Below are 57,032 nucleotides of genomic sequence, written 5' to 3' on the forward strand. Positions count from 1 at the left end.
AAACAAATAAATGGTGATCGTCAAGGTAACTCCTCGCTTCCCGTAGGATAACTACTGCTTCTATGGCTAGAAGATACCATACTTGCGAGGAGATGCCAATGCAGGAGGGCGCATGGGAGCGAGATTCCAATTGCTTTTCTGATGTGCCGAGAGTATGGTAAGGAGAGAAGAGATTACAGGCGGGTACAAGACCCGTTACAAGTGGAGGAAGGGCATGAACGATCAACTGACGCATTTTAATGAACAAAATCGCGCGCGCATGGTGGACGTCTCGGAAAAAGATGTAACCAAGCGGGAAGCGGTCGCCTGCAGCAAAGTCGTCATGGAGCGCGAGACGCTGGAGCGGATTCGCGAAGGACGCGTAGCCAAAGGCGACGTGCTGGCGGTGGCGCAGGTAGCCGGTGTGATGGCGGCGAAAAAGACGTGGGAGATCATCCCGATGTGCCATCCGCTGCCGCTGACTGGCATCGACATCCGTTTTCACTTTGCTGATGAACAGACGCTGGAGATTGAGGCTGCTGTCAAAACGACAGGCAAGACAGGCGTCGAGATGGAGGCGCTGACCGCAGCCAGTGTAGCCGCGCTGACCGTATATGATATGTGCAAGGCGATGGACAAGGCAATGACGATTGAATCGACGGGTCTCGTCAGCAAGACAGGCGGAAAAAGCGGAGACTTCAGACGGGGAGATCGCTAATCGTGGAGAAAAAATGGAGAGCGTATCCAGGCAGCATACGGCTATTGGCTATTGCTGCTGTTATTTCGTCTACCGGAATGGCTTGTATCTGGCCGCTGGTCACCATTTACATCAGCGATCACCTGGGAAAATCGCTGACAGTCGCCGGATTGATGCTGATGCTCAACCAGGGAGCGTTTCTCGGCGGCAGTGTCCTCGGCGGGCTGCTGTTTGACCGTTGGGGCAAAATCCGCACACTGGTCATCGCGTCGATCGGCGTAATTCTGATTTCCATTGGTTTGGCCGTGACCGAAAACTTCACGGCGTATGCAGTGCTGTTGCTCTTGCACGGTCTTTTTTACGGGATGTCATCCCCGGTTATCAACGCGTTCGCGGTTGTGCTGTGGCCGCAGGGCGGACGCAAAGGGATCAACATGATTTACGTTGCGCAAAATGCAGGCGTTGCCGCAGGTGCTGCGCTGGGCGGAGTGCTGGCCAGCGTCTCGTTTTCCTGGACGTTTCTCGGCAATTCCATGTTGCAAGTCATCGCGCTATTGCTTTTCACGATCGGACTGCCGCGCTATATCCGGCAGGGAGCGGTCAATACGGGGCAAATGGCCGTGCAAGGGCAGGGAGAAAGTGCAGAACAGACCGACATCGACAGGCCGTTTTTGTCGCGAAAGGCAATCTGGGGAGCGCTGCTTCTTTTGTGTGCAGGTCTGCTGATGAGCTGGATCGTCTATTCGCAATGGACCACTGTACTATCGAGCTACATGCAGTCACTGGGCATTTCCCTGAATCAGTACAGCCTGCTGTGGACGCTGAACGGGGCGCTGATTTTGCTCGGACAGCCGTTGATCTCGTGGGTGATCCGCCGGTTCGCCCGCACGCTGATCGCGCAAATGCTGCTTGGCTCCTACATCTTCGCCCTGTCGATGCTGATCCTCACGCAGACGACAGTGTACGCCGGATTTTTCCTCGCGATGTTCGTGATGACGCTGGGAGAAATGCTGGTCTGGCCGGCTGTTCCGACGGTGGCTGCCCAGTTTACGCCGCCGGGCAAAGAAGGCTTTATCCAAGGGCTGGTGACGGGTACCAGCTCGGCGGGTCGCATGCTCGGACCGCTGTGTGGCGCCATGGTGTTTCAAGCGTACAGCGCATCAGGGCTGCTGTATACGATGACGATGCTCGCTTTGATGTCGGTAGGCTTTTTTGCCCTGCATCACCGGATCGTAAAGCGCAGCAGCAAGCCGCAGCCCCCTGTTACGGTCGTCGGAAAAATGTAAGGCGGGCAGGAGCGAAGACGTTCTTGACATGCTGGCGCAAGCTCCAGTAGTATGAAGGAGATTCAATACATTACATTCCGTGTGTTTTACTTAGTATTTCGACTTTTGGAATGGTTACAGCCCCTTTCCACAACAGGGGCTTTTTTTCGTAGCAGACAAGAAGAGGTACTCTCTAGTTATAAGGAAAGGATCTGAAGAACATGCGCATCCAGCCATCCCAGATGATCGATCGACTGCCGACCCAATTTTTTGCCACATTGGTGGCGAAGGTAAACAAGGTGGTAGCCGCCGGACATGACGTGATCAACCTGGGCCAGGGAAATCCTGATTTGCCCACACCTGCCCACATCGTAGAAGAATTGCAGGCGAGCGCTGCCGATCCCCTGCATCACAAATACCCGCCATTTTCCGGTCGGCTGGAGTTGAAACGGGCGGTTGCCCACTGGTACAAGCAGGAGTTTGACGTCGATCTTCACCCCGAGGAAGAAGTGGCGATCCTGTTCGGCAGCAAGACGGGACTGGTGGAAATTTGCCAAGTGCTGATGAACCCCGGCGATGTCGCGCTTGTTCCGGACCCTGGCTACCCCGATTACTGGTCGGGTGTGGCGGTCGTCGACGGGCGCATGGTGATGATGCCGCTGACGGCGGAGAACAAATTCCTGCCCGATTACAGCAAGCTCTCCCAGGCGGATTTGGAGCGCGCCAAGCTGATGTTCCTCAATTACCCGAACAACCCGACGGCGGTAAATGCGCCGTATGAGTTCTACGAGGAGACGATCCGCTTTGCCCGCAAAAACGAAATCGTCGTTTGCCACGATTTCGCCTACGGAGCGATCAGTTACGACGGCAAGAAGCCGGTCAGCTTTTTGCAGGTGCCGGGCGCCAAAGAGGTAGGGGTAGAGTTCTACACGCTGTCCAAGACTTACAACATGGCGGGCTGGCGCGTCGGGGCAATGGTCGGCAACCGCGAGCTGGTGCGTCTGATCAATCTCATCCAGGACCACTATTATTGCAGCCTGTTCGGTGCCGTACAGATGGCGGCGGCACGGGCGATGACGGATTCCCAGGATTGTGTGCGCGAGCTCGTCGCGGTCTACGAAGGACGCCGCAACGCATTGTTTTCCAGCTTGCACCGCATCGGCTGGGAGGCACAGCCGTCGCAGGGCTCGTTTTTTGCCTGGCTGCCTGTGCCAGAGGGCTACACGTCGGAGAGCCTGTCTGATCTGCTGTTGGAAAAGGCGCATGTGGCAGTCGCGCCTGGCATCGGCTTTGGACCGCATGGAGAGGGATACGTGCGCGCCGCCTTGCTCTCGGATGAGCAGCGCCTGGCAGAAGCGGTGCAGCGAATCGAGCGTCTGAGTTTGTTTGCCAAGGCACGCTAGGGAGAATATAAAAAAACGCATCGGCGAGAACAGCCGGTGCGTTTTTTTGTGTCCCGTATTCGGCACGATGGAAGAGCCAAGCAATCACCTTTTTGCAACAGGATGAATAGCATGGGAGCATGGGCGAGAGGCTATAAAAAAACAGATGCTGTCATTCTCAATAAAAATCATTCTCATTGTTGACAGATAATGATTTTCATTATACGATGGGTTTGTTGTTAATGATAATTACTCTCAGAGGGAATACATACCAGGGCAGGAGGGCATTATGGGCTATCAGATCAACGGTTACACCGATATGTATACGGTGATCGCCAACGAGCGAAAAATCGGCGGTGCCATCGAAGCAGGCACGATTCGTCTGCGTACGGGAGAAGTATTTGCCAATGCGGTTCTCACTCGTATGGAAATGTCTGGTACGAACTTTTGCTCGATCGGCTTTGTGACCGAAGAAGGCAAGCGGTACATCGTCCACGTTGACGATGTGAGCATGATTGCCGATGCACGCCATGTCCCTGTCTGTGAGCTGACCAATGAATACATGCGCGCGGAAAAGACCGCCGAACGCCTCAAACGCCTCAAGCGACTGTGTGAACTGAACGAAGGAAGCTGTACCCCGACGTTCCAGGAAGAGGCGACACAACTGGCGTACGACATCGGGCTGGAGCTGGCGCGTGCCCACGTCACACTCTCGTTTTTGCCAACCAACGACAATGCACGGGTCGTGCGTATCGCCTGACGAGACCATCTGATATTTCAACCCACCATAATTGGTGGGTTTCTTTGCGTAAACGTCCTTTATTTGAGCGGATAGGTCAGTAGGACAAAGCCATCCTCGTCCAGTCCATGCTCGATAAAGCCTGCTTTTCGAAAGCATTTGATGCTTGCGATATTATCTTGTTCGATACCAATTTCGATTGTTTCCACCGAAGAAAGTTCGGGGCGTTTGAGCAGGGCGTCAATCATTCGCTTGCCGTATCCTTGATTGCGCAAGGAAGGATTCGTGAGCAGGCTGACCGAGGCTGTACCGTCTGTATATCGTTCCAGATCGATATTGCCGACGGGTTGGCTGTCTACATACACCATCCATGAAAAATAATCCGGGTTTCGTTGGACGTAGTCAAACCATTCTTGTAACGGCAGCATACCGTTTAACCGTTGTGCAACTTCGTGATCTGTAAACCACTGTTCCAAAATAGCAAGCCTGTTCTGATCCAATTCGAAAAATTCCATAGCATATTCACTCCATGAATGAAGATGTTGTATACGTCAATTGTAGCAAATACGCTGCTCGATTGCTTTTTGTGTAAAAAAACATCCCCCCAGCCAAGCCCCGAAATAGCTAAAACCTATCCCTCGATAGCTAGCGGTGATTGGACTTTCTATCATGGCAGTGATAAAACAAGATTAAACAAAATCAGGGGGGACCGATCATGGAGTATTCATTTTCAAAATCATCAGAAGCGTTATCTTCTTCGGTTGTCCGGGAAATCTTGAAGCTCACCCAGGGCAATAGCATCTTGTCGCTGGCAGGAGGATTGCCTGCTGCTGACTCTTTTCCCGTCGCAGAAATGCGTGAAGCGTTCAACCGCGCTTTCGAACAAGGCTCGACTTCGCTGCAGTACGGATTGACAGATGGCTATTTGCCGCTGCGCCAGTGGATCGTAAAGCGCATGGCGCAAAAACAGATTCAGGTAAGTGTAGACAATATGTTGGTCACCACCGGCTCCCAGCAGGCCGTCGACTTGCTTACGCGTGTCTATCTGGACAAAGACGACGTCGTGCTGGTAGAAAATCCGACGTATTTGGCTGCGATTCAGCTTTTCCAATTCCGCGGAGTTCGCGTCATTCCGGTGGATGGGGATGATGAGGGCATGGACTTGGATGATTTGGCAAACAAAATTGCGAAATACCGTCCGAAAATGGTCTACGTCATTCCTACCTTCGCAAACCCGACCGCAAAAGTGTGGAGCATGGAACGCCGCCTGGGGTTGCTCCGCCAGTGCCGTGAACACAATATTCTGATTTTGGAGGACGATCCGTACGGCGAGATCCAGTTTGACGGCGAGCCGCCGTATCGCTCTCTCTTTTCGCTGGATGAGCATCCGCACAATTCCTGTGTTGTGTACACCAGCACCTTCTCCAAGATCGTCGCCCCCGGTCTTCGCACAGGGTGGGCACTCGGAGACGAACGTGTCATCCAGATGATGGTCAAGGCGAAGCAGGCAGTCGACCTGCAGTCCAGTACGATTGACCAGGTGGCACTGTACCAGCTGCTGTCGCAATTCGATCTGGACAGCCACATCGAGAAAATCCGGGAGTCGTACAAAGAGCGAATGGAGTGGATGCACGAACTGATGACCCGCCAGCAGTGGGAAGGGATCACCTGGCAAAAGCCGCGGGGCGGGATGTTCCTCTGGGTCACGCTGCCAGAGCACATCATTTCTGCCGAACTGCTGAAAGTCGCGGTGGCAAAAGGCGTCGCTTTCGTTCCCGGCGAAGCGTTCTACGCATCGGATACGAAAACGAACACGCTGCGACTCAACTACACGCTGCTCAACCGCGAAGATACCGAGCTGGCGATTTCGCGCCTGGGCAGTGCGATCGAGGAGTACAGCAAGGTCGTTGTTCCCTGACAGATCAAAAAAAGCATATAGAAGAACAGCCAGGCAGGGGGATGATCGCCCAGCTTGGCTGTTTTTTTGATCGCGCCTTCAACGATACTAAGCCCAATGAAAAAGGAGCTGTCTTCTGCACGAAATGACAGCTCCTTTTGCTATTTCGCTTATTCTTCTGTCTCTTCCAGCGTGCAGATCGCGCTTGGGCGCTTGATGCGCAGAACGACGCACTCGTAGACGCGGAACAGGCTGTTCATTTGTTCGTCGCCCAGGAAAGAGGTGTCGAAGTCTTCTGCCACTGCCAGATCGAGATTGTGGCGGCCTGTGGCGACCAGTACACCGGAGCGGCCTTTGATCGCCGGAGACTGGTAGACGCCGTCTGTGACCAGATTGCGCACATGCTCGATTTCCAGTACGTTGGTGCCTTTGTGCACGCGGTGCAAGAGGGCGTACAGCTCTGGTGATACGACCAGCGCATACGGACCGCTGTGGCCCATTTTCAGCAGCTTGTTGCGCGCTTCGACAATATCGGCGAAGGCGTTGCCTGATTCCATCCAGTCGCTTTTCAGATGTGTCAGGCGGCCTTTGACGTTCATCAGGCCGGGCAGGTCGAACTCGGCAGCGCCGTTAAAAATCAGGTCGTCCTCCATCAGGGCGCAGCCGGATGCGGCATTGGCAGCCGCTCCCATGTCAAGCGGCATGCCCAGCGTACGGGCTTGCGCCACGTCACGCCAGTAGAGCATGAAATCCTTGTAGAGGATCGGAATGGTCATGCTCACTCGCTTGCTTGGCTGGGTCATCTCCAGCGATTCGCCGCGCAGGCTGAGTCCGCCGAAGCGGGATTCTTCGTACACGTCGTTGGTGATCGTCTGTATGCCTTCCCCCAACGGTCCGTAGATATCGATGAAACGGCGTCCGACCAGCTGGCGGCGAGCCATTTCGATTACGGTTTCGTCCAGTTGCTTCCATTCCTGATGCGTCAGTGGAGAGTCCGGGTATTTGCTCAGCTTGTCCATTTTATTACCTCCAGAGTAAACGGGATAGTATCCTTACATGCTTTGGCCTTTCAAACTGCCGACGGTCAGCCCTTTTTTGGATGGAGCCGGCTGGGCAGCAGGGGCAGCGTCTGTGTGCCGATTGATGACGGCTGCCACGCCCTTTGGAGCAGTAGCCGATACTTTGAAATGATCCACCTGGTGAACGTCATGCCCTTCGTCGTGGTCGACCAGGGACGGATGAGATACGTCGGAGAGGCGTTCGCTCAGCTTCGCCACGGTCTCCTTTACCGTCAAGTAATCCTCATGTGTCGTCGCGCGCATGCGATCCAGATCAAGCCTTGTCTCTTCGTCCTGGAATTCATACAGGGCGAGCTCCAGATGCTCACGGAAATTGTGCAAGCCGAACCGCTCCAGGTTGACGTCGGACAGCAAGCGGGACAGTTCGCGGTCGCTCAGCCCGTCCGCTTTTTTGCCGGACGAGAGCGATTGCAAATAGGGGAGCAGCTCCTTGAGCCGATCCAGTCGTTGTTCCTCTTCCTCCAGAATGTGGTGATAGTACAAGCGTGTATGTTCATCCTCGGCCGCGTCAATGACAGGCTGGATCAATCCCATGAAGCGATTGATGTACCCGGATGTCCGTTCAAAAATGGCGTGTAGTTGGGAAATCTCTTGCACCCTCGCCACCTCCTCGCAATAATCTGTTCCTTGATTATACCTTTGCAAAAATAGGCAGGGCAAGGGCAATGTACGGACAATTCCAGTTCCAGGAGAAATCCGAAAAATTTGTAGGAGGAGAGTATTGTCAAATGCAATTGGGAATGATAATATTTATCAATAAGAGTGATATTCATTATCAATTAGAAGTCAACAGTGGTCCGATCATAGATGAAGCAAACGAATTTGAAGGAGGAACATGCAATGTCATCCATACTCGTTATCGGCGGAGATCGCTTGGGGAATATCGTTGATTTGTTACAGCAGCAGGGCTTTCGTGAGATCCACCACGTGACGGGCAGAAAAAGCTCGCAGACCGGGGTGAAAATTCCCGCAGGTGTCCATATGATTCTCGTACTGACCGATTTCGTCAACCACAACCTGGCAAAAACCGTCAAGAGCCAGGCCAAGGATCGCGAACTGCCTATCGTCTTCTGCAAGCGTTCTTGCTCGGCAATCGCCAAAGCATTCGACTTGACTGCCTAGCTCCTCATACATACGGCTGCGGCCGGGAACAATAGGGGCAGAAAAGGAAAGATCATACGGAGGTATGTGACATGAACGAGCATCACCTTGATGAGCTTCCCCTTGCACAATTGACGCCCCAGCAGCTTGAGCAGTTGCAGCAGGCCGAAAAAGAAATCAACCAGGAAGGCAAATCGATCTATTTGATTGCCTTTGAAAAAGAGACCCCGTCGCAGTGACGGGGGTTTTTTCATGTAAAGACGAATTGCTCCAGTTGCAGCTTTAGCGCATCGATTCCGATGGCAAAGCCCAGACATTGGCTGGACTGGATGATAAAAGCGTTTAACCCCACAACTTCCCCGTTGAGATTGATCAAGGGACCGCCGCTGTTCCCGGGATTGATCGCAGCATCTGTCTGGAAAATTTCTTCGTACATGCGCTTGGCAACCTGCAATCGCCTGTTTTTCGCGCTGATGATTCCTGCCGTTACCGAGTTTTCCAAACCGAGTGGGGAACCACATGCTCACAAAGAAGCAAACGGAGGCAAGCCTCAAGCCCGCGTGATCGCCGGACACCTAGCGAAACTGAAGCAGGTGCAGGACAACTTCAGCCTGGCTGTTCGCGGCGGGAGCCGGGCGGACTGTTTCCGCCTCAATACGCCAAACGAGACAGCTGATGAGCTGCTTGCGTTCTTCTTGTGTAGCGCAAGCCCAGATCCGCTCCCAGTCGAGCAGGAAAGACTCATACTCATCTATTGGCACGGATGCAGCGAAGGCAGCTTGCCGTTTTTGCAGCAATGCCCGCACAGCCGCCTTCGCTTCCGTCTGGTAGCCGTGCAGCTGTCGAAGCAGCGCCTGCTCCAGCCGATCTTCGCGAATCGCAGCAGCCGTACACAAGCCTTGTCGCTTGCCGCTGCACATATAGTACACATGGCTGTGGATCTTCCCGCTGGTTCCCTGGCTCACTGCCTTTTTGCCGCGAAGCGGGGAGTGGCAGCGCGAGCAGAAAAGCACGCCGGAAAAAGCAAAGGAGGAAGCGAGTGTGCGCGGGTGATGGGTGGTCCGTTCGGCAATTCGTCTCTGGGCACGGAGAAAAGTCTCGTCATCCACGATCGCAGCGTGGACAGCTTCTTCCAGGAGCGTTTGTTCCGACTGCTTTTGCCGCTGTGCGGAAGGGCTGTGATTCCAGCGCAGGGCGCCACAGTAGACCGGGTTTTTCAGCAGCCGCAGGACGGCGCTGGCAGTCCAGCGGGCGCCGTTTTTGCCGCGAAATCCTTGGCGATTCGCTTCCTCGGCAATCTGCCTGGGCGAATTGCCGAATACATACTTGGCAAACATCGAGCGTACCAGCTCGGCTTCCTCGGGCTGCACCTGCAAGCGTCCATTCTGCAGTACATAGCCAAATGGCGCCGGGCCGCCGGGGCGTTTGCGCTCCCGCACCATCTGCCCCATCCCCAGCTTGACCCGCTCCGCCAGGTTTTCCCGCTCCCATTGGGCGAGCGCAGCGACAAGTGTGATAAACAGCCGCCCCATCGCGGTTGTCGTATCGTACACTTCCGTACAGCTTTTGAAATGGACGCCATGCCGTTCAAACTCTTGCAGCAGTTGGTACAAATCCAGCACCGAACGGGTGAGTCGATCCAGCCGGTAGACGAGGACGACATCGATACTGCCGCGGGAGATCGCAGCCAGCATCCGGGCCAGGGCGGGCCGGTTCGTATCTTTGGCGCTGACTCCTTCGTCTGCGAAAATCTCCGCGACCTCCCAGCCTTGGGAGTAGGTATAGGCCAGCAATTTTTCTCGCTGTGCCGCGATGGAAAACCCTTCTCGCGCCTGGTCTTCTGTACTGACGCGAAGGTAGATCGCTGTTCGCATCCGCTTTCCCCCCACCAACACAGGATGCTAGAGTCTACAGCATACTGCCCTGGCTTATGCCAGGAAAAGCGCATCCGGACAGAAAAAAACGCCATGCTCCGTCGCAGGAGATGGCGGTTTTGTCTTCGGGCAGCCTTACATCCATTTTTGACCCCATGCGTGGATGGATTCAATCACAGGCCGCAGTTCTTTTCCTTTTTCCGTCAATTCGTACTCGATACGGACGGGAATTTCCGGGTACACCTTGCGCACCAGAATGTCCTGTTCTTCCAGCTCTTTTAGCCGCTCTGACAGCATTTTATCACTCATCTGCGGTACCGATTCGCGAATGTCCTTGAACCGCACAGTACCGCGTAACAAAACGAGTATGATCAAGCCGGTCCATCTTTTGCCCAGCACGTTCACTGCGCATTCATACTTGGGACATACCAGTTCGCTGTTGTTTTCCTGACTCACGAGGGATTCACCTCTGTACAGCTTAGATTGTATACATTTTATCACACTACGTGCGATTGCGTAAGCAACAGAAGCATAGAAACTGTAGAGTCCTCATCTAGTTATTGCTTTTTTCCTTGTATGTATACGCTCCCCTGCCGGCCAAATTGTTCCTATTTCCCGGTTTCCTCGGTTCGGCTGCGCTCATACATTGGATACGGGGGGAGACATGTGGAAAAACAAGTGGTAATCGGAGTGTTGACTTGGCGATCAGGCAAGCGCTTCGCCGAGCCGGAATACTTGCGCAGACTCGCTTTGGCCGGCCGCGAAGAGGGGGTTCTGGTTTTTTTGTTTTCCCACCAGGACGTATTTACCCGTGAGCGACAGATCAGGGGCTTTGTTCCGCATGGAAAAAACGACTGGAAAGTGCAGTGGTTTCCCTGGCCGAAGGTCGTGATTGACCGCTATCGCCGTCGGGTACCGGCGTACATGAAGCTGCGCAATAGCGACATGTTCTTTTTTGCCAACAGTCCATTCGGGAAAAAGTGGAAAGTGACACAGGTGCTGTCGCGCGACAAGCGCGTGAAGGAGTGGGTTCCTCAGACCGCATTGTTTGCTCCGGGAAGAGTGCGCGCAATGCTGAAACGGCACCAGCTTGTCTACCTGAAGCCAGGAAACGGTACAGGCGGCCGGAGTATTCTGAGGATCGAAAAAGCGGACGGTTGCTACAAACTGAGCGGGCGGGACCGCAACCTGGCAGTACGTCACGCCCGTCTGAAAAGTACAGAGCAGGTGGAGCGCTACGTCAGCTCGTGGGTCCAGAAAGAACGATTGAAGAACGGCAATTTTATCGTCCAACAAGGGATTCATCTGATCTCCCCAGCCGGTCGTGTGGCAGATATGCGCCTGTTGATTCAAAGAGACGGGCATGGCGAATGGAGTGTGACAGGAGCGAGCGCGCGGATCGGTGAGGAGGGGAGCGCTACGTCCAATTTGCACAACGGCGGAAGAGCTATGCCGGTTTCCGCTTTTCTCATGCAATGTTTCAGTGAGAAGAGAGTACGGGAGATTCTGGAGGAATGTGCGCAGATGGCCCATCAGGTCGTGTCGGTTCTGGAGGAGCGCTACGGGCGGATGATGGAGTTCGGGCTCGATATCGGGGTCGATCAGTCAGGAAAGCCCTGGTTGCTTGAAGTCAACCCCAAGCCAGGAAGAGACGTCTTTTTGCAAATGGGGGACATTGCGACTTACGAGCAGGCCGTCCGCAGACCGATCCAGTTTGCCCGCTATCTGGCAGTAGGCAGGGGCGAGAGGTAAGGCCGGGTTGTCTGATGTTGGCTCTATGGCGACAGGTGGGGACCCGATGCTGATGACCCATTCCCCGACCTTGGTGTGCGCAGAACTGCCCAGAGGCAGCGGGTACAGCTTGCAGTCGGCGTCAATTTTGATCACGGCATAGTCCCGCATGCGGTCAGCGAGGATGCGTTTTGCTTCAAACACACGACCGTTGAACAGCTTGACGAAAATATGTTTCGATTTTCCGATTACGTGTTCACTGGTCAGAATGTATCCCTTCGGATGAAACAGGAAGCCGGAGCCGAAGCTGCGCTCCGTCGGCATCATAGGCTCCTCAGTAATCAGATTGCGGAGCATGGAATCTACATTCTTCGTTTGCGGGCTGTCTTCGGTAACGATGGAGACGACTCCTCTTTGCACCTTTTCCACAACCGGCACGAAAAAATTGAAGGGATGCAACGTGCTGCTGCTGCTCACAGGGTACCTTACGCGCGTATATTGGGACCATTTTTTACTTTTCAACAATCTCTCCCCCTACAGCAGTTAGGTATGTATCATCCTATGGCGGGGCAAAAGGGAAGGGAAGCCCATTTTCGTTTACGGGTCGTATATATCATTATTTTTGATTGATACAATAAAGAAATAGCATTGGTATATTTATAAGAAAGGTCTTATAATGAAGTTTAGTTAAAGAATATTTCGAACATAAAGATTGAACGATGGATCCCGCCGTTTCCACACCGAGACGGGAAGTGGAGCAAACCAACAAAAAAACAGAGAGAAAAAAGGGAATGGGAGGATGCGCAGAGATGGATGTCAAGACGATCATACTTGGTTTTCTCAGCTATGGAGAGATGAGTGGGTACGATATCAAACAGGCTTTTACGAACAGCGTCGGTTCTTTTTACGATGCCAGCTTTGGAGCGATTTATCCGGCACTTCGCAAACTGGAGGAAGACGGTTTCGTGACAAAGCAGGAAGTCATTCAGTCAGGAAAACCGAACAAAATTTTGTACCGGATTACCGAGGATGGGGCGGATGCGTTCCGCCAGGAAATCCAAAGCCCGATCCTGCCGCCGGTTGTCCGCTCTGACATGCTGATCAAAATTTTCTTCGGCGGCCGTCATACGGTTGAGGAGCAGCGGCAACTGTTGGACAATTGTCTCGCGTTCCAGCGGCAAATGCTTGCGCAAAGCAAGAAGAACTATCAGAAATTGCAGGATACTCTGGACGAATATCAGCGCTTCTGCTGGGAGTATACGATTCATCACCTCGAGGCGACGATCGCCTTTCTGGAACAAAAAGCGCCAGCTCTGGTCAGAGAGCCTGTTTATAGCTAATGACATGATCCCGAATGAAAAAGCGAAGGATGCAGCCGATGCTGCTGCCCTTCGCTTTTTTTGCTGACGGCTCGACTTCCGTTACTTCAGGTTTTCCGGATTGAGGCACTCCAGTTCCGGGATGACAAAACGCCCGTCTTTGCGGATGAGGCGATTGTCGAAGTAAATTTCGCCGCCTCCCCACTCGGGGCGCTGAATCATCACCAGGTCCCAGTGGATCGAGGATTTGTTGCCGTTGAAGGCATCGTCATAGGCTTGCCCCGGGGTGAAGTGGAAGCTGCCGTCGATTTTTTCGTCGAACAAGATGTCCTTCATCGGATTTTGGATGAATGGATTTACGCCGATGGCGAACTCCCCTATGTAACGTGCGCCTTCATCCGTATCGAAAATCTCGTTCACTTTTTTCGTATCATTTGCGGTCGCTTCGATGATTTTTCCGTCCTTGAAGGTGAGCTTGACGTTGTCATACGTGAAGCCCTGGTACGGAGACGGCGTGTTGTATGCGATCGTGCCGTTGACCGAATCGCGCACAGGAGCGGTGAATACCTCGCCGTCCGGAATGTTGAACTCGCCGGCGCACTTGATGGCGGGAATTCCTTTGATGGAGAAGGTCAGGTCTGTTCCCGGGCCAGTGATGCGCACCTGGTCTGTCTGTTCCATCAATGCCACCAGGTTGTCCATCGCTTTGTCCATTTTGCTGTAGTCGAGCGTACACACCTTGAAGTAAAAATCCTCGAAGGCTGACGTGCTCATGTTGGCCAACTGCGCCATCGAAGGGTTCGGGTAACGCAGGATCACCCAGCGCGTTTTTGGCACGCGCACATCGAGTACCGGACGCATGAGCAGTTTGGAGTACAGTTGCATTTTGTCGCCTGGGACGTCAGCCAGCTCGCTGATGTTGTCGCCGCCGCGAATACCGATGTAGCAATCCATTTTCTCCATAAAAGACACGTCTGCCTCGCGCATGACCTCGAGCTGCTTCTCGTTTGTGCCCAGCAGCAGCTCCCGCTGGATGCGCTGGTCGACCAGTTGGACGTACGGGTTTCCACCTGCTTCATATACCTTGGTGATCAACGCCCGGACCAGGTCCGTGACCTCTCCAATCGCGTAAATCAGTACATTGTCTCCCGTCTGGACACGCGTAGAGTAATTGACCAAGACGTCTGCCAGTTTTTCCAATCGTGGATCTTTCATCTGAAGGATGTCCTCCTTTGTCAAAAGCGGTTGGTTCGTTTGTATTGTATACATATCTAACGGAAAAAAGCTACCCGGGGGAGCGGGTAGCCGTGCGTATGATACGCGCCTAACAGGATCCGGTGTTCATATATATGCAGGTTCCCGCAGGATTGTGTGCGGAAGATGCATTACTTGTCGCAACCGCAGCCCACAATTACCAACAGGATGAACAGGATCAACACCAGGGTAAAACTGTCGAGACCGCCGTTAAAGATGCTACTCATATGCCAAACATCCTCCTTTGCAGATAAGGTCTGTTGTGCTTACACCCATAACATATGGGTTTTCGCGGAAAGCCGATACGGGCAAACGCCCATTTTTGGGAAGATTCTTTTTCGTCCGCCCTCGTCCCAATGTTTATTATTCTGAAAAGCAGGAAAAGCTAGAGGATAACAAATGACTTAGCAAGAACGAAAGGATGGCATGACGATGCAACGATCATTGTCTGATCTGCAACATGAACTGATTCCGATCACGATAAACGTAGGGGAAGACTTCAAGTCGATTGTCTGGAAAGCGCAGTACGACATGGATTTCAATACGGAGTGTCTCTTCTGCTTTTCAGAGAGCATTACGGGGTATCGGGTAGAGGATGAAGCGGGGCGAACCGGCAAGGTAGCTGTATGTCCGCACTGTGAAAAAGTAAACGCGATTTACGCTTGAACACAGCCATGGTTTTGAGGGACGGCGTCGTAATGCACGGCGCTGTCTTTCTGTTTGCCTTCCACCATGTACCATCGAATTTTCAGCAGGATTGAAAGGCAATGTGGCGAATTTTGATTAGGAGCATACATACGGGGATAGGGGTGAACAAATGCAGAAGCAATGCAGCCGCTGCGGCAATGACATGGAGATCGCCTTGCGCAATGTCGTGTATCGCAAACGGGTAAAAATATTGAATGTACCGGTTCACGTCTGCGTAGACGATCACTGTGCCAACTGTCAGGTGGTGGAAGTGGTCAAAGACGACTTGAAGGCGTTGATGGATAATCTCGGCGGAAATCCACAGCGGCAGGCGATCGAGTTTGAGGAATTGTCAGAGTTGTCCAATTTATTGGTATTAATGTCCAATGAAGGCGATTCATCGGTGCGTGCCGTACTGGAGCAACGCGTCAACGAATTGCTTGATTTGTTTTTGCTGGCGCAGTCGCTGGGAGACGAAAAATGGATGCTGGAGCTGCGCAAACGACTCACGCAAATCATGGTGTAATCATCGAAAACGCCATCCTGGCTACAGGGTGGCTTTTTTGCACCTGCGCTTCTGGCATGGACTTCTTCGCCCGGGTTGACGTATACTAATCGCAGTGAGCCGGATGAAAAGGAGACGATGAGGAATGGCGCAAGTACAGCTTCATTCGACAGAAGAACTGGAACAATTCATAGCTGGAGAAGGGAAGAGGCTGTTGTTCAAGCACAGTACGATCTGCCCGATCAGTACGGCTGCTTACGAAGAATTTCAGGCATCCCTGCAGCAGCAGGACGTGCCTTCTGCGGTTATTTTGGTGCGGGAAGACCGCCCTGTTTCCAATGCGGTAGAAGAGCGCTTCGGGATCAAACACGAATCGCCGCAAATTTTCCTGCTGGAGGACGGCCAGGTAAAATGGCATACGTCCCATTGGAAAATCACGCAAGATTCGATCGCCCAAGCCCTCAAAGGGTAAACGGGATCTCACAAGACAAAAGAGCTGCTGATGTGGATGCACCACGATCAGCAGCTCTTCTTCTGTTATTCCCAGTACAGCTCCAACTGGTCGCCGCTTTTCAGCTCGCTTTGGAAAGTAGCTACTTCTTTGTTGATCAGCATGACAAAAGTAGTGACGGATTCGCGCTCCGGCTTTTCCAGGGAGACGTCCACATAGCGAAACACATCGCTGAATACGGGTGTCGAGGCAGGAGCTGTCTTGACGCGGATATCGGCTCCGTCGATGACCAGATCGTCAGGCTGGACAGGCTGTCCGTCCTGTGTAATGGCGACCTCGGTGACAGGCAATACGACAAGCTGTCCGTTGAAGTGGACGGAAATCGTCTCCTGCACCCATTCCTCCACCGGGATGACGTCGCGAATGGTCGGGGTAGGCAGCTGCTCCACGCGATAGACGAGCTCATCTCCCTGACGCAGCGTATCGGTCATGGCCGCTGTCCTGCCGTTCACCTCCAGCACTGTCTGGCTGGTTGGGAAGCTGTACGACTGTCCGTTTAGCTGAAATTGGAGCGGAACAGTTGTTGCTACATCGCCAATCTTTTCGCCGATGGCGTGCAGCACCTCTTCGATTGTGCGTGGCAGGCGCAGCTCCACTTCGCTGCGGTCAGCCAACCAGGTGTCGAGCGGGCAGGTTTCGCCGTTGACGCGGGCGATCGGTTCCAGGGAGAGCGGCTTGCCATTGTAGGTAATATCCAAGGTTTCGATGTGCTCCAGCAAGTCTTTGACCTGCACGCTGGCATTTTCCCCGTCCGTTCCGGCTGTGACGTCGAGCGTGTCGCCATCGGCAATCGCGGCATCGAGACTGGCAGCCTCGCCGTTTTTTTCGATGACGGGCGGCGTGCCATGGCCGCCGGGGATGATTTTCATCCGCCCGTTGACCGTGATGCTCATCGCCAGCCCGGGGCGTCCGTAGAGGCGGCGAATGTCGATGCCGGCAGCAATCAGCGCATCACCCAGCGTCATTTTCCGCAGGTCGAAGATGCGCACAGCCATGCCGTTTACATGGGCAGTGATATAGCGCAGCGGGTGGCGACGGGCAGCGACGGCGATCCCCACCGGGGTGACAAACTCAGGGCCGCTCAACAAGTCGTTCTCCCCGATGTATTGCCGGATCGCGTCGGCGCCGCGTACGGCTACGCGTGCAGCCGGGATTTTCAGGACATGGGCTACCTTCTCCGGCAGACCCGGAGTCAGGCTCCCGCCGCCGATCAACATGACGGCTTGCGGCGCTTTGCCGTTTAGCTCGACGATTTTAAAGGCGATTTTTTCCGCCAATTGCTGAACCTCTTTTTCGATTCCGGCGATGATCTCGGCGGATGGCAGCGTTTGCTCCATTCCCAAAATATCCGTAAAGGTTACGCTCTCCTGCGACGTCAAACGGCGCTTCACTTCTTCGGCTACCGGGAAGTCGAGCAAAAAGGCGTTCATCAACGCATCGGTGATCTCGTCGCCGGCGACGGGCACCATGCCGTAGGCTGTGATCGCTCCTTCTTCGGTCAGGGCGACGTCGGAGGTGCCTGCACCAATATCGACCAGGGCGATGTTGAGACGGCGCATCGTGACCGGAATCAGCACGTTGATGGCGGCAATCGGCTCCAGGGTGAGTGCCTGCATGTCCAGATCACAGCGTTTTAGGGCGGCGATCAGCGAATCGACGACGACGCGAGGCAGGAAGGTTGCGATTACATCTACACTGGCATTGTCGCCGCGCTGGTCTACCAGGCTGCCGATCAGTTCGCCGTCCAGGTAGTAGTTGACGACGCTGTAACCGACGCAGTAGTAGCGGGTCGCGTCCTCTTCGTTCAGCTCCTTGGCGAGTTGCGCCTGCGACTCCTGGACGGCTGCGAATTCCAGCGTGAGGACGTCCTCGCGGGTGATGAAGGCATTGCGGGAGAGCGGCATGTCCATGCGCACCCGGCGCGTCCGCAGGGAGCGCCCGGCAGCGGCGACGGCGACCTTGTGCAGCGGACCGTTTCTTTGTTCCAGCTCTTCCTTTATTTGCTGGATGACTTTGGCTACAGCCACGACGTCGTGGATCTGTCCGTCCAGCATGGAACGCTCGTCGTGCTCCTGGATCGCCTGGTCGATTACCCGGTATGTGTCTCCGACAGCTTCCACGATCAGCCCGACAACGCTGCGGGTTCCAATATCTAAAGCAAAGATCAGCTCATTTTCGGCTGCTCGTACATCTTCTAGCAAAGCTACGTCACTCCTCGCAGATGGGACAAATTTCCGGCAACTATCTTTCTATAACATTCGACTTTGCAGATGAGAATCCTGTCGAAAAAAGAATGTTTCACTCTTTTCCATTTACTTTCGCGCTTTTTGGCGTTAAACTGCTGACAGAGGAGTATCAATCGATTATAATTACCCTAATTTATCTGCAAGCGATTGATACATGAATGATGGAAAAGGGAGAGTGGAGAGATTGGCACACGATCAGATCGAAACGATTCGCAAGCAAATTGACCAGTTGAACCTGCAAATTCTCGATTTGCTGAATCAGCGCGCGTCCCTCGTACAGGAGCTGGGCAAGGAAAAGGAAAAGCTGGGAAGCAATCGCTTTGACCCGGAACGTGAGCGGCAAATGCTGAACCAACTGGTAGAACACAACAAGGGACCGTTCAACGACACGACGGTACGTCACCTGTTCAAGCAAATTTTCCAGGTCTCGCTCGATTTGCAAAACGACGAGAAGAAAAAAGTTCTGCTTGTCAGCCGCAAGAAGAAGGCGGAGGATACGGTCGTAACTGTCAAAGGCGTGGAGTTTGGCAACGGCAGCCCGCTGCTGATCGCCGGCCCTTGCTCGGTAGAAAGCTACGAGCAGGTAAAGGCAGTTGCGGAAAATCACGTCAAGCGCGGCCTGCGCGTCCTGCGCGGTGGAGCGTACAAACCGCGTACTTCCCCGTACGATTTCCAAGGGCTGGGTGAAGAAGGCCTGCAAATTCTCAAGCGTATCGGCGACGAGTTCAATCTCGTAACGATCAGTGAAATCGTCACTCCGGGCGACCTGGAGCTGGCCACCCAGTACATCGACGTAATCCAAATCGGCGCACGCAACATGCAAAACTTCGAGCTGTTGAAGGCGGTAGGACGCCTTAACCATCCGGTTCTGCTGAAGCGCGGCCTCTCCGCCACGATCGAGGAGTTCATCTACGCGGCAGAGTACATCCTGGCTGAGGGCAACACGCAGGTCATGCTTTGCGAGCGGGGGATTCGCACTTACGAAAAAGCGACCCGCAACACGCTGGACATCTCTGCGGTACCGCTGCTCAAGCAGGAGACACACCTGCCTGTGTTCGTAGACGTGACCCACTCGACAGGCCGCCGAGACCTGCTTCTGCCAACTGCCAAAGCAGGAATTGCAGTCGGCTCTGACGGCGTGATGGTCGAGGTGCATCCGGACCCTGACGTCGCTTTGTCCGATGCCAAACAACAGTTGAACATTCCGGATTTCAACACATTCCTGGACGAGTTGATCGCTTCCGGTCTGTATAAAGGCGAAGCCGTAACGACGAGAAGATAAACGCGTTTTGTCACCACGTAGAAGAGATCTTTCCTGCAGGAGCTTGAGGAAAGGTCTCTTCTTATTTGACGAAGCGAAGAGGAGTCAAGTAAGCTAGGGGTATCTGTTGTTTTTGGCGAGGAGGGCAAGATGGATGAACGAGCATGACACATGCTGTACCCCGGGGCGGTCGACCGAGCGTTCCGACAAGATCAAGTCCAACCTGGTGTCTCGATTGAACCGGGTGGAGGGGCAAGTCAGGGGAATTCGCGGAATGGTAGAGAAGGACGTGTACTGCGATGACATTCTCAACCAGATCGCTGCTGTCCAATCTGCCCTGAATGCAGTGGGCAAAATTTTGCTGGAGGGGCACATGAAAAGCTGTGTCATGGAGCGCATCCAGCAAGGTGACCACGAAGTGATTGACGAACTGTTGAAAACGATGAACAAGCTGATGAAATAAGGCTGGTTTTCGCTGATCAAAACAATTGCAACACGACACGGCTTGTCGTATCATAGGTGCATATATTTTTGAAAACAATTATGAAAACCATTTAATAGGGAAAGCGAGGGTGTGTGATGCCAGTTACGATCTACGATGTAGCACGCGAAGCGGGAGTTTCGATGGCCACGGTCTCCCGGGTCGTAAACGGGAACCCCAATGTGAAGCCGTTGACACGGAAAAAGGTGTTGGGAGCCATCGAGCGATTGGGATATCGGCCAAATGCGGTTGCCCGTGGACTCGCCAGCAAAAAGACGACGACGGTCGGTGTCATTATCCCGGATATTTCCAGCTTGTTTTTCTCTGAATTGGCGCGCGGCATTGAGGACATCGCGACCATGTACAAGTACAACATTATCTTGTGCAACTCCGACCAGCGGCTGGAGAAGGAGCTGCAACTGATCAACACGCTGTTGGAGAAACAGGTGGACGGGCTTTTGTTCATGGGTGCGGAAATCAAGGAAGACCATTTGCAGGCGCTGACCAGCACTTCGGTTCCGACCGTTCTGGCGGCAACCCGAGATGCGGACAACAAGCTGCCATCGGTCAGCATTGACCACTTCCAGGCAGCGTATGACGCCACGAAGGACCTGATCGAGCGCGGTCACAAGCGAATCGCGATGATTACCGGTCCGCTCACCGATCCGCTCGGCGGGTTGATGCGCTTCGAGGGCTACAAACAGGCGCTGGCTGACGCGGGGATTGCGATGCAGGAGGGGCTGGTCGCATCCGGCAATCTCTTTTACGAATCGGGACTTTCCACGACCAAAGGCTTTTTGCAGTTGAAAGAACCTCCTACCGCCATTTTTGCAGCCAGTGACGAGATGGCGATCGGAGCGATTCACGCGGTGCAGGACTCCGGTCTCAACGTGCCTAGTGATATTGAAGTGATCGGTCACGACAACATTCGTCTGACGGAAATGGTGCGCCCGCGGCTTACCTCTGTCGTTCAGCCCATGTATGACATCGGCGCGGTGGCCATGCGCCTGCTGACGAAATACATGAACAATGAACACGTCGAGGAGCATGTCGTGCTGCTGCCGCATCGCATCGAATACCGGGAGAGCACCAAGGCGTAAGGCAAAAGGACAACGAGAACGGAACAGAAGGCTAGCTTGAGGAGGTTGCTACGATGCGAGTAGGGATTATTGGCGCGATGGACGAGGAAATCGCCCTATATAAGGAAGCAATGAAGGATACCGCGACAACAGTAAAGGCGGGAATCACCTATTACAGCGGGGAACTGGACGGCAAGGCGGTCGTGCTGTGCAAATCGGGAGTGGGCAAAGTCAACGCCGCGGTCACGACACAAATTTTGATCGATCAGTTTCAGGTCGAGCAGGTCATTTTTACAGGGGTCGCAGGGGCGGTCCATCCTGAACTGAACATTGGAGATATTGTCGTCTCCACGGATTGTCTTCAGCATGATATGGATGTAACGGCTCTCGGCTTTGCGCCAGGGCAGATTCCGTACACCGAGCAGTGGGTCTGGAAAGCAGATGATGCGCTGATCCAGCAGGCGGTAGATGCGGGCAAGAAGTTGCAGGGAGACATTCAAGTGGTGACGGGACGTATCTTGTCGGGAGATCAGTTCGTTGCCAGCCGGGAAAAGGTAGCAGCGTTGTATGAACAGTTTGACGCCCATTGTACGGAAATGGAAGGGGCTGCTGTCGCACAGGTTTGTGCGATGAACGACATCCCGTTCGTGATCGTCCGCTCCATGTCTGACAAGGCTGACGGTTCAGCACACGTCAATTTTGTCGAGTTCACGAAGCTGGCATCGCAGCGTTCCTATGAAATCATCCGCAATATGCTCGCTCCGGAGGCGGCGGAAGTGATCGTGTATTCGACGCAAAACTGCATCGATTGCAATATGGTGAAGCAATGGCTGACTGCCAAAGGAGTCTCGTTTGAAGTACGTGATGTGATGACGAGCAGAGCCTATCAGGAAGAGGTAGAGCGCTTCGGATTTATGGGCGTACCGGTAACGGTCAAAGGTGAAAAAGCGGTCAAGGGCTTTCATCCTGGTGAGTTGGAGCAGCTTTTGCAAAACTAACAAGAACGCGCAGAGGGTTGGATACCCGATGCGCGTTTTTTGCGGATTGGTCCATCACTGCTAGCAATTTTTCTTGCCGGAGCATCTGTCTGCCTTTAGTATAATGGTAGGCAGATGCGGAGGAGGGGATCAGATGTCTGATCTGGAGACGATCTTGCACGCGGTGACGAACGGATTTCAACAGGTAAACATGCGCCTCGATCGCCTGGAAGAGCGAGTCGGCAATCTAGAAGCCGATATGAGAGAGGTAAAGCAACGCGTCGGCAATCTGGAAGCTAGCATGGAGGAGATGAACCAACGCGTCGGCAATTTGGAAGCTAGCATGGAGGAGATGAACCAACGCGTCGGCAATCTGGAAGCTAGCATGGAGAAGATGAACCAACGCGTCGGCAATTTGGAAGCTGGCATGGAGGAGATGAATCAACGCGTCGGCAATCTGGAAACTGGCATGGAGGAGATGAACCAACGCGTCGGAAATCTGGAAGCTGGCATGGAGGAGATGAACCAACGCGTCGGCAATCTGGAAGCTGGCATGGAGAAGATGAACCAACGCGTCGGCAATTTGGAAGCTGGCATGGAGGAGATGAATCAACGCGTCGGCAATCTGGAAACGAAGACGGATTCGATGGAGAAAGAAATGCGCTCCGAGTTTGCCGATGTTCGCAGCCGATTGGATGCGCTACAGCACACAGTTGATCGCATCGAACACCACCAGCAGGATGAAGTGGTCGGCATGCTGAGGCTGGTAAAGGGAAAGACGGAGATCCACGAGCATAAAATCGATTCATTAAACAAACGCCTGCTGGAAGTGGAGGCACATATCCAAAAGGTCGTTAACCAGTAAAAGAAGCTGGTTTTTTTTGTGCAAAAAAACTCCCCTGCCAACATGCTTGACAGGAGAGGAAAAAGCGTCATCGTTTTCAGTCATTTGCTGCGACAGGTGCATACATGATCGCCCGCTCCAGCGTCACCTTGTTTTTCTGGGTAATTTCCGTACGGCGCGGGATGGGAGGAAAAGGCTCGTCTAACAACTGGGCGGGGAGCGGAAGCTGGCTGAACGGCTGCCATTTTTCCTTCCACGAGTCGGGAATCGGTTGGTCGGCGAGTGGCTGGTCGCTCATCTCGCTCCAGAGCAGAGTCCAGGCCCGGGGAACGACACGCCATATATCGTAGCCACCTCCGCCGACGGCAATCCATCTGCCGTCGCAATAGGCATGGGCCAATTGATGGGCTAGTCTGGGCACCTGCTGGTAGATGCGCATCGAACAGGAGAGGTGGGTCAACGGATCGTGGGCATGCGCATCGCATCCATTTTGCGTAAGGATCACATCCGGTTTGAAGCCTCGCACCAGCCTGGGAATCAACTCCTGATAAATTTCGAGGAAGGAATCATCTTCCGTAAACGCTTCCAAGGGAATGTTGACGGAATATCCGTACCCGCTGCCGTCGCCCCGTTCGGTGATGTTTCCGGTCCCGGGAAACAAGTACTTTCCCGTCTCATGGAGTGAGACTGTCAGCACGTTGGGATCGTCGTAAAACGCCCATTGCACCCCATCTCCGTGATGCGCATCCGTGTCGATATACAGGATGCGCGCATCCCAATGTTTGCGCATGTACGCGATCGCCACCGAGCAGTCGTTGTAGATGCAAAAGCCGGACGCCTTGCCGCGAAACGCGTGATGCAGTCCGCCAGCCGGGTTGAAGGCATGCGGAGCCACTCCGTTCATTACTGTATCGACCGCTTGAAGCGTACCGCCGACGATCAATGCCGAAGCCTCATGCATGCCGACAAAGCTCGGGACATCTTCGGTTCCCAGTCCATAGCTGTCTGCGAGCGGCAGGATGTCTTTGCTTCGGCCCTGTTCGCGCACAAACTCGATATAGCGCGGATCGTGCACCAGTGCCAATTCGTCGTCAGTCGCCTGGCGCGGTGCGAGAATATCCTCGTCGCGAAGCAGTCCGTATGCGCGCATCAGATCATGGGTGAGCAGCAGCCGCCGCTGATTGAAGGGGTGTTCGTCGTGAAAATAGTACTTTGTATAATCGGCAGAGTAGATCAAGCGTGCATTGCGACTCACCGCGAATCCCCTCCATTTGTCGGCGCAATCACGGTATGGCCGCGCGCTTCCAGCAACCGGATCAATGGACGGGTATCAAAGCTCTGGACGCGAAACACCAGCCGTTTTGTCGCTTCTTTTTTCCCCGGCAAGACGACGACACTGCAAACATTGACCTGTGCCTCGCGAAAAACCTGGCTGACGTCCGCGAGCGAGCCGACCCGGTCGCCAACCTCTACTTCAATGTGGGAACTAGGCTTGTTGACGCCGAACAGTTCGATCAGGCTGATGAACAAATCCGATTCTGTAATCATCCCCACGAGCTGATTATCTTGCATGACTGGCAGCGAGCCGATCTTGTGCTCGTACAGCAGGGAGGCAGCGTCTTCGATAAAGTCCAACGGGTGAGCCGTAATCACTTGTTTTTGCATAATGGCGGATATCGGCTTTTGCAAAATCAGTTCATCATCCTCATGGGTCAACAGACGGGAAGGCAGGGCATCGCGCAAATCACGGTCGGAGATGATGCCTACCAGCTTCCCTTGCTCGACTACGGGCAGGTGGCGAATCCGGTTGACCCGCAGCAAAAGGTGTGCTTCTCTGATGGTCGTGGAGGGTGCAACCGTTACTAGGTTCTTTCGCATGATATCTTCAATGCGCATCATAGAGACCCCCATTGTTCAGATCAGTATAAAAAGCGGTTTTGAAAACGCATGGCGTCAAAGGCTTCGACACTCTCCGTCGGGACACGCTTCCCGATTCTGGCCATGAGACAATTGGCAGGGTGGCTGCAAATTTCGGGATCGTCTGTAGCCATCCAGGACATGCCGACACTGCCCATCACCTTTTCCATTACTTTACGGTATTGCCAGACGTCTAGTCCTGTACCTTTCAAATCCCAATGCCAGTAATACTCGGTAGTAATGACGATGTAGTCTTCCATGGCGTCGTCCATAAAAGCGACTTCCAGCAGCTTTTTGGCGACACCTCCTGCTCGGATCAGATGGCTGATTTCGATCGCTCCCAGCTCCAGCAGATCAGGGAGCTTTGCTTGCGACCAACGCTCCAACGGATCGGGATGGAGGAATGTGGCGTAACCGAGGACGAGGTCTTCTTCCCGTGCGACAATCAGACGTCCCTCAGGCAGGTCGGCAATTTCAATCAGGGCCTGATGTTGCATCTCGGGAATGCGAAATGCCTTGAGTCCCTCGTCAAACCGGTACGATGCCAGGGTCGCTCCTGAAATGGGCCCTTCGACCGTCACATTTCTCCCGTTGACCACCATGGTTTGCGAGTAAAACCGCTTGATATGCTCCATCTGGAGAGATTCACCTCCCTGTTGGTAGAAAAAGAGAGATGGCACGTGCTCCATCTCTTTTTTTCGTTTGCTATTGATTACGGTTGGGCTCGAACGACGTTGGAAAACGGCGATTCACCGTAGCTGTTGACTGCTGTGACCGTATAGCTGGCGTTTGGCAATCCTTCGACGTGGATGTAGCCAGTGCCGGAAATCGTATCGATCAGCAGGAACCCGCTGTTGCCGTCCGGGCTAAAGTAAATGTTGTAGGCAATCACCTGATCTGCTGCGGGATTGGCCTGCCATTTCAGTGCCCAGCCGCTTCCTTGTGCAGTGATCGAGAGCGACTGTGGAGCTGAAGGAGGTGTCGCAGTCGTGCCTGTATTTTGTCCCGGTTGATTGTCGCCTGGGTTCATCCAGTCGCCGCCTCCGGTGTTCGGCAACGATGGGCTGCCATCTCCAGGAGTTCCGCCTGGCGGAGTCACCGGTATTTCCCATGTCGTGCTCGAACCGACTGAAGCGATTGGCGATGGCTGTGACTCAAGTCCGGTAATATCGACCGCGGTTACGTAGTACGCCGTATCGCCTTGTGGCGGATTGGCGTCCGTGAAGGTCAGTACACCGGAATCTTTCACAGTCCCGATCCGGCTAAAGCCGTTTAGCGTATCTGCACGATAGATGCGGTAGCCGAGCAAATCGGCTTCCTTCGCCGATTGCCAGGTCAGCGCGATGCCGCCCTCGCCACGGGTCGCCGTAAGCGAACTCGGCGAGGAAGGTGCACCTGGCACTTCCGTACGCGGATCTTCTTCGTCGGGTAGCCGCTGTTCCCAATCCGGCGGACGCACGGCAACCTTGTTGTTCGCCTTTTGAATCTCAGCCTTGCTCGGGAGCGGATCAGGCGAGCGGTAGAAGATGCCCTCCGTAACGAAGTCGTCCGGCGTTCCTTCCTTGGCCAGGTAGCGCTCTCCCTCGATTGTGACAATCCGGGCTTTCTGGTGGCTGTCGTCCACTTTCGTCGGGACGAAGCGGCGGTTGAAAATGTCGGTGATGACGTGCCCGGCTTCCTTGGACAGCTCGCTGGGCAGCAGTCCCGACTTCGAGTCCACCGTCGCCGTGACAATCCCGTCTGGCCGTTTAAAGCTGGCGTCGGCAGGGGATATTTGCGGGTGCTTCTCGATCATTTCATTTATAATTTTGCCCCAGACAGTCATCGGGACGTTTTTGTCCGCAGTCGGAATCGGATACGGCTGGTCAAAGCCGACCCAGACGCCGAGCGATACTTCCGGCGTGTATCCGACAAACCACAGGTCGTGCTCGCTGTTGGTCGTACCGGTCTTCCCGGCCACGTCCACCTTGCGCGGTACGAATCGGCGGATATGCGTACCAGTACCGGAATTGACTACCGTACGCATCATGTCCGTGATCAGGTAAGCGGTCTGTTCGCTGTACACTTGTACCGGCTGCGATTGGTGGCGGTAGATCACATGGCCCTTGCTGTCTTCGATACGGTCGATCAGATAGGCGTCGACGAACGTGCCGTTGTTGGCAAAGGTGGCGTATGCGTTGGTCATTTCCTCTACAGTAGTCCCGTATGTAAGACCGCCGATAACACCCGTTTGCGCGTAATTGTCCGCGTCGACCAACGTCGTGATCCCCATTTTTTTCACGTATTCCAGCGCGGTCGGAATCCCTACTTTCAGATACGCCTTGATCGCCGGAATATTCCACGACATGCGCAGCGCCTCGCGCGCACTCATCATTCCTTGCCACTGGTTGTTCCAGTTTTTCGGCAGATGGACTCCTTTTTGCCCGTCAGCGAGCAGGATCGGGGAGTCATCCAGCGGAGAAGCTGGTTGCAGCAGTCCCAGTTCAAAAGCCGGTGCGTACGCCGCCAGCGGTTTCATCGCGGAACCAGGCTGACGCGGTGCGGTAGCGTGGTTGGTCTGTTCGACGGTAAAATCGCGTCCGCCGATCATTCCCAGGATGGCGCCAGTCTGGTTGTGGATCATCATTGCGCCGACTTCTTCCAATGCGTCTTCGATCGTTTCCTTTTTGCCGTTGGCACGCGTGATCGTATAGGTGCGGTTTTTTCCGAAATTGTCCGGATCAGAAGCGATTTGATTCATAATTCCTTGCACATTCGGATCAAACGTGGTGTACACCTTGTAGCCATTTCGCAAAATGTCGCGACGCTTTTCCTCGACCAGCAGCCGGTATTCATTGTTGCCGAGTTCGGATCTGTCTCTGCCTTTTTCTTTCAGTTCCGCGTTAACCAGTGTACGCGCAGCACGCTCCTCAATTTCCATCATCAGAAACGGAACTTCGCGGTACGCCTGTTGCGTCGGCTTGGCCAAGTTTGCCGTCAAATCGGCTCCCAAGGCTTCGTCGTACTGTTGCTGCGTGATGTAGCCATTTTCCATCATCCGGTCGAGCACCATTTTCTGGCGCTCTTTGCCGCGTTCGTACCCTTCCGATGTAAACGGTGTGTAGGCCCCGGGGTTTTGGATCATACCCGCGAGGTACGACGCCTCGCTCAGATTCAATTCCTTGACCTCTTTGCCAAATATCCCCTTGGAGGCAGCTTGGACACCGTACACGTTGGAGCCATTGGCATTTTTACCAAAGTAGATTTCGTTCATGTACGCTTCCAAAATCTCGTCTTTGGAGAACATTCGCTCAATGCGCAGCGCGTGAAAGATTTCCCGTGCTTTCCGGGCATGACTGACCTCGTGCGTGAGGATCGTATTTTTCACCAATTGCTGCGTGATCGTACTCCCGCCTGTTACGACAGGTTGGTTGGTCAACTCCTGGAATGCAGCGCGCAACGTGGATTGAAGAGCAATTCCGTTGTGGTATAAAAAGTTTCTGTCTTCCGTTGCGATGATTGCGTTGATCATATAGGGAGAAACATCTGCCTTTTTCACCAAACGCCTGTCGCCTTCTTCTGCGCGTAGTTGACCGATCAGTGAGCCATCGTTGTAATAGGCAAACCCGGTCAAATAGTTTGTAAAGATTTTCTGCTCGAATTCTTCTTTGGAGCGTACAGGTTCGTCTTTTACGAGTGCGGCCACATAACCTGTCAAAATTCCTCCGGCACCTGCAGCAGCCATAAGTCCCAGCAATACGATCAATTGGAGCATGCCCCAAAACAATCGGTTGCGGCCCCGACGGCGCTTTTGCTTCTTCTTTGATTCAGAGGAAGGTGTGCGGTTGTTCGACATGACTCTACTCCCCCCTAACATTCAGCCTGATTATACCATAGGAGGAACCCGGAGGATAGAAGGTGCGAAGTTGACATCACGGTTTCGTTATGTAAGAATAACGCTATATGTTTGCAAGAATAAGGAAGCAGGCGTTGAACGGCTAGAGTAGCGCGTGATCGAGGGACAGGCAGAGAGCTGGTGGTAGGTGCAAACCAGCCCGTCGCACGGCGTGAAGTACAAGTCGGGAGCCTTCTGGCAATATATGCCGGACGGAACAGGCCGTTACCCTGTATCTGAGAGGAAAAGAACAAACGCTTCTTTTCAATTAGGGTGGTACCGCGGGTAATAACTCGTCCCTTTTTGAAAAGGGCGTATTTTTTTGTCAAAAGAAAGGAGATTTTCAAGGCATGAGTGAACAAGCGACAGACAAGCTGGTGCTGACGGAAGCGCAGAAGCAGGAGGTGGAGCGGCAGTTGGCGATTCTTCGCCGGGGAGCGATGGAGATCATCCCCGAAGAGGATTTGCGCCGCAAGCTGGAACGGTTCGTGGTGACCGGAAAGCCGCTCAAGGTAAAGCTCGGACTGGACCCGTCCGCCCCGGACATCCACGTCGGTCATACTGTAGTCTTGCAAAAGATGCGCCAGTTCCAGGAGCTGGGCCACGAGATCCAGCTTTTGATCGGTGATTTTACCGGACGCATCGGCGATCCTACCGGCAAATCCGAGACGCGCAAACAGTTGACGGAGGAGCAGGTGAAGCATAATGCGCAAAGCTACGTGGAGCAATTCGGCAAAGTGCTTGATTCCAGCCGCGTGACGGTGCATTACAACTCTACGTGGCTCGCTCCGATGACGTTTGCCGACGTGGTAGGATTGGCTGCCAAGACGACGGTCGCCCGGATGATGGAGCGAGACGATTTTGAAAAACGCTTCAACAGCGGCTTGCCGATTTCCGTCCACGAGTTTTTCTACCCGCTGATGCAGGGCTATGATTCCGTGGCGCTGGAAAGCGACGTGGAGCTGGGCGGTACCGACCAGAAGTTCAACCTGCTGATGGGACGCAATTTGCAAAAGGAATACGGGCAGGAGCAGCAGGTGATCATCACCATGCCGCTGCTGGAGGGCTTGGATGGCGTGCAAAAAATGTCCAAAAGCCTGGGCAACTACATCGGCGTAAACGAAGAGCCAAACGAGATTTACGGCAAGGCGATGTCCGTGCCCGACGAGCTGATGATGCGCTACTACGAACTGGCTACCGATCTCAGTCTGGAAGAGCTGGAAGCGCTGCGTGCCGGTCTGGCTGACGGCAGTGTCCATCCGCGCGACGCGAAAATGCGCCTGGCGAAAACCTTCGTCCGCATGTATCACGGTGCGGAAGCGGCAGAAGAGGCGGAAAACTACTTCAAGACCGTCTTCCAGCAGCGCGCCCTGCCGACCGACATCCCGGAAGTGACGGTCGACCTGTCCGCTTACGAGAACGGCGAAGCCAATATCGTCAACCTCGCATTTGACCTCGGACTGGCTGCATCCAAAGGGGAAGCGCGCCGCATGGTCCAGCAGGGGGCCGTAAAAGTAAACGAGGAAAAGGTGGACGACATCAACCAGTCGGTGAAGCTGACTGCCGGAATGGTCGTCCAGGTAGGGAAGAGAAAGTTCGCCAAGATCAACCTGTAAAAAAACGGGTGCTCCCGCGAGTTGCATGTACAGCTCGCAGGGCACCCGTTTTTGTCTGGAAAAGGGGAGTGATCGCTTTCCAGTATGTGCATCTGGCTTGCGGGATGGCTGTTGCCGATCAGTCGGCGACAGGGAACCAGCCCGGCGTATTCAGGATCGCTTGCCATAGCGGGTCGGGAACTTCGAGCAGAGCCTGATCCCCTCGGCGCAGAACCGTGCGGATCGTATCTTCTTGCCCGTTTTCGACTTTTTCCACCCAGTCCGGCTCCATGATCAATTCCCGGCCGAGCGCGATGAAGGCAACGCCAGTTTGCAGCGCTCGCAGCGCTTCGTCGGCGGTATGGATCGAACCGACGCCGATCAGCGGCACGCGATTGGCGATTGCCTCCAGCAGCAGCTCGACGCGTTTTTTCCCCGCGTCGACAGCCCTGGAGCGGGGAGCAGACCAGAAGTCTTGCAGCGAGACGTGCAGGTAGTCCAGCTCTTTGTTTGCCAGCACATCGACCAAGGCCAGCGTATCTTCCATGGCGATACCGGGCGTCGTAGGCTCTTCGGGGGAGAAGCGGTAGCCGATCACAAACGGCTCTTTCGCATGCTCGGCAACGACGCGTTTGACCTCATCGACGATGGCCAGCGGGAAATTCATGCGCTTTTCCAGGCTGCCGCCCCAGTGGTCGTCCCGGCGGTTGGAGTGAGGGGAGAAAAACTGCTGAATCAAATATCCGTTTGCTCCGTGAATTTCGACTCCGTCATAGCCGGCTTCAATCGCGCGCCGCGTCGTCTCGCCAAAAGCGCGGATGATGTGGCGCACTTCTTCTTCGCTGAGAGCTTCGGGCACTTTTGCCCCTGCACGTTCGGAGGCGACGGCGCTGGCACTGACGATTCGGCCATCCGGCACCAGTTCAGGGGGACATTCACGGCCGCCGTGGAAAATTTGCAGGATCGCTTTGGCTCCCTTTGCCTTGATCGCAGAAGCCAGTTCGCGCAAGCTCGGGATGATTTCATCGGAATGGCCGGCAAATTCTCCGGGGAAGCCTTTGCCATCTGCGGTGACGTAAGTGCAGGCCGTAATCACCATGCCCGGACCTTTGGAACGGCGGGCGTAATAGCGAACCTCTGCCTTGGATACGGTGTCATCCGGATTCGAGGAAAAATTGGTCATCGGCGCCATCACGATGCGATTTTGCACGGTGGTTCCGCTGCGAAAGGTAAACGGCTGAAATAGCGGTTGGTATTTGGCATTCATACTCGTACTCGGCACTCCTTTGCTCCAGTTTTCAAAAGGGAAGACGACAACCACGCTTTCATGGTTCCCCAATTTCGAAAAAACAGCCTGTGCTTGGTTGGAGGATACTGGTTGGCCGTTTCGATTCATTATTATCTGTCATTTTGCTAGTATTCGTAAAGGCAATAACTTTAGGAAAGTACAATCGTGCAAAAAAAAAAAAAAGCAGCCCGATAAACGGGACTGCTCTTTTGCTGCTCAAACGATTAACGGCTGTAGAACTCAACGATCAGGACTTCGTTGATTTCAGCAGGCATTTCTTCACGATCTGGCAGGCGAGTGTACGTACCTTCACCTGTAGCATCGTTGAAGGAGATGTAGTTTGGCAGGAAGTTGCGGTTTTCCAGAGAATCCTTGATCAATTGCACATCGCGGGATTTCTCGCGAACGGAAATCACATCACCTGGTTGTACACGGTAGGAAGGAATGTTTACCTTTTTGCCGTTTACCAGGAAGTGGCCGTGGTTTACCAGTTGGCGCGCAGCCGGACGAGTCGGTGCGAAGCCCATGCGGTATACCAGGTTATCCAGACGGGATTCCAGCAATTTCATAAAGTTTTCGCCCACTACGCCAGCCATTTTGTTGGCTTGATCAAACGTGCGGCGGAATTGTTTTTCGTTAAGGCCAAACATGTGGCGCAGTTTTTGCTTCTCTTGCAATTGTACCCCGTACTCGCTGATTTTACGACGGCTGTTGTGGCCGTGTTGACCAGGAGGGAAGTTGCGCTTGATGTCTTTTCCTGTACCATCGAGAGAGATACCCAGACGACGAGCAAGTTTGTGGCGAGGCCCTGTGTAACGTGACATAATTTCAGTCTCCTTTAATATGGGATTCGCAGGTGTTTACTTCCGAGAGGTTAGTTCCTTCTTTATCTACACGAACTTCGGACGGTAGCGTTTCCGCATCGTGCTCCTTTGCAGAGTGTTCAGCCGCAGTCTGAAAGGGAAGAAACTAGAGAGGGGTGAGCCTTTCGTTTTTACCTGCAATCAATGCTACCCTGTACACATACACTTTATAATACTAGGCATTATGTCAGAAAGTCAAGAGAAAGAACGCCACCTGCGATCGTGCTGGCAGATGGCGTTCTTCTTTGTGGAGAACCAGTGCAAAGCAGGTCAGGACCTACTAGAAACGCAGCGGAGATTTTGGCTGCAGCTCGCTTCGTTTTTCCAGGAAACGGCTGAAGGTGATCGCCGCATCAGCCCTGCTGACAGTCGCTTGCGGCTGGAACTGTTGTCCGGTTGTCGGAATGATTCCCAGGCGGCTGGCGATAATGATCGCGCCACGCTCTTTTGCGTTGGCGATATCGGTCAGGTTGCTGCTGAACATGTCGGAGTATTCAGCGAGGCTGTTGTACCCGAGAGCGCGGACGATCATCGAAGCGAGTTCCTCCCGCGTAATTGGCTCGTCGGGACGCAGGTTGCCGGATTGTCTGTCGAGCAAACCGTAGTCGACCGCATTTTCTACCGCAGAGAAGTAACGGGAGCTATGTGACACATCGCCGAAGCTGGCTTTCCGCTCCGAGGAGAAGAGCGGGTAGTAGCGGCCGTTGTTCAGGCTGATCATCAGCATCTCGATCATCTCGCCGCGTGTGATTTCCTTCTCCGGCATGATTTTGCCGTCAATCAGCGTAAGCGCGTCGTATTCGTACATCAAGAGCAGCTCTTTCGCCGCTGGATGTCCTTCCAAATCGCTCGGATTTTCCCGGTGCAGATCAATCGGTTTGCCGCTGCTCTGCGAGCGCCATTCTCCGGTGACCGCATCGAGGAAGTACGGTTGCTCGTGGGTTGCGGGAGTAGCGCGGTATACCAGCATGGCATCGCGTTTGGGCAATACCGAGGACGTCTCTGCTCGTCTCTTGTCAGCCGGGCTGTACGGTTGCAGTACATAGACGGCTTCCACCTCTGCCTCTGCCCACCACGTGTCGGCAGCTTCTTCCGGCGTGATCGTTTCGGGCAGTTCCTCCGGATACTCTTCTTGGCCGATTTCGGCGAAGTAGTAGATGACTTCCCCGGAATCGCTGTCAAAGGTAACCGAGGCAGAGCCTGAAGCAGCCGCGACTTCCCCGACATAGCGCTGGAACGAAAGCGTAAATTCCGAGACCTCTGGCTTGAAGGCGGATGCGGAGTGTTCATTCCAGTAGAACTGGTCGGCGAGGGTAGGCGTCCATTTGCGAATGGTTTCCGTCGCCTTTTCCTTCCATTGAGAGATGTCGGTTTGGCTTGCTGCTGCGCTTTCTTTCAGCGGTATCGGTCTGTTCTTGGAGAAGGAGTAGACATCACCGGTCTGTGCATCGATCGAGACGTTGGCGAATTCGACTTCTTTTCCGTTTTGTTTTTCAAACGTCAGATCCCAGACAGGCAGGTTTTTGCGGTAGCTGTTCTCGCTGTAGTACGCAGAGCGCAATTCGAATCCCGACAATTGGAAAAGGCGCGTAGCCAGTCTTGCCGCTTCTTCCTGCGAGAGCGCCTTGCCTTGATGGTTGGCGGTCAGAGCGCGGTTGCTTACCGGTTCCGGTTGCTCGATCTGGGTACGAGGAACGAGCGATTGCGTCAGCACAGTGCCGTCAGCAGCGTTGATCAGGAAGGAAAACGGATCATTGTACGCGAGCAGCGGCTTGTTGCGCAGATCCCCTTGACCGTTCCAGGGCATGATGTACGAGAGGGCAGGCTTTGTCGCTTCGCTCAACTTCTCGGTCGCTTCCTCGATCGAGACCGGGTTGTCTGGTTTGGCAAAGCGAATCTCGTCATCCCAGTTCATATTGTAGCTGGTCACTGTGCCCGCAGCGTTGACCGAAATGTCGATTCCGTTGTCGGGAAACAGGATGCCGTCGACAACGCGAGCGAAGCTGAAGTAGTACGGTGTGTCGGCGTTCAGCGGCGTTTTGGGAGGTGGCGTGCGCAGCGAGAGCCTGGTGGAATTGGCTTTGTCGCCGCCATGTGCCTTCAGGAATGCTTCTGCCTTTTGCAGTGCTTCCTCATAGCTGATCCGCTGAGCGTATGCTACCTGACCTGCCTTCTGGTCGTAGTGGGAATAGGACGTCAGTTCACCCGTGTTGGCGTGAATGCTGATATTGGTATAGGCCTGTTCCTCGGTTTGATCCGCGCTTTTTTTCGTCCAGGTAAAGGACCATTCCGGAAAAGTCCGCCACAGATCGGGTGAACGGAACGAAACATGGGTCAGCTCCATTCCACTGCCTGATACGAGGCGTTGGGCGATGGCCTGTGCACGGTCCTTGGAAAATTTGACATTGCTGCTCGCAGCTGCCACTGCGGCAAGCTCCCCGCTGATTGCGCCAGGCAGTGGCTGTGGTACCGCCGGTGTACTGGCAGCATACGCAGAGGAGAGAGGAACCAGCAGACTGGTAGTGAGAAGTACAGCCGTGGAACGATATGTCCATGGTTTCATTGAAAACAACCTCCGTAGGTGAATAAAATGATCCTGCATACTACCTCTGACGACAGACAGGAGTCACCTGTTTCACCAAAATGGAAAAAAAGAGCAGATGCCGGCAGTTCAAAGCGCCCCAGCAATTGCCTCAGCAAGAGATTGCTATGCTACAATATGGACAAGAAAAATCCTAAATACTGGAAGTTGGGAGGAGAGAGCGTTTGGGTACAGCATTGCGAGGAAAGCGAATTGCGATTGGCGGTTCGCGGAAGACAGAAGAGATCAGCGCATTGATCGAAAAGCAGGGCGGCATACCGCTCGTCCGTTCACTGCAAGGCACCGTTTTTTTGGCAGCCGAACAGGTCGAGCCGAAGTTGAGAACTTTCATAGAAGAGGGAGCCGACTGGATCATGTTCACGACGGGGATCGGGACGGAGACGCTCGTGGACATGGCAAGGAAAATCGGGATGGAGGAACGCTTCCTGCATCTGGTTCAAAAGACCCAGGTAGCTGCCAGAGGGTACAAGACGCATCATGCTCTCAAAAAACTTGGCGTAAAACCGGTTGCAGTCGATGAGGATGGCACGACGAGGGGGTTGGTTCGCGCGCTGCAAGGCTATGATTTTGCCGGTAAGCGAGTCGTGGTACAGCTTCATGGAGAAAAAGCGCCGACGCTCCTTTCGTTTTTGAAAGACAGCGGCGCATCTGTGCTGGAGCTCCTTCCCTATCAGCACATCGAGCCGAAGCGAGAGACGGTAGAGCTTTTGTGCCAGGAGTTGCTGGCAGGTGAAATAGACGCCGTCTGCTTTACGACGGCCATTCAGGTACACGCTCTGTTTGGATACGCCGGGGAACAGGGATACGCGAGTGAAATACGGCAGGTATTTGCGGGCAGTGCAGTGGCAGCCGCCGTCGGCAAGGTAACGGCCGAGGCGCTGGAAGAAGAGGGTGTAGGACGGATCGTCGTTCCGGAAAACGAGCGAATGGGCGCGATGGTTGTTGAACTGGCGCGCTATTACGACAGTTGAAATCAGTCGCGGGAACGCCAAAATGTAAAAAATGGGTAAAATGTCCCAAATATTCAATCAACAATCTGGCAATGCACAAATCCATCTTATATAATATAAGATATTATCCCGCTAGTTTACGTTAGCTAGTTCATAAAAGGAGACTTCGCGTTTTGGAGACGATCGTATACCTGGTGCGTCACGGTGAAACAGATTGGAATGTTGCGAGACGAATACAGGGCCATAGTGATATTGACTTAAACGAGCTTGGCCATCAACAGGCGGCCCGACTGTCAAAGCAGTTCGAGGACAAGGCGATTCACGCTGTCTACTCGAGCGACTTGAGCCGGGCACGCAACACGGCAGCGCAAATTGCCCGTCTTTTCTCCCATGAGATTGGCACGCTTCCTTCGCTGCGCGAGCGCTGTTACGGACAGTGGGAGGGACTGAGCTACGAGGAAATCCGCGAGCGCTTCAACGGACAAGAAGAAGAATCCTATGGCATTGAGACGTTTTCAGACATGCAGCAGCGAGCTGTAGAGACATTGACCCAACTGGCAAAGTCCCATCCGAACGAGGCGATCGTGGTCGTCTCGCATGGGGGATTGATCAACAGCTTCCTGCATTACGTGACTGCAGGCGAACAAGGAACCGGAATTTCCAAAATCGACAACACCGGAATTTGCGTATTCCGCTACTCTGACCAACGCTGGAACGTGCTGCAAGTAAACAATACAGACCATTTGTAAAATTTGAGAACGATGTTGGGAGAGGGAATATCTCGTGCCAAGTTCAATGTTGGGGAAGTTAGAGACGGTCTTTTCCTATACAGCCCACTTTATCCTGCAATCTTGGCCGGAGGAGCGACCAGGCATCCTTTTCTTGACAGATTCCGAAGGCCGTCTCATCAACAAGATGGACATGCAGGTCGGCCGACCTTGGGAACCTCCGGGAATCGATCTCCTGCTGCATGCTGTTCCTGCCGGGCAGGTTGCGGGACCTCTGGGTGAGGCTCTTCGCACCGGAAAGATTGCCATCCACAGCTGTGAATCGCAATCGCTCGTTACCGCCGTATTTCCTCTGACCGAGCGTGACGGGATCACACGTATCGCCATTGGGATCGTAGCCCCGTCTGCTGAAATCGACTTTGACCTTGCTTCCTATCTGCGCGGCCTGGAGCCGCTGATCCGGATGGGCCTGGACGCCTACATCCAGCATGCTACCAGCCGCATCATCATGGGGGTAAGCGTGCATGAGACTGCACGGGAGCTTCTGCGCAGCCTGACCAGCCAGATTGTAGAGGTCGTACAAAAAGGGAACTGCTCTGCTGTCAGGCTGAACGCCGCTGGTTATCTCCTGCCATTCGAGCGGGTGACGACCGAGCCGTTGGAGGAGGACAGCCAGATCGTCCGGCTTATATCCGAACTGAAGACTGCCCCTGTAAAGCCATCCGTATTGCATGACAAGCGGGTAGTAATCGTACCGATGGGCTACCGCGGCACCTTGCTCTACGCCCTGTTTCTTCATCTGCCGACCGGACAGCAGGAAGAGTATTACGATGAAGGCGATGTCGCGTTCTTGCAGGAAGTAGCGGAGAAGACGAGCAGTGCCCTGTGGCGCGTCATGCACGCGGAAGAGCTGCGGCGGGAAGCGCAGAAGAAAAGCATGCTGTATCAGTTGATGTCGAGAATCCAGGCCTCGATCGACGTAAACGAGGTATTGCATGAGATTGTGTCAAGCATCCCGAGTCTTTTTCCAGATTATTCCGTCGAATTGTTCCTCACGGTAGATCCGGATGCCAATGCTCCTGTCAAACAGCTCTCCTTCCAGGAAGATTCGGGATCGGTCAGCACACGCGCCTATTTGGAAGGGAGTCTGATCGTGGAGAAGACCGAGGATGGCGAGAAAACGGTAATCGCCGCTCCGCTGATGGGCAAGCAAGGCATTTACGGAGTGTTGCAGCTCACGTCCGAACAGCTTGTTATGCCCAGCGAGTCGGACACCGATGCGATCTCAATTCTCGCCGATACGGCAGGCAAGTCCTTTGAAAATGCGCAGTTGTACCAACAGTCGCGCAACCTGATTCGCGAGCTGCGGCTGATCAATGAAATGGCCCGACAATTAAACCGCAGCCTGAACTTGACAGAGATTCTCGAATTTGTGACGACGATGCTGCGGGCTACCTTTGCTGCCGAGTTTTGTGCCATCTTGCGCAAGGAAGCGGAAGCGGGGCGTCTGTGCGTGCTCTCTTCATCCATGCCTGAATGGGTCGGGCGAACGCTGGAGTACGAGGAGACGCTGCAGCAGATCATGGAGAACAGACAGACCTTGCTGCTGGCTCAACCGGGCGCAGGAGAGCTTGCGTTTTCGCCATTTCCCAGCTATTCCCTGATGGGTGTCCCGCTGATGGTGGAAGGGGAGCCGAGTGGCGTATTGCTTGTTGCTGATTCGCGCCATCATTTTTTTAGTTTTGACGATTATAAGCTCTTGGAGATTTTCGGACAGCACACCAGCCTCGCCATGACAAATGCCATGCTTCATACGGAGATGGAGCGCATGGTCGTCACGGACAACCTGACCAACCTGTACACGCGCAAATATTTGAATGAGTGCGTGCGCACCTCCTTGGAGCAGGACAGCTACGGTTCACTCATCCTGATCGACATCGACTATTTCAAACACGTAAACGACACGTTTGGCCACCAGGTCGGCGACGAGGTGCTGATCCAGGTAGCCAACCTGATCCGGCGGAGTATCCGAGACACGGATGTGGCAGCGCGCTGGGGAGGCGAAGAACTGGCGATATACCTGCCGCGCGTGGATGAAGTGACAGCGCATGCGATCGCTGAGCGAATCCGCTGCTGCGTCGAGGAGGAGACTTCTCCGCAGGTGACGATTTCATCCGGTTTGGCGAAATGGAGCCGGGAAACCGACGCCAACCTGTGCGTAGAGGGACTGTTCCACCAGGCAGACATAGCCTTGTACGAAGCCAAAAACTCCGGCCGCAACCAGGTTGTATTGGCTTAGGAGCCTGCGCAGACGGCATCCCGCCTGACCAAGCCATTGCCTGTAGCTGTGCCTGGATGCAACTGTTTCTTGCATGCGATCCGTATTCTGCCACATCATGTACAGACTTCAAAGCCTTTTGCAGGTTGCCACAGCACGGTGGCAACCTTTTTTCGTTTGGCTTGTGGCACCAGCCCGCAGAATAAGCCCCTTCCTCCCCGGAAACGATAAAGGGGGAATAGCTGGAAGGAGGACGAACATGCGAAAAGGGTGGAAGCTGTGCCTGCTCGCCATTGCCGTTGCCGCAATCGGCGGGTGCAACCAGATGGGCGTACAGCAGCAAGACGAGCGCACGACGTACGAAGCGGTTCGCGATCAATTCGCTGCCGAGCCTGGATATGAATTTTACGGTCGGACGAAGCTGTTGTCAGGCAACAGCGCCAACGGCAACGTCGTCAATTTTTCCGGGCGCAAAGACGGAGAAGCCGTCTACATGAATGTGAAGCTGTCAGAGCCCGAGCTGAACCGCGTTCGTACGATTTCATTGCTGGCCCAGGGCAGCGAGAAAATTTTTGCCAAGCAGGAACAGGACACGGCATGGAGGTCTGGTCAGGGGCAGGAAGCAGCGCTCAGGCAGGAGCTGAACAACTGGGACCCGGCGTACGCCTTTACGCAAATGGACGAGATGAGACAAAGCATCAGTCGGGTGCACAACGAACGGACAGATGATGACGTGGAAGCGATCCAGGTCGTGCTCGACTCCGCCAAGCTCAAGCAGTGGCTGGCGACGCAGTTGGCTGAACAGCAGGGGACACAGATTCAGTCGATGTCGGCCAACGCGCTGCGGCATCGTCCAAGTGTCAAGCTGGCGTGGGCTCTGTCCACTGGCGGCGGTGCGGCGACAGAGCGGGCAGGGATGTCCATTCAGTCGGCGAATGCGAATCTGGGCGAACTGATCGACCGGATGGAAGTGGAGGCAGCCTATACGATCTACTACCGAAAATCGACCAGGCTCCCCACCAGTATCACGATGTCCATCCGTTCCTCCTACGATTACAACAATCAGCGCATTCAGGAGCATTCCCAGGTAGAGACCTACCTGCAAAACTACGGCAGGGTAAAGCCCGTGCCAAACCCGTAATCGCTTCGGACAAAAGCGTCCGGTTTTCTGCCACGACCCGGCAGAGGCCAGGCGCTTGTTTCTTTTTGCTGGCGATTATTTCCTGGCGATAAATCTATGTTCTCTTGCAATCTTCAGGAGGAATACTGGAAAACATTGTCGAATAAAGATCAGGACTATCTTTTTCCGTCGAACCATCTATACTTTACTGAGGATAGATACCTGACTGGACGGTCTGCCACATGCCGGTCCTGGGAGGGGAAGTTGGGCATGGAACAAACAAAATTGCGAATTTTGTCTGCCGCTGCCAAGCTGTTTGACATATACGGCTACAAAGGCACCTCTGTGCGCAAAATAGCCGAGGAAGCGCAAGTCAATGTGGCGCTGATCTCGTATCATTTTCAAGGCAAGCAAGGCGTGCTGGAGACCTTGATGGCTTCCTACTTCGACACCTTGTTTCGCCTGATCAGGGAACTGCAGGAAGAGATCGAGGGACAACCGAGCTTTCTGCAATTGGAGCAGGTGATCGGACTTTATGTGCGCTTCCAGTGTGAGCACGCTGCGATTACGCGGCTGATTCAGCGGGAATTGAGCGTGGAGACGATATTGTCCAGAGAAGTGATCACCTTGTATATGACACGCTACAATCATGGCATTGCCCATGTGATAGATGCTGGTATCCATTCGGGAGAGTTTCTCCCCGTCTTTGTCGATGGGGTCGTGCTGGCTGTCATCAGCCAAATCATGCACCCTTTTTTGCATCCGCAGATGGTTCGCCAAATATTTGAACTGGAACCGGCTTCGGAGGAGTTCGCAACGTGGCTGCATGCTTCTGTGATGAAATACCTTCGCGCCTGTTTGCTGCCTATGTCTGCAGACGATGCCCAATTGTGAATACATACGCTAAGGGGTTGACTATGAAGTGAAACGAAAACTAGTCATGCTCTGCCTGGCAGGCATGTTCCTATACACGAATCCAGTACACGCAACACCATTTCCGGACAAAACGGACCAGGTCATACAGGATGCGGATCGCTATCTGGAAAGTACGGAAAAGACAAGCCTGACCGAATCGCTGTCCGGGATGCCGGGGACATACAAGATCGTGGTCGTGGAGAGCACGTCGCCGGAAGCGGCAAGTCCCGACGAGTACGCCCAAAAGCTGTACGACAATTACAATCTGCCCGATGATGCGCTGATGGTCGTACTCGACATGAATACAGAGGAACTGGGAGTTTACGCCGGTGACGAATGGCAGGAGAAAGGCGCGACCATGGAGATGCTGCACGAAAAGGTCGCCGCGTACTATGAGCCATTTCGCAACCAGAAGCAATACGTAAATGGGATTGAAACATTTCTTATCGAGATCAATGCGGAGCTTCAGCGCCTGGGAACCCAGCAGGCAAGCGCGACTCCGTTGCCGGTGGAGGAACCAGCCGAAGCAGCACCAGAGTCCTCCTCGCTGCTCGGCGGTATTCCCTGGTGGGTGTATTTGATCGGTGCCGTTTTTGCTGCTCTTTCCATCTTGCTCGTCTACGCCATGATTCGCCGGCGTTCCATTTTCGCCCAGGTTGACGACGTCGAGGACTGGAAGGACGAGCTGGTCGAGAAAATTCAAGAGGTCGAAGTCGAGAAGCCGCTTCGTCGCGCCACTGGCAAGACGGAAGTGCGCTACCATCACATGGCTGACAGGAAAGAAAACCTGTTGCGCATCCGCATACCTGACGTGGAAATGATGATTCTGGACGCGGAGGAGGCGTGTGACCGATTCCGCTTTTCGCTTGCTATCGGCATCCTCGGAGAAGCACAGGAAGCGCTGGAGGCAATCGAACAGGAGCTGGCTGAGCTGAAATCCGATACGTCCCAGGTAGCGGTAGCCAAACAGGAGAACAAAATCCCGGAAATCGGCAAGCAGGTAGAGCATGTCGAGCGGCGTCTGTCCGACATGAGGCTGGAATACGGACTGTCGTTCCATGATATGAAGGCCACGCTGGATGAGGTAGAGACGATGCGCAGCCTGGTCAAGACGGCGCGCGCCGCAGGCGACGATGTCCACGCCTACGAGACGGCTTTGCAGGCGCAAAGCAAGCTGGAAGAGCTGACGAAGTCGCTCGAACTGGTGCCCAAGCTGGTAGAGCGGGTCAAACGTGAGCTGCCCAAAGAGTTCAAGCAGTTGGAAGAAGGAATTGATCAGGCGATTCGCGACGGCTTCGACCTGAGTATGGATGGTCTGGACAATTCCTTGTTGCAAGCAAAGCAGCTCATCAGCGCCGCCGCCAACGCCCTGGAAGAGGGAAATCTGAACGCCGTCAACACGCATGTCAAAGCGTTCGAAGTTCTCGTGGAGAACACCTATCAGGCGCTGGAAGCAACCGTTTTGGCGAAGCGCCAGGCAGCCGCTGTGGCAGCCCCTGCGCAAATCGAGCCGCCACTGGCAGCGGTTCCGACGGCTTCCGTGGAGCCGCCGCTTCCACCGCTCGATCAGCCGGAGCTTCGTGACGCTCTCGTCCAGGAAGAGAGTGCGACGAATGAAGCCGAGCAGCCAGACGGTGCGAAATGGCTGGAGGAAGATGCGGCCACGCCGTTGGACGGGCACGAAGAGCCGAAGCATGAAGACGAAGCGCTGACATCTGATCGCCCGGAAGAGGTAAAAGCCGAGGAAGAGCCAGAGTGGGTACAGCCAGATGAAAAACCCGAAGCGCTGACCGAGGTTGAAAGCGTACCGATGGCGGCGATAACCCAGGATGAGCGAAATGAATTGCTCCAGAAAAAAGCGGAGTCGTACATCCAGCAGGAGACAGACGGCTACACGGAACAAGAAAAAGCGGACGACGACGCCTTCGATGAGGAAGAGTACGAACTGGTCATCCCGAAAAAAGTGGAGCCTGAACCGACAGAGCCTGTAGAAGAAGAACCGGAGCGACTCATTATCGAAACGGAGGACGACGCTCTTGACGAGCTGGAGCGCATTTCCAACTCACTTGTCCGCCTTCGCCAGCAGATCAAGCGAAGCTATCTGCCAGGCATTCCCGATCAATTGAAGTACATGTTCGAGGAAGTCGTGCTGACTTTGGCACGCGTCAAAGCCGTAATGGAGCAATACCGCTACGATCTGGAAGAAGTGGCGATTCTCGTCCAGGACGCCTCCGATCAACTGGCGGAGACCGAACAAATGACGGAGCGAATCATCTCTACGTGCCAGTTGGCGGAAGGCGCGATCCAGTACACCAATCGCTACCGCCGCCAAAACCGCCAAGTGAACGAATTGCTGACCAAGGCAGAACAGGCATTCAGGCAGCTTTCCTTTGCGGAAGCCTACCAGTTGGCGGAGGAAGCGCGCCTGGTGATCGAGGGCGCGCCGGAAGAAGAGGAACCGTCTGGCTGGCTGTTGCGTCGCAAGAAAAAGGGGTGAGCAGCGGGACATGCTCTATCCCCTTTTCCTCCTCGCCGTAGGTGTGCTGCTGATGCTGCAGCCTCGGACCAAACGATGGCAAAATCGGCTGCGAATCCACTTTCAAGGCAACGAGCAGCGGGTGAAGCAGCGGGCGAATACGTTTTTTCTGTTGGGATTCGCGTTTGTTTTGGCAGGATTGGCGTATTTGTACAGGCTTGTCGTCTGACAGTGGCACGTAACAAGTAAAGGAGCAAGCGGATGGTTGCGCTGATCGATGGCGCGTCATCCGTTTTTATTTTGCAACAGCTGTCTGCCATGTCATTTTTGCACACTCGCCGCGAGCCTGCATGATCGAGACGCCACTGAAAACCAGGTATGGTATGATGAGGGAAAAAACAATCGTGCAAGGTGGTCGATCCAGATGAAGATAGCATTTTTATCCGATATTCATGGCAATGCGGTTGCGCTCGAGGCTGTACTTGATGACATACAAAAGCAGAAAGTGGACCGGATTTGTGTGCTGGGGGACATCTCCTACCGCGGACCGGAACCAAAGCGCGCCTTGGACATGGTCCGCGCACTCGGAGCGTCCGTCATCAAGGGCAATGCCGACGAATGGACCGTGCGGGGAGTGCGAGCGGGAGAAGTGCCGGAGACGATGCGGGAGATGATGAATCGGGAGCAGCAGTGGACTCGCGCTGGATTGACCGACGAAGATGTGGCCTGGCTGGACGCCTTGCCTTCAGAGCTGGTCGTGTCTGTTTCGCCGACACAGTCCATCCACGCCTTCCACGCGACGCCGGACAGCCTGTTTGAGATTGTTTTGCCCGACAAACCGACAGACGAACTGCGCGACAAACAGATGTCTGCTCACGATGCGTCCATCTACATATACGCGCATATCCATCTTCCCTTTGTCCGCTATATCGGGGGAAAATGTCTCGTAAATATCGGCAGTGTCGGCCTTCCGTTTGACGGACTGCCCCAGGCTTCTTACGCGATCGTGCAAGCAGAGGCAAATCGGCACCGGGTATCGATCGAACGGGTAGCCTATGATGTGGAACGGGTTGCAAAACAATACGAGGAGTCGGGATACCCGAACGCAGAAACGATGATCCGGGTCATCCGTAACGCGACCAGCCCGTTCGGAAAGTAGCGAACGGGCTGGACAGCGGAAGCAGGGGATTGGATAGGGTGGAACGGACGGGGGTACCTACCTGGTCAAACTCCCCATTTCCAAGGCGAGCTGCGCACTGCTGGTGCCTGCAGCATGACCGGAAGAAAAGGCGATGGTTATGTTGTACCCGCCTGTATGGGCGTGGACATCCATCACCTCGCCAGCGAAAAAGAGCCCAGGCATCAGCTTGGATTGCATCGTGCGCGGATCGATTTCCTTCACACTGACGCCCCCTCCGGTGATAAACGCTTCTTCCAGTGACAGAGTCCCGGTGATCGTCAGCGGGAACGCTTTGATCTGTTTGGCCAGCAGCGCCCAATCCTGCTTGCGCATATGGCTAAGGGTCGTATCCTCGGCAATCCGGGAGTGGGAGAGCAGGAGCGGAATCATCCGTTCCGGGAGATAGCCCCTCAGTACGTTTTTCACCGCTTTTTTCGGGTTTTCCTCGAGCATGCGCCAGCTTTCGGCTGCAATCTCGTCAACCGATTTGTCAGGCATCAGATCGAGGATCAGAGAGAGCGGGATGTCGCCGTACTTTTTTCGCGCGGTCGATACGTAATGTCCCATTCGCAGGGCAGCGGGACCAGAAAGGCCAAAGTGCGTGAAGATCATGTCGCCTTCCTGCGTGTTGATCTTTTTGCCGTTCGGAGCGAACAGCGTCATCTCGATCTCGCGCAAGGACAGCCCTTGCAGTGATTTGTCGCGGATAAACGGATCGTCGGCGACGAGCGGTACTTCGGTCGGGTACAAATCGGTGATGGTGTGCCCGGCTTCCCGAGCCCAGGCGTAGCCGTCGCCTGTCGAACCGGTCTGCGGCACAGAACAGCCGCCGACGGCAATCACCACACACGGAGCGGTCAGCGTATCCCCGGTACGCAACCGGATGCCGGCTACTCTCCCGTCCTGATACAGCACTTTCTCCACAGATGTGTGCAGGCGAATCTCGACTCCCTGCTCTTTGATTTTGTCAATCAGCGCCTGGGCTACCGTCACTGCCTTGTCGGTGACGGGAAACATCCGGCCGCGGTCTTCTTCCTTCAAGGCCACACCCAAGTCTTCGAAAAAGCGAATAATCTCCCGGTTGCCAAACTGGGACAGGGCACTATACATAAACCTGCCGTTCCCCGGCATTTGCTTGATCAGTTCGTCCAGTTCCTTGGCGTTCGTCACATTGCATCTGCCGCCGCCGGATATAATCAGCTTGCGTCCCAGTTTGCCGCCTTTTTCCACCAGGCAGACACGGGTGTTTTTGGCGGATGCTGCAATCGCCGCCATCAAGCCGGCTGTTCCCCCGCCGATAATCAGTACATCGTAGTCGTAGGCTGTATGGTTCATCTGTCGCAATCGTCCTTTTTTGCTAGGGTCTTCATTTCGCTCCCATTGTACCATACGTCAGCAGTCGTCTGCCTGTTGCTCAGCGACGCTCCAGTACAGTCGCAAGCGGCTGTTTTTCGAGGACGTAATGGACCACGTCGGAATCGCGGAGCAGATTGGTGACGATGTACCCTTGGGCAATGCGGGCCTGGAATACTTCGCTCGTCATCTCGCGCCATGCGGTCGCAGCTCCGAAGTCAGCCTGCTTGACTTTCTGGAAATGAGCCGGCACAGGGATGAGCAGTACAGGTTCCTGCTCGCTGTCCACGATCCCGGTCGGATGCGGGAGATCACCCACGAGCTTGTAGTGGAGCAGGGAAGGAGCCCCGGCCGTGTCACAGGTGTAGGGGACTCCCTCCCGATAGCTTTTCACCCGCTCGCTGTCGATAAACCACTCGACGAGAAAACGGTCCGTAGGCAAGCCGCGATTGAAGACATCGTTCATCTCGCCGTAGCAGTTGGGCAGGTAGGTGCGAACGACACCGCCCAGTTTGGCAATATTCAGAAAGCCGTTCACGCTCTCCAGCGGATCGTACGTCCAGGTGATTTTGCTGTGCTGGCGGCGGATCGCCTCGTCAAGCTGCAGCCATTTCATCTGCACGCCCAGACCTTGCTTTCGGTATTCCGGCAAAAAGCCCATCATATGCGAGCAAAGATGCGGTTGCCCGTCGGTATAGCCGGGAAAGCTGTACAAAAAACCGATCATGGTATCATCGTCAAACGCGCCAAGAAAGATGCCGCCGAATTTGGCAAAAGTGAGTGTCAGTTGAAGCGGAATGGGTGCCTCGCCAGCCCACACAGTCGATTCTATTTTCGGTAGCTGCTCCAGATCTTGTGTCGTTGTCAATGCTCGAAACGTAATCGTCATGCCGTGATTCCTCCCGCTGTACATGGTCTTATGTATTCCTTCATTCGGGACAGGGTTCGCTGATTCCTGCTAAAAACCGACATGTTGGTTGCATCTCGCAGTTCGGGTACGTGATAATAGAAGCGTAATACGTATTTGAGAGAGGATAGAAGAGGAGTGGCTTGCCATGAATGCGGTCTTGCTCTACACACGTCAAATCGACGAGGCCACATCTTTTGAATTCAATGTGTTTGACAACCAGTTTGCGACAGAAAACCTGGCTGTGCGCAAAGTGCTGATGTCGATGATGGAAGCGGTGCACGAGCGCTTGGACCGGCTGCTGGTCGAGTACAACGACAGCATGCTCGCAGAAAAGCTGGGAGCGCGTCGAGCAGCAGAGATCCTGCGCTCATTGGGCGGCACCCAGGAAAACATGCGAGAGAATCAGGAAAACGGCATCGTCATCAGCCGCTTTTTTGAAACGGAGTTCACGGAGGAGAAATACGCCTTCTTCTACAATATGACCGATATTGCCCAGCTTCCGCATTACCGGATGAAAGAGGGAGAGGCGGATCGAGTCGTATTTTACTACAGCCGCTACTTGCAATTGATTGCGCCTGACGAGAAGAGCGCTGAAAAGTTTCTGGCCAGGCTGTCCGATTTCTCTCTGCCGTACAAGCTCGTCCCGATTCCGTAACAGGTAAGCAAAAAGCCGTGTTGCTCCGTCATCCAGGAGCAACGCGGCTTTTTTGGTGCGTGCGCAAACGATCAGGTGGACGGACGGTTCGGTCCCTCCAGCTTTTTGTCGCCGTAGCCAGGTGCATCATTTTGAACCGATTTTGGCTGGTGGTTTTCCTCCTGGTGGAGAGTCCCAGCGGAACGGTTTTGCTTGTCTTCTTTCACGAGTCTGCCTCCTTTCTTCCTGTATGTAGGCGGCTGCAATGGAATTCGTGTGCTAGCGTGCGCCTGCCCGGTTCCCCAGACGGGTCGGAGGCTTGTCCGGGACAGGAGTTCCCTTGCCGTGGCGAGGCATGGCGTAGAGGGCAAACAGGCCGAGCACTGCCACCAAGAACAGTGTGGCCAGTCCGTAGGTGATCCACGGGCCTTTGCTGCCGACTCCGCCCAGCTTCTCCACCATCGTGCCGCCGATGCTCGTCCCCAGGGCTGTACCGATGCCCGCAACGAAATTGGAGAAGCCAAAATACGCTCCCAGCAACTCTGTCCGGGAAAAATGGACGACCAGGGTGTCTTGTACGGGCATCATCAGCATTTCGCCCAAAATAAACAGCAGCCCCGCACCGCTTAGCGTAAAAAAGTGATCCGCCCAGCCGAGTACAGTCAACCCGCTGCCGATAAAGAGGATGCCGATCGTCAGCGATAGGTACGGATTGATTCGTTGCAGGACGAAGCGGGAGATCAACCCCTGGAACAACACGACGCTCGAAGAGTTGATCGTCCAGATCAGACCGATCATCGTCGCTGTATGCAGTACGTGCTCCCCGCGCAGCGGCAGCACGAGAGCGAACTGTCCGTAGAGCGCCCAGACGAGCAGCATGATCCCGGAAAAAAACAGGTAGCTGCGATGGCTTACGATGCGTCTGTACTCGCTTAACGGTCGTCGCCGCTCGTTGGGTCTGGCCAAAAGGCGATCAGCGGGCAGGCGCAGCAGCGTGAACACCGCGAGGATACCGAACACGAGTGCAGAGATGAGAAAGGGCTGTCTGTTCATCGAGGTCAACCATGTAATGGTCAAACCGGCAACAATGATCGCCGCATGGGCGGCAATTCCCCGCCAGGAGAAAGCGGCGGTACGCTGGGCTGACGTGACCCTGTCGGCAATCAGCGCTTTCAGTGTAGGTGCCAGCAGCCCTGCGCCCAGGCCGTTTAGCGAAGAAGCCAGCAAAAACAGCAGAAAGCTGTCGGAAAAATGGTAACCGGTCATGGCGACCCCTTGCAAAATCGCCCCCCAGACGATGATGAGACGCCGTCCAAAGCGGTCGGACAAGGGGCCGCCGAGCAGGCTCCCTGCCAGAGAAGCGATGCTGCCCGCTCCGAGGACAAGACCTACCTGAGAGAGTGAGAGCATCCGTACCTTTTGCATAAGCACCGGGAAAACGGGGATGACCAGATAGGTGGCCAGATGCATGAAAAAAACGAGAACCAATAGCTGGATGTACGATTTGTTGCGCCACAGCGAACCTGTCGAGACTTCCATGATCGTCTCCTCTCTGTTCATCTCTCACGTAGTATGGATGGAACAGGAGTCACTCTATGCATCGCCTTGGGTACGCGTGGAAAATCGGGGAAACAGGCAGCTATCCAATCCAACGGGCTGTTTTCGACATATACCTATGCTAGGAAGGCGTGGGGCTGAGGAAACAAGGAGAGGTTCTAGTCTTGCGAAAGGAGGACGAAGATGAAAGGTTATTTCAACCAGGATCTTGAGGTTGTGATCTGGATCGTTGTCATTATCTTTCTCCTCTCCATATTTTTCGATGAAAGGGTAGATTGAAATGAGCCCATACCGGCGTATTCGCGGATTGAGCAACTACTACAAGTCCAATGAGGGCTTCAAGGAGTGGGTCCGGCAGAACGACCAGTGGTTTCAAAAAAATCCCGACGTGTTTTCGCAGCTTATGCGCAATCCGAAAATGGTCAATCTGTTCATGGACTACCTCGCGACAAATTCACCACTGATCGAAAAAAAGCTCGGCAGAATCGCCAGAAGGCGGAACAGACGGGGACGGCAAACCTGAAAGGAGGCGGGTGGCCGTCCCTTTTTTGCTGCCCGCGATGCGCAGTTTTTCGCCCGGGGTCATCATAATTGCCGGTCAAGCTGCGTAGGGATGTACCATACGCAGGACAATCTGGAGGTGAAGCAATGATGGCGCAGTTTGTGCTAACCTTTTTCGTCGCTTTTGGCATTGTCTTGGGTGGCTCTCTTTCCGGGGGACTGGGATCGTTTCTGACCGCGAAACCTCCGCTTTTGTCGATGGACCAACTGGCAGATCAGTTGAAAATCTGGGGAATCGTAGGAGCGCTGGGAGGCACGTTTGACTCGTTTTTGCAAATAGAAAAAATACTGGTCGGGAATTTTTCGCCTGTCGTAAAACAACTGGTGATGATCATAGTCGCCTTCTGGGGCGCGCATATCGGGACGATCTGTGTCCAGTGGCTGATTCAGGTGCGCTCATGAGCGGAAAGGTATGGAAAGGCTACATATCCATGTTTGTCATTGGCAGTCTGATCGGCGGTGCAACGATTTTGTTCGTGTACGGCCGCGAGATGGAAGAAATGATGCTGTTGACCAAAAGCATGGAGATGCAAAACAAAAAGCTGTACGAGGAAAACCAGAGCCTCAAGCAAAGCCAAAACGACTCGCGGAAAAAGCAGGAGGCCATAATTGAGGAAATCCGCGTCTCTGTACTCGATCCCAAACCGCATCCGACCATCGAGGTTCAGGTCGTCGAACAGATGGAGAAAGACCTCGCCTCGCTGAAAGAAAAGAAAATTGAGCAGGTGGCCGAGGTGCACCAGGTGCTGCACGAGATGCTGCGGCGGCGTGAGTACGTGCTCTCCGACGGAACGATGGCGGAGGTGCGGGTCAGGACAGTCGTCATCGGTCGCACCCTTCATTTGTTCGTAACGGCTGAAGTAAAGAAAGAAGAAGCGTGGAACAAGGTGGCACGAAACTTTCTTTTTCTTGAGCCGTATATTCAATCGAATCCGCATTGAGTATGGAATACGGGAAAAGGAGAGTTTTGGATATGTCATTGTTTAAGAAAATGCTGGCGAGTGTCGGCATCGGATCAGCACAAGTCGACGCCCGTATGGAAGAGGACAGCTTTGTTCCGGGCGATCTGGTAAAAGGAGAGGTCCACATTACCGGCGGCGACGTGGCCCAGGATATCGACGAAATTTATATGTACGTGATTACCCATTACGAGCGGGAGCACCAGGACAAGAAAGTGAAGGAAGAATGTACCCTGCTCAAGTACCGCCTGAGTGAAAGAATTTCGCTTGCGCCTAAAGAGCATGTCGTTCTGCCATTTTCTTTTACACTTCCGTACGAGACGCCGCTTACGATGGGACGCCAACCGGTATACCTGCGGACTGGACTCGACATCAAAAATGCACTCGACCCGGGCGATTCCGACTTTATCGAGGTTCGTCCCCATCCGCTGATGAGCAAGGTGCTTGATGCGATTCAGTCCATCGGGTTCCAATTGTACAAGGTGGATTGCGAGCACAACCGCCGTCTGGGTCGCGTGTATCCGTTCGTCCAGGAGTTCGAGTTCCGTCCGGTCGGACCATTGCGCAGCCGGATCGAGGAACTGGAAGCGATCTTTTTCCTCGGGGCAGACGGCCTGGAGATTTTGCTGGAAGTGGACAAACGGGCGCGCGGCTTCCTGGGTGTGTTGGAGGAAGCCTTTAACCTCGATGAGCGTTACGTCCGTTTTCGTCTGGACAACGCCGATCTGTCGCGTTCTACCAGCGAAATCGCTCATCACATTGAACGACTCATTCTTTCGCAAATCCGGTAATAGTATGAAAACGAAAACTGCCTGTTTGCCAAGCGGGCAGTTTTTTTCGTCGGAACTTTCATTTCCAATGTTTCGATTATGATGTATATACCTGGATTTTTCTGACAATACTGAGAGCATCAGAGAATCCAAGGAGGAAAATCATTGATGAATTTATTGGAAAAAACAAGAAAAATTAATGTAATGTTGCAAAAAACGATGGGAGGAAGTGGCGTCGGCTATCAGGATTTGGCGAGGCTGCTGTCCGATGTTATCATGGCCAACGTCTACATCATTACCGCCGACGGAACGATTCTGGGCAGCGGAATGCACCAGGAGTTTTCACTCAATCAGGATGAGCGCAAAGGCAATGTGCTGTTGGAGGAGATGAACAGCAGGCTTCTGGAGGTCAATCAGACGATGGCCAACGAACCGATTCACAGCCCGTACAGCATGGTGCCAAACGAGCTTCGCTCCGTATTTCCGCAAATGATGACGACTGTCGTACCGATCAGCGCGGGAGGCAGCCGTCTGGGGACACTGGTATTGCTTCGCGCCTATGGCTTGTTTGAGACGGAGGATCTGATTCTCGGTGAAATCGGCGCGACGGTGATCGGCATGAAGATTGTGCGTCAGCGTACCGAGCAGATTGAAAACGAGGTTCGCGACAAAACCTTCGCCAAGATCGCCCTTTCTTCGCTCTCCTACAGCGAGCAGATCGCCATCGAAAAAATCATGGAGCAATTGGACGCCAAAGAAGGGCTGCTCGTCGCCAGCCAGTTGGCCGATCAGGCGGGGCTTACGCGCTCGGTCATCGTCAATGCGCTGCGCAAACTGGCCAGCGCTGGTGTTCTCGAATCACGCTCGCTCGGTATGAAGGGCACCTACATCAAGGTGTTGAACGACAAGTTCCCGGCTGAGCTGGCGAAGTGGAAAACGTCATAACGATTGGTTAAAAAGGGGCTGCCTCCAGTCTGAACGGGACTGAGGCAGTTCTTTTTTTCATGGGATGAAAAGACAAAAACAGACTATGTTCGACAAAAATATTTGAATATTCGGCACAATATAAAGTACAATTTCCGTATGACTACATTTTAGAAGGGACGAGTTCATGGTGAAAATTGAGCGTGTAGAACTGCAACGCCTGAACATGCCGATGCGTTTTCGCTTCGAGACCAGCTTTGGCAGTACACAGATGAAGGATTTTATCCTGGTTAGCGTATATGGAGATGGCGTAGTCGGGTACGGAGAAAGTGTTGCCATGCCAGATCCTCTCTATAATGAAGAGACGACGGATACAGTATGGGGAATTTTGGAGCAGTTCTTGATCCCCCGTCTGCTCAGCGCACAGCCTCAAACTCCGGACGAGGTACGTGAGCTCTTTGCGCCGATCCGCCGGAACAACATGGCCAAGTCGGCTCTGGAGGGCGCGTTTTGGGATTTGTACTGCAAGCAAAAAGGGATTTCGCTTGCCAAGGCGCTCGGAGGTGACAAGACGGAAATCGACGTGGGTATCAGTATCGGGATTGAGCCGTCTGTAGATGACGTTTTGGAAAAAGTGGGACTAGCTCTCGAACAGGGGTATAAAAAAATCAAGGTCAAAATCAAGCCGGGTTTTGATGTGAAGGTCGTGGAAGGAATTCGCAAACGCTTTGGCGACGATGTTCCCCTGATGGCGGATGCCAATTCGGCCTATACGCTGGCGCATATCGATCTGTTGAAAGAGCTGGACCAGTACGGGCTGATCATGGTCGAGCAGCCGTTGGCCCACGATGACATCATCGACCACGCCAAGCTGCAGGCGGAGATGAGCACACCGATCTGCCTGGACGAAAGCATCCACACGGTGGAGGACGCCCGCAAAGCGATTGAACTGGGAAGCTGTAAAATTATCAACATCAAGATCGGTCGGGTCGGCGGACTGGCGGAAGCAAAGGAGATGCACGACCTTTGCCAGGCCCATGGAATTCCCGTCTGGTGCGGCGGCATGCTGGAAGCAGGCGTAGGACGTGCGCACAACGTGGCGATTACGTCCCTGCCCAACTTCACGATCCCGGGAGACACCGCAGCGGCCAGCCGTTACTGGGACGAAGACATCACCACGCCAAGCATCGAACTGATCGCGCCCGGCAAGCTCGCTGTGCCGGATGGGCCGGGTATTGGCTACGAACTCAATCACCAGGCGGTAGGCAAATACGTGATCCGCTCATCCAATTTCCGGCCGTAACCAACCACCGGCAGCTTCGCCAGCCAACCGGAGCAAAGCAATGCAAAAAACGACGCACAGGCAGTCAACAGGCTGCTACGGTGCGTCGTTTCGCATTTTTCGGAAGCCTTAGGATGACAAGGGCGTATACTGCTTTGCCTCCGAACTCGTCTTCCCGGTCCAATCGGGATGCTGTTCAGCCCGCCGAAACTCGCGGAACAAGTACAAGCTGAGCGAAAACAGACTCATCGCAATTCCCCCTGCGAGCATCAAAAAGGCCGGAGTGATCCATTTGTTTACCAATAAAAGCGAGCAAAGGGAGTAGCTGACCGGTCCCATGCCGATAGACATCAGCGAGATCAGTGACATCACCCTACCCAGCAAATGACCGGGGACGATGCTCTGAATATAGGTAATTATGGGAACATTGGTCATGCTGATCATCAGGCCGAGTACGGTCATGGCGACCATGCCGAACATCATATGCTCCATGAAGTACAGGGAGCTTGTCGCCGAACCGGCGAGGCAGAGCAGGAAGGGAAGCAGCATGAATTTTCCCCGGAATGCCTTGAAAAAGCCGGCGATGGCGCCTCCCGCGATCATGCCGATGCCCATCATCATGCCCAGCGTGCTGTAATCGGTGCCTTTCCAGTCCAAGTCCTTGACCAGCAGCGGAAGGCCCATGTTGATCGGTCCGGAAAACACCATGTTGATCATCAGGGTAGTACCGAGGAAAATGCACAGGATGGGAACGGAAAACGAGTAGCGTACTCCGCTCAGAATGTCTTGCAAAAAGGCTGTTGGCTGCTGCGTTTTGGCAGGGGAGGCTTGTGCTGATTCGGGAGCTGTCCGCAGCCGCAGGGCGAAGAGGGAGACCGCCCCGGCAAAAAAGGACAGAGCCAGTGCGGCGAACATCAGCGGGTACGATTGCGTGCGCATCAGCAGCGCGGCAGCAAGCGGGCCGCAGACCATGCTGAACTGTTGGGAAATCTCCATCATGCTCGTCGCTGCGGGCAGTTGCTCGCGCGGAATCAGCGAGGGCAGGATCGAACTGCGCGCCGGCCAGAAAAAGGCGTCGACCGTACCAAACAAAAAGGCGGTCGCGTACGTGGTATATGCAAGCCATCCGCCCGTATCCGTCAGCATGACCGCACTGAAAAAAAGCAGAATCAAACCGCGCACCGCCATCGAGGAAAACAAAATCCATTTGCGGCTCCAGCGGTCGGCCGCGACTCCGCCGACCAGCATGAACAGCACGCGGGGAACGGCAAAACAAACGAGCGTCGTCCCGAGCATCGCTTCCGAACCCGTCACATCGACGATATACCAGGAAAGCAGAATCATAAATGCGCCATCCGCCAAGGCAGACAGGATCGTGCCGCACCAAAGCCGCGCAAAGCTCTGGTTGCGCCAAAGTGACATTGTCATCTCCGGCTTATTTGTCATATTCCGGATCCCCTCCTTGTTTTCGCTTTACGACGAATTTGTCGGACCAATGCTTGTAGTCGCTGGGCGGATGCTCGTAGCCGTCCGGCAATGTTTCGTCTGTTGCGACGTAGTAGCGCTCGTTGGTCATAAACCCGACGCTTACCATGTAAAAGTTTTCTTCCAACGCTTCCGCCTCGCCAGCCTGCACCCGGGCATCATACCGCTTTTCGATTTCTCCCAATTCATCGAGCAGCAGCTTGTATTTTTCCAGCCACTGCTGAATTTCTTCACGCGGGGCTGCAATCTCCGAGCTGACCGCAATCGCTGGTGGTCTTTTGCTCTTGTCGGCAAACTGCAAAAACGATTCTTCCGGGGCGCTGTACAAGCGGGTGATGCCGCTGCGCAAATGATTGAGCATGACTTCCTGCAGCAGCAAAGTATCTTCTTGCAGGGACGGGAGCAAATCATCGCTGACTTTGAAATCGTAAGCGACAGCGCGGAAAAATTTTTGCACGATGCCGTTTTTTTCTTCCGTCCGGACTACATGGACAAAGCCATACTGCTCCAATTCCTTCAGATGGTAGTGGACCTTGGAAGGAGAGAGTGAGAGCAGTGTAGCCAACTGCTTGCCGGTGTACTCTGCCTGCACCAGCCGGTTCATAATGTCCAGCCGCAGAGAATCGCTGATAGCTTTCAACTGGTCCAGTGTTTCGATCACGAGGTAGCGCTTCACAGGGAACAACTCCTTTTTGAAATAGCTAAACGTACGATCATAGCAATACGTTCAATTTTATTTGAACGTATTGTAACAGTAAATCTCGTGTGCAGGCAAGAGCAATTTTTCCAGTTTCTTTCTTTTTATTTTGAAAACTTAATCATTGAAAAAGTATAAAAAGTTACATACAATGTGTGGAAACAGACAGGAAGCAGAAAGAAGGGTAGTACATGAAGGAACTGTGGCGGAAACGATCGTTTCGCTGGTACTGGCTGGGGTTGTTCCTGTCCGGGCTGGGCGATCAGATGGGCTGGATGGCGCTTAGCTGGGGGATTATGCTGCGGACGAACTCTCCGGCAGCGATGGGTGGAATAATCCTCGCCTACACGCTGCCGGCGGTGTTTGCTGGCCTGGTCGCGGGGGTGTTGCTCGATCGCTACGAACGAAGACGGCTCATCGTCATCGACAACGTGCTGCGCGCAACGATTTTCGCCGTTTTGTTTATCCTGCTGCAAATGGAGACGGTCCCTTTGTTTGTCATATACGTGCTCGTCGTGCTAGCCGGGATGCTGTCGCCGCTCAGTTCGGCAGGAGCGCAAACGATGCTGCCGACACTTGTCTCGGAGCGACATTTGCTGACAAAGGCAAATGCTGTCATGGAGACGCAGTGGCAGATGGTCTACTTGGTCGGTCCGGCAGCAGCAGGTGTGTTGATCGGGTGGCTGGGCTTTGCCCATGTCCTGCTGCTGGATGCTCTCGGCTTTTTGCTGTGCGCAATCTGTTTTTCCCGCCTGCCCGGACAAGTACCGGATCGATTACAGAAAAAAGCGGGGGAGCAGCAACCGTCCTTTGGCATATACATGCGCGAGCTGCTTGGCGACATCCGCTTTGGCTACCGGTTTGTGTTCGGCCGCAAGCAGATGCTTGTGCTCATTTTCTTTACGTTTTTCTTCAATATGGCGTACGGGCCGTTCGAGGTGGCGCTGCCCTTGTACGCCAACGAGGATCTGCGCGTTGGCGCGGAAGGTCTGGGGCTGCTCTGGTCTTCCCTTGCAGTCGGAGCGCTGCTCGGATCGATGCTGTTTGCTGCCGTCCCGTGGAAAATTCCGACCGGAACGACATTGGCAGCAATTATTGTCATCTGGGGACTTGCGACACTGCCGCTCGCCCTGTTTACGCGACTGGACATCGCGCTTGTCGCGATGGGGATTGCCGGTCTCAGCTTTTCACCGTACAACATCCTGT

The 57,032-nt window shown here is 54.2% G+C and carries 56 protein-coding genes, 2 pseudogenes and 1 other annotated feature (2 of these 59 cut by a window edge); of the genes and pseudogenes, 34 read left to right on the forward strand and 24 right to left on the reverse strand.

Annotation, left to right across the window (positions count from 1 at the left end; translation table 11 throughout):
• Positions 1 to 24, reverse strand: partial view of a molybdenum cofactor biosynthesis protein gene (locus ACAF76_RS05320; protein WP_421617598.1) — the beginning only. It extends 684 nt beyond the left edge of the window; 24 of the gene's 708 nt are visible here — the first part of the coding sequence; the start codon lies at positions 22 to 24; its stop codon lies beyond the left edge, outside the window.
• A 190-nt stretch (positions 25 to 214) separates the two neighbouring features.
• On the opposite strand from ACAF76_RS05320, the gene moaC reads away from it, so the two are divergent.
• The 4 genes from moaC to ACAF76_RS05340 all read left to right on the forward strand — a co-directional run bounded on the left by moaC (position 215) and on the right by ACAF76_RS05340 (position 4,083).
• On the forward strand, positions 215 to 697 hold the full coding sequence (moaC, locus tag ACAF76_RS05325) for a cyclic pyranopterin monophosphate synthase MoaC (protein WP_421617599.1): 483 nt from the start codon (positions 215 to 217) through the stop codon (positions 695 to 697).
• Between the two features lie 2 nt (positions 698 to 699).
• Positions 700 to 1,962, forward strand: a complete 1,263-nt coding sequence (locus ACAF76_RS05330) for an MFS transporter (RefSeq protein WP_421617600.1) — start codon at positions 700 to 702, stop codon at positions 1,960 to 1,962.
• 200 nt (positions 1,963 to 2,162) lie between these two features.
• On the forward strand, positions 2,163 to 3,344 hold the full coding sequence (locus ACAF76_RS05335) for a pyridoxal phosphate-dependent aminotransferase (protein ID WP_421617601.1): 1,182 nt from the start codon (positions 2,163 to 2,165) through the stop codon (positions 3,342 to 3,344).
• Positions 3,345 to 3,612: 268 nt separating this feature from the next.
• A complete protein-coding gene (locus ACAF76_RS05340) occupies positions 3,613 to 4,083 on the forward strand; it encodes a hypothetical protein (RefSeq protein ID WP_421617602.1) in 471 nt (156 codons plus the stop codon).
• Between the two features lie 59 nt (positions 4,084 to 4,142).
• Here the strand turns inward: ACAF76_RS05340 and ACAF76_RS05345 are convergent, their stop codons facing one another.
• Entirely contained in the window at positions 4,143 to 4,577 is a 435-nt protein-coding gene (locus ACAF76_RS05345; protein ID WP_421617603.1) for a GNAT family N-acetyltransferase, read from the reverse strand.
• Between the two features lie 200 nt (positions 4,578 to 4,777).
• Here ACAF76_RS05345 and ACAF76_RS05350 point away from each other — a divergent pair, with 200 nt between their 5' ends.
• The gene (locus tag ACAF76_RS05350; protein WP_421617604.1) at positions 4,778 to 5,980 is read left to right on the forward strand and encodes a PLP-dependent aminotransferase family protein; all 1,203 of its coding nucleotides are present in this window, start codon (positions 4,778 to 4,780) and stop codon (positions 5,978 to 5,980) included.
• A gap of 149 nt (positions 5,981 to 6,129) precedes the next feature.
• Here ACAF76_RS05350 and ACAF76_RS05355 read toward each other — a convergent pair whose 3' ends face one another.
• Together ACAF76_RS05355 and ACAF76_RS05360 are read right to left on the reverse strand one after the other, a co-directional pair.
• On the reverse strand, positions 6,130 to 6,978 hold the full coding sequence (locus ACAF76_RS05355; protein WP_421617605.1) for a family 1 encapsulin nanocompartment shell protein: 849 nt from the start codon (positions 6,976 to 6,978) through the stop codon (positions 6,130 to 6,132).
• A gap of 33 nt (positions 6,979 to 7,011) precedes the next feature.
• Entirely contained in the window at positions 7,012 to 7,635 is a 624-nt protein-coding gene (locus ACAF76_RS05360) for an IMEF encapsulin system ferritin-like cargo protein (RefSeq protein ID WP_421617606.1), read from the reverse strand.
• Between the two features lie 243 nt (positions 7,636 to 7,878).
• On the opposite strand from ACAF76_RS05360, the gene ACAF76_RS05365 reads away from it, so the two are divergent.
• Together ACAF76_RS05365 and ACAF76_RS05370 are read left to right on the forward strand one after the other, a co-directional pair.
• Entirely contained in the window at positions 7,879 to 8,160 is a 282-nt protein-coding gene (locus tag ACAF76_RS05365; protein ID WP_421617607.1) for a DUF2325 domain-containing protein, read from the forward strand.
• 71 nt (positions 8,161 to 8,231) lie between these two features.
• Positions 8,232 to 8,378 carry a hypothetical protein gene (locus ACAF76_RS05370; RefSeq protein WP_421617608.1) on the forward strand — a complete coding sequence of 49 codons (147 nt, stop codon included), beginning with the start codon at positions 8,232 to 8,234 and terminating at the stop codon, positions 8,376 to 8,378.
• Positions 8,379 to 8,389: 11 nt separating this feature from the next.
• Here ACAF76_RS05370 and ACAF76_RS05375 read toward each other — a convergent pair.
• From ACAF76_RS05375 to ACAF76_RS05385, 3 genes and pseudogenes are all read right to left on the reverse strand, one after another.
• Positions 8,390 to 8,656: pseudogene (locus tag ACAF76_RS05375) on the reverse strand (S1C family serine protease); the annotation flags it as partial.
• 58 nt (positions 8,657 to 8,714) lie between these two features.
• Complete coding sequence (locus ACAF76_RS05380) at positions 8,715 to 10,013, reverse strand: recombinase family protein (protein WP_421617609.1); 1,299 nt, start codon at positions 10,011 to 10,013, stop codon at positions 8,715 to 8,717.
• Between the two features lie 135 nt (positions 10,014 to 10,148).
• Positions 10,149 to 10,469: a winged helix-turn-helix transcriptional regulator gene (locus tag ACAF76_RS05385; protein ID WP_421617610.1), complete on the reverse strand. Its 321-nt coding sequence runs from the start codon at positions 10,467 to 10,469 to the stop codon at positions 10,149 to 10,151.
• 210 nt (positions 10,470 to 10,679) lie between these two features.
• On the opposite strand from ACAF76_RS05385, the gene ACAF76_RS05390 reads away from it, so the two are divergent.
• Entirely contained in the window at positions 10,680 to 11,765 is a 1,086-nt protein-coding gene (locus tag ACAF76_RS05390) for a YheC/YheD family protein (protein WP_421617611.1), read from the forward strand.
• Positions 11,766 to 11,810: 45 nt separating this feature from the next.
• Here ACAF76_RS05390 and ACAF76_RS05395 read toward each other — a convergent pair.
• Positions 11,811 to 12,101: pseudogene (locus ACAF76_RS05395) on the reverse strand (S1C family serine protease); the annotation flags it as partial.
• A gap of 452 nt (positions 12,102 to 12,553) precedes the next feature.
• Between ACAF76_RS05395 and ACAF76_RS05400 the strand changes: the two are divergent.
• Positions 12,554 to 13,084: a helix-turn-helix transcriptional regulator gene (locus ACAF76_RS05400; protein WP_421617612.1), complete on the forward strand. Its 531-nt coding sequence runs from the start codon at positions 12,554 to 12,556 to the stop codon at positions 13,082 to 13,084.
• Between the two features lie 81 nt (positions 13,085 to 13,165).
• Here ACAF76_RS05400 and ACAF76_RS05405 read toward each other — a convergent pair whose 3' ends face one another.
• On the reverse strand, positions 13,166 to 14,278 hold the full coding sequence (locus tag ACAF76_RS05405) for an aminopeptidase (RefSeq protein ID WP_421617613.1): 1,113 nt from the start codon (positions 14,276 to 14,278) through the stop codon (positions 13,166 to 13,168).
• A 170-nt stretch (positions 14,279 to 14,448) separates the two neighbouring features.
• Positions 14,449 to 14,544 carry a YjcZ family sporulation protein gene (locus ACAF76_RS05410; protein WP_421617614.1) on the reverse strand — a complete coding sequence of 32 codons (96 nt, stop codon included), beginning with the start codon at positions 14,542 to 14,544 and terminating at the stop codon, positions 14,449 to 14,451.
• Between the two features lie 205 nt (positions 14,545 to 14,749).
• Between ACAF76_RS05410 and ACAF76_RS05415 the strand changes: the two genes are divergently transcribed.
• The 3 genes from ACAF76_RS05415 to ytxJ all read left to right on the forward strand — a co-directional run bounded on the left by ACAF76_RS05415 (position 14,750) and on the right by ytxJ (position 15,981).
• Positions 14,750 to 14,983, forward strand: coding sequence for a hypothetical protein (locus ACAF76_RS05415; protein WP_421617615.1), 234 nt, complete (start codon positions 14,750 to 14,752; stop codon positions 14,981 to 14,983).
• Positions 14,984 to 15,134: 151 nt separating this feature from the next.
• Positions 15,135 to 15,530, forward strand: a complete 396-nt coding sequence (locus ACAF76_RS05420; RefSeq protein ID WP_421617616.1) for a hypothetical protein — start codon at positions 15,135 to 15,137, stop codon at positions 15,528 to 15,530.
• A gap of 124 nt (positions 15,531 to 15,654) precedes the next feature.
• Complete coding sequence (gene ytxJ, locus ACAF76_RS05425) at positions 15,655 to 15,981, forward strand: bacillithiol system redox-active protein YtxJ (RefSeq protein WP_421617617.1); 327 nt, start codon at positions 15,655 to 15,657, stop codon at positions 15,979 to 15,981.
• Between the two features lie 65 nt (positions 15,982 to 16,046).
• On the opposite strand, the gene ACAF76_RS05430 is transcribed toward ytxJ, so the two are convergent.
• Positions 16,047 to 18,221, reverse strand: a complete 2,175-nt coding sequence (locus tag ACAF76_RS05430) for a cell division protein FtsA (RefSeq protein ID WP_421617618.1) — start codon at positions 18,219 to 18,221, stop codon at positions 16,047 to 16,049.
• 229 nt (positions 18,222 to 18,450) lie between these two features.
• On the opposite strand from ACAF76_RS05430, the gene ACAF76_RS05435 reads away from it, so the two are divergent.
• The 5 genes from ACAF76_RS05435 to ACAF76_RS05455 all read left to right on the forward strand — a co-directional run bounded on the left by ACAF76_RS05435 (position 18,451) and on the right by ACAF76_RS05455 (position 22,929).
• A complete protein-coding gene (locus ACAF76_RS05435; protein WP_421617619.1) occupies positions 18,451 to 19,548 on the forward strand; it encodes a bifunctional 3-deoxy-7-phosphoheptulonate synthase/chorismate mutase in 1,098 nt (365 codons plus the stop codon).
• A gap of 133 nt (positions 19,549 to 19,681) precedes the next feature.
• Positions 19,682 to 19,990, forward strand: a complete 309-nt coding sequence (locus tag ACAF76_RS05440; RefSeq protein WP_421617620.1) for a metal-sensitive transcriptional regulator — start codon at positions 19,682 to 19,684, stop codon at positions 19,988 to 19,990.
• A gap of 116 nt (positions 19,991 to 20,106) precedes the next feature.
• A complete protein-coding gene (ccpA, locus tag ACAF76_RS05445) occupies positions 20,107 to 21,108 on the forward strand; it encodes a catabolite control protein A (RefSeq protein ID WP_421617621.1) in 1,002 nt (333 codons plus the stop codon).
• Between the two features lie 53 nt (positions 21,109 to 21,161).
• Complete coding sequence (locus tag ACAF76_RS05450) at positions 21,162 to 22,085, forward strand: 5'-methylthioadenosine/adenosylhomocysteine nucleosidase (RefSeq protein ID WP_421617622.1); 924 nt, start codon at positions 21,162 to 21,164, stop codon at positions 22,083 to 22,085.
• 133 nt (positions 22,086 to 22,218) lie between these two features.
• Positions 22,219 to 22,929, forward strand: a complete 711-nt coding sequence (locus ACAF76_RS05455; protein ID WP_421617623.1) for a tropomyosin — start codon at positions 22,219 to 22,221, stop codon at positions 22,927 to 22,929.
• Positions 22,930 to 23,005: 76 nt separating this feature from the next.
• On the opposite strand, the gene ACAF76_RS05460 is transcribed toward ACAF76_RS05455, so the two are convergent.
• The 4 genes from ACAF76_RS05460 to ACAF76_RS05475 form a co-directional block, all read right to left on the reverse strand.
• A complete protein-coding gene (locus ACAF76_RS05460) occupies positions 23,006 to 24,163 on the reverse strand; it encodes an acetoin utilization protein AcuC (RefSeq protein ID WP_421617624.1) in 1,158 nt (385 codons plus the stop codon).
• Positions 24,160 to 24,804, reverse strand: coding sequence for a CBS and ACT domain-containing protein (locus ACAF76_RS05465; RefSeq protein ID WP_421617625.1), 645 nt, complete (start codon positions 24,802 to 24,804; stop codon positions 24,160 to 24,162). Before ACAF76_RS05465 ends, ACAF76_RS05460 begins: the two co-directional genes overlap by 4 nt.
• Before the next feature lie 23 nt (positions 24,805 to 24,827).
• A complete protein-coding gene (locus tag ACAF76_RS05470; RefSeq protein WP_421617626.1) occupies positions 24,828 to 25,460 on the reverse strand; it encodes an N-acetyltransferase in 633 nt (210 codons plus the stop codon).
• A 77-nt stretch (positions 25,461 to 25,537) separates the two neighbouring features.
• On the reverse strand, positions 25,538 to 28,660 hold the full coding sequence (locus tag ACAF76_RS05475; protein WP_421617627.1) for a transglycosylase domain-containing protein: 3,123 nt from the start codon (positions 28,658 to 28,660) through the stop codon (positions 25,538 to 25,540).
• 125 nt (positions 28,661 to 28,785) lie between these two features.
• Positions 28,786 to 29,003 (forward strand) — a binding site (T-box leader).
• A 46-nt stretch (positions 29,004 to 29,049) separates the two neighbouring features.
• Here ACAF76_RS05475 and tyrS point away from each other — a divergent pair.
• Positions 29,050 to 30,315, forward strand: coding sequence for a tyrosine--tRNA ligase (gene tyrS / locus ACAF76_RS05480; protein WP_421617628.1), 1,266 nt, complete (start codon positions 29,050 to 29,052; stop codon positions 30,313 to 30,315).
• A gap of 118 nt (positions 30,316 to 30,433) precedes the next feature.
• Here the strand turns inward: tyrS and ACAF76_RS05485 are convergent, their stop codons facing one another.
• The 3 genes from ACAF76_RS05485 to ACAF76_RS05495 form a co-directional block, all read right to left on the reverse strand.
• The gene (locus ACAF76_RS05485; RefSeq protein ID WP_421617629.1) at positions 30,434 to 31,561 is read right to left on the reverse strand and encodes an NADH-dependent flavin oxidoreductase; all 1,128 of its coding nucleotides are present in this window, start codon (positions 31,559 to 31,561) and stop codon (positions 30,434 to 30,436) included.
• Between the two features lie 245 nt (positions 31,562 to 31,806).
• A complete protein-coding gene (gene rpsD, locus ACAF76_RS05490) occupies positions 31,807 to 32,406 on the reverse strand; it encodes a 30S ribosomal protein S4 (protein ID WP_421617630.1) in 600 nt (199 codons plus the stop codon).
• A 319-nt stretch (positions 32,407 to 32,725) separates the two neighbouring features.
• Positions 32,726 to 35,008: an S-layer homology domain-containing protein gene (locus ACAF76_RS05495; protein WP_421617631.1), complete on the reverse strand. Its 2,283-nt coding sequence runs from the start codon at positions 35,006 to 35,008 to the stop codon at positions 32,726 to 32,728.
• A gap of 203 nt (positions 35,009 to 35,211) precedes the next feature.
• On the opposite strand from ACAF76_RS05495, the gene ACAF76_RS05500 reads away from it, so the two are divergent.
• The 8 genes from ACAF76_RS05500 to ACAF76_RS05535 all read left to right on the forward strand — a co-directional run bounded on the left by ACAF76_RS05500 (position 35,212) and on the right by ACAF76_RS05535 (position 44,673).
• On the forward strand, positions 35,212 to 36,018 hold the full coding sequence (locus ACAF76_RS05500; RefSeq protein WP_421617632.1) for a uroporphyrinogen-III synthase: 807 nt from the start codon (positions 35,212 to 35,214) through the stop codon (positions 36,016 to 36,018).
• Positions 36,019 to 36,170: 152 nt separating this feature from the next.
• Positions 36,171 to 36,746, forward strand: a complete 576-nt coding sequence (locus ACAF76_RS05505) for a histidine phosphatase family protein (protein WP_421617633.1) — start codon at positions 36,171 to 36,173, stop codon at positions 36,744 to 36,746.
• Positions 36,747 to 36,780: 34 nt separating this feature from the next.
• A complete protein-coding gene (locus ACAF76_RS05510) occupies positions 36,781 to 39,024 on the forward strand; it encodes a diguanylate cyclase domain-containing protein (RefSeq protein WP_421617634.1) in 2,244 nt (747 codons plus the stop codon).
• A gap of 238 nt (positions 39,025 to 39,262) precedes the next feature.
• Complete coding sequence (locus ACAF76_RS05515; protein WP_421617635.1) at positions 39,263 to 40,144, forward strand: hypothetical protein; 882 nt, start codon at positions 39,263 to 39,265, stop codon at positions 40,142 to 40,144.
• Between the two features lie 249 nt (positions 40,145 to 40,393).
• On the forward strand, positions 40,394 to 41,017 hold the full coding sequence (gene refZ, locus ACAF76_RS05520; protein WP_421617636.1) for a forespore capture DNA-binding protein RefZ: 624 nt from the start codon (positions 40,394 to 40,396) through the stop codon (positions 41,015 to 41,017).
• Between the two features lie 28 nt (positions 41,018 to 41,045).
• A complete protein-coding gene (locus ACAF76_RS05525; protein WP_421617637.1) occupies positions 41,046 to 43,535 on the forward strand; it encodes a septation ring formation regulator EzrA in 2,490 nt (829 codons plus the stop codon).
• Positions 43,536 to 43,545: 10 nt separating this feature from the next.
• Positions 43,546 to 43,743 (forward strand): hypothetical protein, encoded by a 198-nt coding sequence (locus ACAF76_RS05530; protein ID WP_421617638.1) that lies wholly within the window; start codon positions 43,546 to 43,548, stop codon positions 43,741 to 43,743.
• 195 nt (positions 43,744 to 43,938) lie between these two features.
• Positions 43,939 to 44,673, forward strand: coding sequence for a metallophosphoesterase family protein (locus tag ACAF76_RS05535; RefSeq protein WP_421617639.1), 735 nt, complete (start codon positions 43,939 to 43,941; stop codon positions 44,671 to 44,673).
• 57 nt (positions 44,674 to 44,730) lie between these two features.
• On the opposite strand, the gene ACAF76_RS05540 is transcribed toward ACAF76_RS05535, so the two are convergent.
• Both ACAF76_RS05540 and ACAF76_RS05545 read right to left on the reverse strand, forming a co-directional pair.
• A complete protein-coding gene (locus ACAF76_RS05540) occupies positions 44,731 to 46,029 on the reverse strand; it encodes an NAD(P)/FAD-dependent oxidoreductase (RefSeq protein WP_421617641.1) in 1,299 nt (432 codons plus the stop codon).
• A gap of 79 nt (positions 46,030 to 46,108) precedes the next feature.
• A complete protein-coding gene (locus ACAF76_RS05545) occupies positions 46,109 to 46,936 on the reverse strand; it encodes a GNAT family N-acetyltransferase (RefSeq protein ID WP_421617642.1) in 828 nt (275 codons plus the stop codon).
• A gap of 166 nt (positions 46,937 to 47,102) precedes the next feature.
• On the opposite strand from ACAF76_RS05545, the gene ACAF76_RS05550 reads away from it, so the two are divergent.
• Positions 47,103 to 47,612, forward strand: coding sequence for a hypothetical protein (locus ACAF76_RS05550; RefSeq protein ID WP_421617643.1), 510 nt, complete (start codon positions 47,103 to 47,105; stop codon positions 47,610 to 47,612).
• A gap of 71 nt (positions 47,613 to 47,683) precedes the next feature.
• Here the strand turns inward: ACAF76_RS05550 and ACAF76_RS05555 are convergent, their stop codons facing one another.
• Together ACAF76_RS05555 and ACAF76_RS05560 are read right to left on the reverse strand one after the other, a co-directional pair.
• Entirely contained in the window at positions 47,684 to 47,818 is a 135-nt protein-coding gene (locus ACAF76_RS05555; RefSeq protein WP_421617644.1) for a hypothetical protein, read from the reverse strand.
• A gap of 52 nt (positions 47,819 to 47,870) precedes the next feature.
• The gene (locus tag ACAF76_RS05560; RefSeq protein WP_421617645.1) at positions 47,871 to 49,130 is read right to left on the reverse strand and encodes an MFS transporter; all 1,260 of its coding nucleotides are present in this window, start codon (positions 49,128 to 49,130) and stop codon (positions 47,871 to 47,873) included.
• A gap of 298 nt (positions 49,131 to 49,428) precedes the next feature.
• On the opposite strand from ACAF76_RS05560, the gene ACAF76_RS05565 reads away from it, so the two are divergent.
• From ACAF76_RS05565 to menC, 6 genes are all read left to right on the forward strand, one after another.
• Positions 49,429 to 49,671, forward strand: coding sequence for a hypothetical protein (locus tag ACAF76_RS05565; RefSeq protein ID WP_421617646.1), 243 nt, complete (start codon positions 49,429 to 49,431; stop codon positions 49,669 to 49,671).
• A gap of 128 nt (positions 49,672 to 49,799) precedes the next feature.
• Entirely contained in the window at positions 49,800 to 50,111 is a 312-nt protein-coding gene (locus tag ACAF76_RS05570) for a YtrH family sporulation protein (protein WP_421617899.1), read from the forward strand.
• The gene (locus ACAF76_RS05575; RefSeq protein ID WP_421617647.1) at positions 50,108 to 50,650 is read left to right on the forward strand and encodes a hypothetical protein; all 543 of its coding nucleotides are present in this window, start codon (positions 50,108 to 50,110) and stop codon (positions 50,648 to 50,650) included. The genes ACAF76_RS05570 and ACAF76_RS05575 overlap by 4 nt, the downstream gene beginning before the upstream one ends.
• A 32-nt stretch (positions 50,651 to 50,682) precedes the next feature.
• A complete protein-coding gene (locus ACAF76_RS05580) occupies positions 50,683 to 51,459 on the forward strand; it encodes a sporulation protein (RefSeq protein WP_421617648.1) in 777 nt (258 codons plus the stop codon).
• A 147-nt stretch (positions 51,460 to 51,606) separates the two neighbouring features.
• Complete coding sequence (codY, locus tag ACAF76_RS05585; RefSeq protein WP_421617649.1) at positions 51,607 to 52,383, forward strand: GTP-sensing pleiotropic transcriptional regulator CodY; 777 nt, start codon at positions 51,607 to 51,609, stop codon at positions 52,381 to 52,383.
• Positions 52,384 to 52,552: 169 nt separating this feature from the next.
• Entirely contained in the window at positions 52,553 to 53,665 is a 1,113-nt protein-coding gene (gene menC / locus ACAF76_RS05590; protein ID WP_421617900.1) for an o-succinylbenzoate synthase, read from the forward strand.
• Between the two features lie 108 nt (positions 53,666 to 53,773).
• Here the strand turns inward: menC and ACAF76_RS05595 are convergent, their stop codons facing one another.
• On the reverse strand, positions 53,774 to 55,090 hold the full coding sequence (locus ACAF76_RS05595) for an MFS transporter (RefSeq protein WP_421617650.1): 1,317 nt from the start codon (positions 55,088 to 55,090) through the stop codon (positions 53,774 to 53,776).
• Complete coding sequence (locus tag ACAF76_RS05600) at positions 55,080 to 55,805, reverse strand: ArsR/SmtB family transcription factor (protein WP_421617651.1); 726 nt, start codon at positions 55,803 to 55,805, stop codon at positions 55,080 to 55,082. Before ACAF76_RS05600 ends, ACAF76_RS05595 begins: the two co-directional genes overlap by 11 nt.
• A 212-nt stretch (positions 55,806 to 56,017) precedes the next feature.
• On the opposite strand from ACAF76_RS05600, the gene ACAF76_RS05605 reads away from it, so the two are divergent.
• Positions 56,018 to 57,032, forward strand: the 5' portion of a protein-coding gene (locus ACAF76_RS05605) for an MFS transporter (RefSeq protein WP_421617652.1). The gene runs 239 nt beyond the window's last position; only the first 1,015 of its 1,254 coding nucleotides appear in the window; the start codon lies at positions 56,018 to 56,020; its stop codon lies beyond the right edge, outside the window.

Origin of the sequence: Brevibacillus sp. TJ4 (assembly GCF_044627595.2) — a bacterium.
Classification (GTDB): domain Bacteria; phylum Bacillota; class Bacilli; order Brevibacillales; family Brevibacillaceae; genus Brevibacillus.

Coding starts and splice junctions, on each gene's coding strand:
- moaC (WP_421617599.1), top strand. CDS start 215: ATGAACGATCAACTGACGCATTTTAATGAACAAAATCGCGCGCGCATG.
- ACAF76_RS05335 (WP_421617601.1), top strand. CDS start 2,163: ATGCGCATCCAGCCATCCCAGATGATCGATCGACTGCCGACCCAATTT.
- ACAF76_RS05340 (WP_421617602.1), top strand. CDS start 3,613: ATGGGCTATCAGATCAACGGTTACACCGATATGTATACGGTGATCGCC.
- ACAF76_RS05345 (WP_421617603.1), bottom strand. CDS start 4,577: ATGGAATTTTTCGAATTGGATCAGAACAGGCTTGCTATTTTGGAACAG.
- ACAF76_RS05350 (WP_421617604.1), top strand. CDS start 4,778: ATGGAGTATTCATTTTCAAAATCATCAGAAGCGTTATCTTCTTCGGTT.
- ACAF76_RS05355 (WP_421617605.1), bottom strand. CDS start 6,978: ATGGACAAGCTGAGCAAATACCCGGACTCTCCACTGACGCATCAGGAA.
- ACAF76_RS05365 (WP_421617607.1), top strand. CDS start 7,879: ATGTCATCCATACTCGTTATCGGCGGAGATCGCTTGGGGAATATCGTT.
- ACAF76_RS05370 (WP_421617608.1), top strand. CDS start 8,232: ATGAACGAGCATCACCTTGATGAGCTTCCCCTTGCACAATTGACGCCC.
- ACAF76_RS05380 (WP_421617609.1), bottom strand. CDS start 10,013: ATGCGAACAGCGATCTACCTTCGCGTCAGTACAGAAGACCAGGCGCGA.
- ACAF76_RS05400 (WP_421617612.1), top strand. CDS start 12,554: ATGGATGTCAAGACGATCATACTTGGTTTTCTCAGCTATGGAGAGATG.
- ACAF76_RS05405 (WP_421617613.1), bottom strand. CDS start 14,278: ATGAAAGATCCACGATTGGAAAAACTGGCAGACGTCTTGGTCAATTAC.
- ACAF76_RS05410 (WP_421617614.1), bottom strand. CDS start 14,544: ATGAGTAGCATCTTTAACGGCGGTCTCGACAGTTTTACCCTGGTGTTG.
- ACAF76_RS05415 (WP_421617615.1), top strand. CDS start 14,750: ATGCAACGATCATTGTCTGATCTGCAACATGAACTGATTCCGATCACG.
- ACAF76_RS05420 (WP_421617616.1), top strand. CDS start 15,135: ATGCAGAAGCAATGCAGCCGCTGCGGCAATGACATGGAGATCGCCTTG.
- ytxJ (WP_421617617.1), top strand. CDS start 15,655: ATGGCGCAAGTACAGCTTCATTCGACAGAAGAACTGGAACAATTCATA.
- ACAF76_RS05440 (WP_421617620.1), top strand. CDS start 19,682: ATGAACGAGCATGACACATGCTGTACCCCGGGGCGGTCGACCGAGCGT.
- ccpA (WP_421617621.1), top strand. CDS start 20,107: ATGCCAGTTACGATCTACGATGTAGCACGCGAAGCGGGAGTTTCGATG.
- ACAF76_RS05450 (WP_421617622.1), top strand. CDS start 21,162: ATGCGAGTAGGGATTATTGGCGCGATGGACGAGGAAATCGCCCTATAT.
- ACAF76_RS05455 (WP_421617623.1), top strand. CDS start 22,219: ATGTCTGATCTGGAGACGATCTTGCACGCGGTGACGAACGGATTTCAA.
- ACAF76_RS05465 (WP_421617625.1), bottom strand. CDS start 24,804: ATGCGCATTGAAGATATCATGCGAAAGAACCTAGTAACGGTTGCACCC.
- ACAF76_RS05470 (WP_421617626.1), bottom strand. CDS start 25,460: ATGGAGCATATCAAGCGGTTTTACTCGCAAACCATGGTGGTCAACGGG.
- ACAF76_RS05475 (WP_421617627.1), bottom strand. CDS start 28,660: ATGTCGAACAACCGCACACCTTCCTCTGAATCAAAGAAGAAGCAAAAG.
- tyrS (WP_421617628.1), top strand. CDS start 29,050: ATGAGTGAACAAGCGACAGACAAGCTGGTGCTGACGGAAGCGCAGAAG.
- ACAF76_RS05485 (WP_421617629.1), bottom strand. CDS start 31,561: ATGAATGCCAAATACCAACCGCTATTTCAGCCGTTTACCTTTCGCAGC.
- rpsD (WP_421617630.1), bottom strand. CDS start 32,406: ATGTCACGTTACACAGGGCCTCGCCACAAACTTGCTCGTCGTCTGGGT.
- ACAF76_RS05495 (WP_421617631.1), bottom strand. CDS start 35,008: ATGAAACCATGGACATATCGTTCCACGGCTGTACTTCTCACTACCAGT.
- ACAF76_RS05515 (WP_421617635.1), top strand. CDS start 39,263: ATGCGAAAAGGGTGGAAGCTGTGCCTGCTCGCCATTGCCGTTGCCGCA.
- refZ (WP_421617636.1), top strand. CDS start 40,394: ATGGAACAAACAAAATTGCGAATTTTGTCTGCCGCTGCCAAGCTGTTT.
- ACAF76_RS05530 (WP_421617638.1), top strand. CDS start 43,546: ATGCTCTATCCCCTTTTCCTCCTCGCCGTAGGTGTGCTGCTGATGCTG.
- ACAF76_RS05535 (WP_421617639.1), top strand. CDS start 43,939: ATGAAGATAGCATTTTTATCCGATATTCATGGCAATGCGGTTGCGCTC.
- ACAF76_RS05540 (WP_421617641.1), bottom strand. CDS start 46,029: ATGAACCATACAGCCTACGACTACGATGTACTGATTATCGGCGGGGGA.
- ACAF76_RS05545 (WP_421617642.1), bottom strand. CDS start 46,936: ATGACGATTACGTTTCGAGCATTGACAACGACACAAGATCTGGAGCAG.
- ACAF76_RS05550 (WP_421617643.1), top strand. CDS start 47,103: ATGAATGCGGTCTTGCTCTACACACGTCAAATCGACGAGGCCACATCT.
- ACAF76_RS05560 (WP_421617645.1), bottom strand. CDS start 49,130: ATGGAAGTCTCGACAGGTTCGCTGTGGCGCAACAAATCGTACATCCAG.
- ACAF76_RS05565 (WP_421617646.1), top strand. CDS start 49,429: ATGAGCCCATACCGGCGTATTCGCGGATTGAGCAACTACTACAAGTCC.
- ACAF76_RS05570 (WP_421617899.1), top strand. CDS start 49,800: ATGGCGCAGTTTGTGCTAACCTTTTTCGTCGCTTTTGGCATTGTCTTG.
- ACAF76_RS05575 (WP_421617647.1), top strand. CDS start 50,108: ATGAGCGGAAAGGTATGGAAAGGCTACATATCCATGTTTGTCATTGGC.
- ACAF76_RS05580 (WP_421617648.1), top strand. CDS start 50,683: ATGTCATTGTTTAAGAAAATGCTGGCGAGTGTCGGCATCGGATCAGCA.
- codY (WP_421617649.1), top strand. CDS start 51,607: ATGAATTTATTGGAAAAAACAAGAAAAATTAATGTAATGTTGCAAAAA.
- ACAF76_RS05595 (WP_421617650.1), bottom strand. CDS start 55,090: ATGACAAATAAGCCGGAGATGACAATGTCACTTTGGCGCAACCAGAGC.